Here is a 56,955-nt window from a genome sequence, read left to right as displayed (position 1 = left end):
CGAACACTGCTCCCTACAGCATATTGACGATTCACTTCAGATCGCGCATTCGTGTTTTGGCTATCGTTCGTTTCCACTTCACCAGATCCTGTCACTGGCGGTTGGTTACTTAGAGAACCAGGAACACCCAACGCAATTTGATCAACCGAGTTGTTATGAATGGTGTGCTCATTACGCACAACCGGTGCGTTATCCAAAATTTCTTGTGTTTCTTCAACTTGGCTAAAGTCCAGATCGGCAGCGACTTGTACTCGGAAGTTACTCGGCCCCACAATCGGCGTAAGCATATCTGCTGCGCGTTGGATGATCTGTTTTTCAACACTCTTCTGGTATTCAAGATATTTCGCATTTACTTTACCAGCTTCCGCAGAAGCGACATCCGCACTAAGAAGACGGCCATACTGGTCAATGACAGAAACAAATTCTGGCTTCATTGCCGTGACACTGCCGACCACTAGGTTAATGATCGCTTCAACTTGTTCAGGCTTTAAGTCTTCACCAGGTTTGAGCTCAAGCATGACAGATGCTGAAGGATTCTCACTGTTTTGGCGGACGAATAGAGTTTGACGAGGTATTGCTAAATGAACACGCGCGTTCGCTACTGAGTTCAAAGACATGATAGTACGTACTAACTCACCTTCTAAACCATGACGATAACGCGCCGTTTCCATAAATTGGCTCGTACCAAGAGAGCTATCTTCCTTGAGCGAATCCAAACCTGTCGGCAGCTTAGCTTTAACACCTTTTGATGCAAGCAACATGCGCACCTTCGCAACCTCACCTTCTGGTACAAGAACTTGTCCATTTTGCTCTTGCATGCGGTAGCTTACGCCTTCGCTTTCTAATACCGACACAATTTCGCCGATATCAAAACGCTCTTGTTGGCTATATAGCGGACGAAAGCTCTGCGAGGAACTCCATAGTGCAACCACAATAATCGCTGCAACAATCGCAGCTAACACCGCAGATAGCACTAAGTTTCTCTGACTGCTAGACCAGATTTGCTTCAGCTTCGTTGTCACATCGTCCATGCCGTTGGCAGTAGAAAATGTCTGTGCTGTGCCGGTAGCCATAGCTGTGTTTCCGGCGACTTGGGGGGTTAGTTCTGACATGAATTACACCGGCATCTTCATAATATCTTCAAATGAGGTCACGACTTTGTTGCGCACTTGCATCAAAGCATTAAAGGACAAGCTGGCTTTTTGGCTCGCGACCATTGCACCAACTAGGTCATCACTTTTTCCTGTTTCTACGGCCGTCATTTTTTGACTAGCCACTGATTGATGTTGATTCACTGTATCCAACACATTTGTCATCGCTTGTGAGAACGATAAAGGTGCGTTTAGTGATTGTTGATCTAAAGGATTTGCACTCACGATAAACTCTGGCGGCTGCACTTGTGCCTGCATCGCCTGCATTTTTGACAACATAAGTTGCTCTGCCGAGACCGCATGAGTAGGTTGACTTGCCATCTATTTTTTCTCCTATTAGGCAGCCGAGCCTAGTGCCGACTGTAAATCAATACCATGTTCTCGCATTGCTGCGAGCTTGTAGCGTAGCGCTCGAGTAGAGACTCCAAGCGCGTTTGCGGTTTTCGTTCGGTTTCCACCAAACTGACGTAACTTTTCCAAAATAAACTGATATTCAGCTTGCTTCTTCGCTTCTACATGACCAAAACTTGAAGTTGGCTCTGCTGTAGGAACTGACGCGACAAGCTCAATAGGCAGCATCAGGTCATGGGCTGTAATGTAATCACCATGACGCATGACCAAAGCGCGTTGAATGATATTTTCCAACTCACGAATATTGCCCGGCCAGTGATACTGACTCAGCGCACTAATCGCATCTTGGGATAAGTGACAGCGGCTGCTATCTTGATACTTTTCAATAAAGAATTGGCTAATCGGTAGAATGTCCTCTTTTCTTTCACGCAAAGGCGGCCAGTGCAGAGGCAGCACATCTAATCGATAATAAAGATCTTCACGGAACGTGCCTTTTTGAACTTCCTCACGTAAGTCTTTGTTGGTTGCCGCAATAACACGAATATCGAGCTGAACGGCTTTATGGCTACCAACACGTTCTACTTCACGCTCTTGAAGGACGCGTAACAATTTAGCTTGAACCGCAGGTGACATTTCACCAATCTCGTCAAGCAGAATCGTCCCGCCATTTGCTTCTTCAAACTTACCGCTTTGAGAATTTGTCGCTCCGGTGAACGCGCCTTTTACATGACCGAATAGCACAGCCTCTAACATTGACTCTGGAATGGCGGCACAGTTAACCGCCACAAATGGACCATTGATACGCGGAGAGTGCTCATGCACATATCGCGCCAGCACTTCTTTACCCGTTCCCGATTCACCTGTAATAAGCACACTCGCGTTAGTACATGCTGCACGATGCGCCAATTGCAGAACTTGTTTGCTTCTCCAAGACTCCGCAACAATGTTGGCCATTGGCTTACCTAACGCTTCAACACGTTTAAGCAGATTAACCAACTGATTAGATTCAAATGGGCGTAATAGATAATCAGTAGCGCCCGCTTTCATCGTCTCAGCAGCCAAGATGCCTTGTTCTTGGTCGACAATCGCAATAACAACACCCGAATTTCGCTGCTTTTGGTGACACGCGACAAACTCACGAACACACATATCCGGCAGCGTAGAGCTCACTAAAGTGATTTCTGCTCGCTCTTCAAGCAAAGCGCCTCGACCAGTACGAGTGTGTTTCGCGGTGTAACCTGCATTTTGCAACACATCCAATACTGGTTGAGCAAGAGCTTCATTTGGCTCAACCAACAAAATTTTCGTTTTCGTCATCATTGAACCTTAACTTTCGTTTGTTGATTTTGTGATTGTAGATCTGGGTAGTGTTTCGCAGCCGTATACTCGTTGTCCCTCACTAAACGCAGGGTGACACGTCGGTTTTTTGCTTGGCCATTAACCGAGTTATTGCTGGCAATTGGGTAACGTGAACCATGAGCTCGTGTTTCGATCATCGACTCGTCGACCCCAAGCTCAATCAAAGCGTTGGTGACTTGCTCTGCTCGAGTACGTGACACAGAAAGGTTCGTTAAACTTGAACCAACGTTATCGGTGTGACCGTCGATGAGGATTTTGGTCACTCGATCATCCACAGATACATAGCTATACAGCGCTTCTAGTGTTGCTTTCTGTCCACGACTTAACGTCTTCTGACCAAACTCAAATGAGAGCGCCATATCCCTTGCCTCTGAAAAAGACAATTTAGGCAATCGCGCGCGACACGCATTAAATGATTTCAATGCGTTTTGAATTTGAAGAGTAGGAATCACAATCTCTGAAACAGAGGAAGCATTACTTCCTTTAAGTGACAGCGTCACCCAACTACCCGAAGCAATTGAATCCATGAATTCTTCAGCGCCTTTATTAAAGATGAAACGCTGAGACGGCTTAGTAAATTCAAGGGAGCCAAATTCTTTTCTATAAAGCTCATTACTCCAAGGAGCATTTTGAGTTGTTAAAGCAATCGTTTTCCATTTATTGTTTTCATATTCTATATCGGAAATAAAATAGAATTTATCATTAGGTTCCGCTAGGAAATAAAACTTCCCATAGTCATTATTTGATTGCAACAAGTTGCACTTGAATTTATTTCCCTCATATGTCCATTTAGAGAGGTCCATAGGGATTGTTAAGACTTCTTCTGAATATGACACTTTTGAAAAAATAAAACTGATAACAATAATTGTGTTACAAATTATCAAACGGACATGATTCATGTATATCTTACATTCCCATGACTTAAACCGTTTAATTAAATATGCCACCAAGCCGAGAGAACTGGCATAGCTAATCATTTTAATTACCTATTCTGAATATTAAAATTGGTTACAAAACGCTCAAGAGAGCACGCTTAGCCTCCAATGGAAGCTTTAAGCATAAAAAACAGTATCTTATAATTTATTTGTTTGAAGTTGTTGTTACGCCATAAAGGCAATTTAAAAAATCTATAACAACTAAAACGCTCAACATTGTTATTTTATTTATTAAGCGATTTATAAAGAAAACTAACTCTTTTTAAATTTCATTAAAAGATTATGACTATATGAACAAAGCAACATGTGAACTAAAGTCACAATCTTAGAGTTTGGAGCTAAAAGATCATTAAAATTTCTGTGTAGACTACACGCCATTAAGTTAAAACACTTTCGATTGTTAACGCACGGTAAAATATAAATGGAAAATAGAGTTAGCGAGCCTATTTCTGATAGTCAACTACTTGATGTAGAATTATTAGGCAAACCTATTCATATCATTCGTGAGAAGCTCGATAATTTAATTTCAGAATCTTGCTCAAACCTTACGACTGAATTACAAAATTGGCTCAGCACAGGAAAAGTGGAAGCTAGCTTAACCTCAGTAGACTTGCACCGCTTTACATCGGTTGAGATGGACAAAGAGCAAACGTCGACCTATCAACATCAGGAAGGCGGCATGGTATTCATCCATGGTAACCCCCACACGCTCATAAAGTTGGCTGATAGATTTTATGGTGCAAGTGCAGAGCGCTCAGCCGCTACTCTGACGGCCAGTGACTTACGTTTACAAGAGCGCATCAGTCGAACCATCATCGGTTGGCTTGCTCCTGGTGAAATGTGGGATACGGGTGAGTATGAGACCCCTAGAGGTATTGGCATTAACGTTCAATTAAACATTGCGTTTGACGATCATCAAGGCTCAATTCACCTCAAGCTAGATGGTCATCTTATTCAAACGCTGATCGAGCAGCTTGAACTGCAGCCTGATACCGATTTGTTTCAACCTTTCTGTCGTTCTTTAGAGACGACCCCCGTTCGACTGAACGTTGTTCTAAGTAAAAAGAAGATGCCTTTAAGTGATGTGGTTGGTTTACAACCCAACGATATTTTACCTATTGAGCTTCTTAACACGGTTCCAGTAAGCATTGGCAACCAATCTCTATTTACAGGTCGTATTGCCGAGCAAGACGGCCAACTTGTTTTGATCTTTAACCCTGATAAGGAACCGCAGCGATGAGCGAAGCGCTAGAAACTAATGCATTCGACGCAGAAGAACTGAACTTTGATGATTTTCAATTAGAAGACTTTGAAGCCGAAGATACGCTCCAACAAGAACCAGCCACTGCGGAACGTGACCTTAGCTTTTTCAAAAGCATTCCTGTCACAGTCACGCTGGAAGTTGCGAGTAAGGAGATCCCACTTGGGGACTTAATGAAAGCGGGTGAAGGCACGGTTATCGAGTTGGAAAAGCTCAATGGCGAGCCTTTAGACGTGAAAGTAAACGGTTCTCTTATGGGCCACGCTGAAGTTGTCGTTGTCAATGATAAGTATGGACTTCGTCTGATCGATGTACATGACTCTGCATTGAGTGGCGTTGGTCAATAATCTTAGGTAGGCATCACAATGAAAAATCTGAGCGCTTGGCACCGTTGGTTACCTCTTTTGGTATTGGTGTCACTTTTGTTTGCTTTCCCAACAATGGCGGCTGACAACGGCTTAACTATCTTGTCCGTTTCTGATGGCGACACACAACAAGAATACAGCGTTAAACTGCAAATTCTGTTGTTGATGACGGCGCTCAGTTTTCTTCCAGCATTTATTTTGATGGCGACGAGCTTTACTCGAATTGTCGTTGTCCTTGCGATTTTGCGCCAAGCTCTTGGTCTTCAACAAAGCCCACCTAATAGAGTGTTGGTCGGGATCGCTCTCGCATTGACGTTGCTGATTATGCGCCCTGTCTGGAGCGATATTTATGAAAATGCGTTTCAGCCATACGACAACGGCGAAATCACGCTAATACAGGCTTTTTCTGTTGCAGAGAAGCCAGTGAGAGAGTTCATGCTGGCACAGACGCACCAAAGCTCTCTTGAACAAATGTTACGTATTGCCAATGAGCCTCTCGACCAAAACGTTGAGGATATTTCATTTGCCGTTGTCTTGCCTGCATTTGTCATTAGTGAACTGAAAACCGCCTTCCAAATTGGTTTTATGCTTTTCATCCCGTTTTTGGTCATCGACTTGGTTGTCGCCAGTGTCCTGATGGCAATGGGTATGATGATGCTATCACCTTTAATTGTCTCACTTCCCTTTAAGTTGGTGGTATTTGTACTCGTGGATGGTTGGGCAATGACAGTTGGCACCTTATCTGCCAGCTTCGGTTAACTAGGAGCAGTTATGACCCCAGAACTAACCGTAACGTTATTTTCCGATGCAGTATGGCTGATCATTTTGATGGTTGCCGTATTGGTTGTTCCAGGCTTAATTGTCGGTTTGTGTATCGCCGTATTTCAGGCTGCCACACAAATCAACGAGCAAACACTCAGCTTTTTGCCACGTTTGCTCGTTACCTTATTAATGGTGATTTTTGCAGGTCACTGGATGCTACGTAAGATCATGGAACTGTTTGATTTCTTGTTCCACAACATACCAGGGATGATTGGCTAATGGCCATCACATTTGCAGAGCTCTCGGCGATACTCGGTCAACTCTGGTGGCCGTTTTTTCGTGTGGGAGCCGTATTTATTTCAATGCCTTTCTTTGGTGATGCGATTATTCCTGTTTGGGTTCGTACTTTACTGGCCCTCTCGATCGTTGTCATTACTGGACCGTTAATGCCACCCATGCCACAAGTCGAGTTATTCTCTATGACTTCCCTGTTCCTTGCTTTTGAGCAAGCTATTTGGGGAGTAATGTTTGGGTTAATTTTGCACATGCTCTTTAACGTTTTCACCATGCTTGGCCAGGTGATTTCTCTGCAAATGGGCTTAGGTATGGCGATGATGAATGATCCTATTAACGGGCTTTCTGTCGCCATTTTGGGACGCATATTTCTGATTTTCTCAACCTTGTTGTTCCTCGCGCTAGAAGGACACTTACTCGTCATAGATATCGTGATTCAAAGCTTTGTTGTTTGGCCAGTCGGATCTGGTATCACATCGCTTTCTCTGCAAGGTGTTGTCAATATTTTCGGTTGGATGTTTGCCTCTTCACTAGCTTTGGCTTTGCCCGCTATTGTTTCCATGCTTCTAGCCAACATCAGTTTTGGTGTAATGAACCGAGCCGCACCATCACTTAATGTCTATGCGTTAGGTTTTCCTATGACGATGCTGCTGGGTCTATTCAGCGTATTAATCTCAGTTTCTGGTGTTCCTGGTCGCTACACGGCGCTCGTTCACGACACCATTAGACACTTGAGTAACTTTATGTTGGGGGGAGCATGAGCGATCAATCTTCTCAAGACAAAACTGAAAAAGCCTCACCGCAGAAGGTAAAGAAAGCCCGCCAGGAAGGACAAATTCCTCGCGCGAAAGAGTTTACTACTGCGGTGATATTTCTAGCGGTGGCGCTCTACTTTTACTCTCAGCTTAATAGTATTTGGGAAAGCATGTCGGGTATCTTTCGCTACAACATGATGCTGACGCGAGCCGACCTAGAAAATCCTAAACAACTTGTCGAGCAATTGGGACAAAGTTTAGCGGTCATCATAGACATGCTATTACCATTGTTTACCGTCATTATTATCGTGACCTGTGGTAGTAGCCTTGTGCTAGGCGGCTGGATGTTCCGTCCCGCGAACGTAATGCCAAAGCTCAGCAAAATTAATCCTTTGAGCGGGATAAAGCGCATTTTTTCGACCCGCTCAGTGGTTGAGCTCTTAAAGTCAACGTTCAAAGTAGCCGTGATATTCGGCATCTTATATGGCTATTTAGACAACCACTTACAGCCATTACTTGGCATGCAAAATCTCCCGCTCAGCCAAGGTTTTTCTCTAGTAATGTCAATTCTGTTTGAAGGCTTACTCTTAATGGGCTTCGCCTTGTTGTTATTTGGGGTTATCGACATTCCTTATCAGCGTTGGGAACACCTAAAAGAACTCCGCATGACGAAACAAGAATTGAAAGAGGAATTTAAAAATAATGAAGGTCGTCCGGAAGTAAAACAACGTATTCGTCAAATACAGCAACAGTTTGCGCGCCGTAAGATCGATAAAATGGTGCCGACGGCTGACGTGATCATCACAAACCCAACGCACTACGCAGTCGCACTGAAATACGAGCCTTCGCTTTCTGACGCGCCCTTTGTCGTCGCAAAAGGCGTAGACGAAACTGCTATGCACATTCAACGTATCGCCCGAGAAAACAAAGTGGAAATCATTAACTCCCCGCCACTTACCCGTTCGATTTATCACACGACGGCGATTGAACAAGCAATCCCAAGCCAACTGTACATCGCAGTGGCACATATTCTTACTTACGTTTTGCAATTGAAAGCCTTTCGTAAAGGTGAGGGAAAAGAGCCAATTCCTTTACCTCATTTTTCGATTCCAAAACATTTGCAGCACTGATTAACCCGCGTTTATCCAAGGACACGAAAGTATGCTTAACCGGTTAAAACAACTTCAAACATCAACCAAAGGCTACGTTGGCATTCCAATCGTCTTGCTAATGATATTAGCAATGGTGATTCTTCCTTTGCCTCCTCTGCTACTGGATGCGCTGTTTACCTTTAATATCGTCTTAGCAATCCTAGTATTGCTGGTCAGCACAACCGCAAAGCGACCATTAGATTTCTCTGTTTTTCCAACTATTTTGCTGGTCGCAACATTATTACGTCTCACATTGAACGTGGCTTCTACGAGAATTGTACTCCTAGAAGGACATAATGGTGGTGACGCAGCGGGTAAGGTCATTCAAGCATTCGGTGAAGTCGTCATTGGCGGTAACTACGTCGTTGGTATGGTGGTGTTCGTCATCTTGATGATCATCAACTTCGTCGTAATCACCAAAGGTGGTGAACGTATTTCTGAGGTTTCAGCCCGCTTTACGTTGGATGCTTTACCAGGCAAACAAATGGCAATTGATGCCGACTTAAACGCTGGCCTTATCGATCAGGAAACGGCTCGCTTACGCCGTAAAGAAGTCGCCAACGAAGCCGATTTTCATGGTTCGATGGATGGTGCATCAAAGTTTGTGCGTGGCGATGCCATCGCAGGTTTGTTGATTCTGTTTATCAATATCATTGGTGGTATTAGTATTGGTGTCTTCGAGCATGGACTCGCTGCGTCTGACGCCTTTAAAACTTATGCCCTACTCACAATCGGTGATGGTCTAGTTGCTCAAATTCCTTCACTACTATTGGCAACGGCTGCCGCGATTATCGTTACGCGAATTAATGATAGCGATAATGGCATGTCGGAAACCATGCAAAAGCAATTACTGGCAACTCCTGCAACGCTATTTACTGTCGCAGGTATTATGGCGGTAATCGGTATGGTACCGGGTATGCCACACCTAGCCTTTTTTGCGTTTGCTGGCGCATTAGCGTTCGCAGGGTGGCGTCAAACCAAGAAGCCAGTGCAAGACTCCCAGATTGAAGAGGTCGAAGCACTTTCACAAGCGATGCAAGACGATGATACACCGCTGACATGGGATGATATTCCTCACGTCCAAACATTATCACTTGCGCTTGGTTACCGACTCGTCCATCTAGTCAACAAAGAGCAAGGGGCTCCTTTATCACAACGTATCCGCGGTGTGCGTCGAAACCTTTCTGAACAAGTTGGCTTTTTATTACCTGAAGTTCGTATTCGTGACAACCTAAGCCTCAAGCCAAACCAATACACAATTTCTCTAAATGGCGAAGTCATTGAGCAAGGTTTTATTGAACCAGAGCGTTTAATGGCGATAGCGGTTGGCGAAACTTACGGTGAGGTAGATGGCATTTTGGGTAGCGATCCTGCTTATCAGTTGCCAGCTGTGTGGATTGAGCATCAAGATAAAGCAAAAGCACTTAATATGGGTTACCAAGTTGTCGATGATGGCACTGTTATTGCCACTCATATTAGTAAAATCATGAAGACAAACCTTGCAGAATTGTTTACGCACGACGATGTGGAAGCAATAACCCAGCGTTTGACACAACAAGCCCCGAAACTAGCAGAAGCATTAGCAGCAGCACTTAATCCAGCGCAGCAGCTGAAAGTATATCGTCAGCTTTTATTAGACCAAGTGCCACTAAAAGATATTCGCACGATTGCCAACACAATGTTGGAATCCGCGGAAAATACAAAGGACCCGATCCTACTTGCATCTGATGTGCGCTGTGCACTAAAGCGTACGCTTGTTAACTTAATTGCAGGACAAAAGAACGAGTTAAATGTCTACGCACTGTCTGATGAGCTAGAACAAATGCTACTAACTTCACTGCAACAAGCACAATCTTCTGGTACGGTAACACTAGATAGCTTCCCAATTGAGCCAAACATTCTTGGTCAGTTCCAACAAAACTTGCCATTGATCAGACAACAGCTTAAGCAACAGGGGCTACCTCCGATCCTTCTCGTTATGCCACAGCTGCGCCCTCTTCTAGCGCGTTACGCTCGTACATTTACACAAGGGCTGGCAGTATTGTCTTACAACGAAATCCCAGAAAACAAACAAATCAATGTGGTAGGAAACCTTGGTTAATCTTATTTCAACACATGCGATGTACGAACATTTGGTTGGTCTCGCAGTACAACATATCGTCACGGATGACGATCAATTAGTCTTTGATGCTTTAAAACACAATGATGTCCAACACGCATGCCAAGCAATTAGGGAAGCTCAATCAGGGGAAGTAGAATTCCAACACCTGACGTTGAGATTTGGTATGCGTGGAGAACAAAGTGTCTATCAATTCAAACTCTCTGAACAAATGCAGTACTGCCTGGATTTGTTCAGTCTTTACCTTGCACTAAGACAAACACAATTTCAGTTAGAAGCCTTTCACCACGACTTGATTAGTAATGTTGTCGTGCCGATTCGCGTTGATGCATTACTGTGGGAGCCTGGGGTTTATTTTCTCGAACAGACGATTCAATTCCACTCTTCTGCTTTTCAACATGTGATTCCTTCTCTTCAAGCTGATGAAACGTTATGTGATCGTGATAAAGTCGCCACACTCACCAAAAAGTTAAAAGAGAATGCATATTCACTTTGGTTTGAAGTCGCGACATCGCAAGTGAACTTCGAGCGCGTCGCAGACTTTAGTCCCGATATGATCAAATTGTCAGTCACACTAGAAGATAAAGAAGAAAGACACGCTTTCCTACCTATTGCTAAGTTCTTAAGAAAGCATAAATATACTTGGGTTGCCGGACGTGTAGCGAGTCAAACGGAACTTAACCGTTATCGTTTATTGGGTGCCAGTTATTATTTTGGTTATTTCAGCGATATCCCAACCTCTCTCTCCTTTCAGTCTTTTGATGAGGAATAGTTGAAACTCAACCATTTATATTTAAAACAGCACGATTTATTCGTGCTGTTTTTTTATTTATAACGGATAACCACAAGATCATTGGGCAATAGTTTCTTTAACTTAACTAAAAAATTTAGGCTTATATGATGATTTCCCCGGTTTTCATGGAATACAAATCACTAAAAATCATCAATTTTTATCTTTTTTAGAAATTTTTTAATTTTCAAATTAATCATTAAAGCCGACCGACCGCCTCTAGTTAGTGACAAGGGAATATCCCGAGGCCTGAAAGATATAGTGACTAACTAAGGAGACTAAGATGGCTTTATCAATGCACACTAACTACGCTTCGCTTGTAACTCAAAACACAATGAACACAACAAGCGGACTTCTAAACACAGCAATGGAACGTCTAAGCACAGGCTACCGTGTGAACTCAGCTGCTGATGACGCTGCTGGTCTTCAAATTGCTAACCGTCTAGAAGCGCAAACACGCGGCATGTCAGTAGCAATGCGTAACGCACAAGACGGCATCTCTATGATGCAAACTGCTGAAGGTGCGATGGATGAAATGACAAACATCGTTTACCGTATGAACGACCTTGCTACACAATCGTTGAACGGTTCAAACAGTGCAACAGACCGTGCGTCTCTTAACAAAGAGTTCACACAGCTTACTGCAGAACTAAACAACATCGTAGACAACACTAAGTTCGGTGGTCAAAACCTTCTTAAAGGCGGCGGCTTCGGTGCAGGTGACGTAACATTCCAAATCGGTGCATCTTCTGCTGAAACATTGACTGTAAGCGCAAGCGCAGGTATCGGTGAAATCACTACTATCCTTGCTGATGCAGCAATTACAGATGGTATCGATGACGCGACTAAAGCAAAAGCAGCACTAGACAAAATCAGCGGCGCTGACGGTCTAGTAGAAAAAATTGGTAGCTCTCGTGCAGACTTCGGTGCGAACATCAACCGTCTTGAGCACACTATGGCTAACCTTGGTAACATGGTAGAAAACGTTACAGCATCTAAAGGTCGTATCATGGATACAGACTTTGCAGTAGAGTCTTCAAACATGACTAAGAACCAAATGTTGATGCAAGCAGGTACAACTGTTCTGTCTCAAACTAACCAGCTTCCAAGCATGGCAATGTCACTACTACGCTAATTACTTAGTTAATAGTGCGCTTAATTTAAATCGTCTTAATTATAAAGCCTTCCTATGGAAGGCTTTATTTTTATCTACGAATATAAATAGAGCTCGTATTATCTTTGTGAGGTTCAGGCACTCTGAATCCGAACTTCAACATAATATTGAATAAAACCTTATTAAACAGTTCTAATTCTATCGTCTCTAATTTACTTCCTATTTTACTATCTCTAAGTTCAGGAAAATTGAACTTAGCTTCCTTTAAGATACTAGCTATCTCATCAGAATTGATGCTCTGTTTACTTAATAGTTTTTTGTTAATGAACTCTTCATATGCACGAGCACATTTCATCAATCGTAACGCAAATTCATTCATAACTGACATTCTTTGAAACGTAAAAAATTTAATTTTTAGTGAGAACACTTGCACATCGCACTATCAAAAATAATATCAGAACGCAATTAATGCACTCTGTAAGAATTATCTGAATCAAGCTGAAGTAAAGGCTGAATATAACGTCTAATTAAAACATCTCTCCTAATTAGAACCGTCAATACAATTAAATATTTTCTTTGTTTAGGTCGCCTTTTCTTATAAGGAAATTACTTTTTCCATGGAGGAAGGCGGAACAAACAAGGTGGAAACACCACTTCCTCCCAAGAAAATAAAATAGATCTAAACCTTTGTTTTAATTGAATTTAATATACGGCACGCATCTTGCCACTGATAATTAAACTAAGGCGTAGCATTCAAAGTATTCAAGCCAATAAGAGATGAGAGGAGCACACCTCATGAGTTCTTTAGACCCAGTAAAAATGGCAACCCAATTCGCACAATTGGACACAAACCCATTCAAAAACCGTTACCAAGCGCAAGCTAATGTGTACCAGTCACAACTGTCAGCTTTTAATAAAGTTGAAAGCGCACTACGTGATTTTCGTACTGCAATGAAAGAGATGAATAACAGCACAAACAGCATCATCAAAAACAGTGCGACACTCTCTCAAGAAGGTAACTTTACTGCAAACGCGGATGCTAAAGCGCTAACGGGTAACTATCAGATTTTTGTAGAAAAAGTGGCAACGGCGCATCAAGTATCTACAGGAATGCCTGCAGACCTTGAGGCGACGACAGAAGTACCAACAACTGGATCTTTAGAATTCACCATCAACGGTGAAACAATGACTCTAGACTTGTCCTCCGTTGATGTTAATGGTGACGGCACTGCAACGATCAGTGATTTAGCCAGTGCGATTAACAATCACACGGATAACCCTGGCGTTAACGCCACTCTAGTTCGCTCGAATGGTCAAACACACTTTATGCTATCGAGTACTGAGACTGGTGTCGAAAATAAGATCAACGTATCTGCATCGGGTACTGGCCAAGCGTGGTTTGAAGACGCCTTCACCAACCTCAAGCAAATCAACGCTCCGCAAGATGCGGTTATGTGGCTAGGTGCAAAAGACTCAGGCCTGAAACTAACCAACGCAAGTAATACTTTTGAAGGTGTCATCGACGGTGTTGACATTACCGTATCTAAACCGCAAGCCGCGGGAGATTCGCCAATCGGTTTAAAAATTGGAGCTGATAGCGAAGGCACTAAAGAACAACTAGATAAGTTTGTGGAAACCTACAATGCCCTTGTTTCGACTATCGATCAGTACACCCAAATTGGCGGTGAAGATCAGAAACGCGGCGTGCTCGCTAGCGACTCGACATTGCGTTCTATTGAGAGTCAGTTGACGGGGTTAATCCGAGGTGAACACAATGGTATGCGCCTAAGCGAAATCGGCGTGAGCCTAGACCGCAACGGTAAAATGAAAGTTGATCAAGAAAAGTTCAAAGAAGCTCAACAAACAAACAGCGCAGGCTTAGAGGCGTTGTTTAATGGGGATGACGCTTTGCTAGATTCTCTTGACGCGATGGTAGAGCCTTTCTTGAAGTTCTCATCAGGCACCTTCAGCACGCGTAAAGACGCAATACAGTCAAGCTTAGACCGAATCAAAGATAAACAAACCAATTTAGAGCGTAAGTACGAAATGTCGTACAACCGCTATCTCAAACAATTCACTCAAATGAATTCAATTATGACCCAAATGAACCAAACCATGTCCATGTTTAATGCTCAAAAATAAGACATTTGGTTCCAAATTTAGGAGAAATATTCATGCTTATGGATTCTGGTTACGATTCGTACCAACAAGTCGATCTCGACGCTCAAGCGGCAGCAGCAAATCCACACCAATTGGTCATCATGTTAATCGATGGCCTACTCGATGAAGTTGAACGTATTCGCGGCCACCTAGCCGCAAATCGTTTGGCCGAGAAAGGGAATGGAATCAACAAATGCATGAACATCTTGATTGGACTAACAAGTGCTTTAGATGATGAAAACGGCGGTGAAATTGCGGAAAACCTACGCCAGCTGTATGACTTCTGCCAAGTCGAACTTTATTACGCTAGCGTGCAAAACGATGCAAATCGCTTGGTTAACGTTGAGCGTGTAATGGGTAACATTCGTGAAGGTTGGATGAATTTTGGACAACAAGCATAAAGTATCGCCAGAGCGATTCCGTCATTTATCTCAGCTCATCCAGTTCGCCGCAAAAACGGCCGATTGGCATGCGCTCAAGCGGTACGACTTGCAGTTGCGAGAGCTTTTGATCAGTCACAAGCCTTTTTTGAAAGATCCTAAGCTTGCACCTGAAATCCAGCGAGCGAAAACAGTGCACGCTAATGCCTTCGCAGTATTAGAGAAGTCGACCAACGAGTTGAAAAAAGAGATGAACATGGTCAATGACCATCAAGAACGCGCTATGGCCTATCAATTAGCAATGACCATGGAGCTAACTCAATGATCATACCTTCTTCAACTCAGCACTCGGGTAATTCGCCAGCTAACAATGAGGGTCACATCAAGCAAGCGAACTCGGTACACGGCTTTTCTCATGGTTTTAAATCAGGGAACAAGCAGAATGGTGAGCAAGACTTTAACTCTGCGTCAGAGGTACCGAGTTTTCACCTTACGGCCTCTACTTTGAACAGCGCAAACAAAGTACAAAGTCATGGTTTTGATACTGATGACCGCTCAGCTTCAGATCCGGATGCCAACTTGACCAGTACACCAGGGTTAACAGAATCGACTGATCTTGCAGCGCAAGCTCAAGCTTTAACCCAGGGTATGATTACCATGGCAGAGAAGCAGGCTGAGAAACTAGGAAAAGCGTCATCTTTAATGACTGCGAGCGAAGTTAAGTCTGTTACTCAAGATTCGTCTAACGCTATGTTAAACACATCATCAAAACAAGATGTGAAGCAAAGTCTGCCGACTTCATCGAGTTCGCGTTTGCCTATCTCCGGTGCTGAGTTTCAAACTCTTTTGAATCAACCTGTTCAAGGGCAACCAACCGCCTCTCTACTTCAAGCACAAGCTCCTACAACACAACCTGCACATTCACCGGTTGCGACGAGTCATGTTCAAGCTCAAGGCTCTGAGTGGGCAGCGGTGCGTGTTGATACCACTGCAGGAAAGTGGGGGGAGCAAATGATGCAAGTATTACATGATCGCGTGACGCTCCAAGCTCAACAAAATGTACAAGAAGCAAAAATCCGCCTAGACCCACCAGACTTAGGGAAATTGGATTTACTTGTACGTGTTGAAGGTGACCGATTGAGTGTCCACATCAACGCCAATGCCGCAGCAACACGAGAAGCTTTAATGCAAGTTTCGGAACGATTGCGTACTGAGTTACAAGAGCAAAACTTCGTTCATGTCGATGTCAATGTTGGCTCTGATCAAAACCAAGGTCGAAATGACCCACATGCAAACGAAGAAGACGCCAATATTTTCGCCGCACGAGAATCTGGTGCATTCCAAACCACGACAACAACTAACTATTCAGAACACTGGCTAAGCACTCAAGCTTAGTGAATCTTCGAGGAAAAAGGTTATGACCAAACAACAAATGATCGCCCTGTTTATCGCCATGATCATCACCAGTGCCCTCGTTTCGGCCGTCACAATTATGGGCGGAATCTGGTACTTAAACAAACACGCTCAAGAGTCACCTGACTCTGGTTCACTGATCGAAGACTCTCCACTGTCTTTTTTGGTCACAGAACAACCGACAAGTAAAGGTCCTAGCTTCCATCCTTTGGACAAAGTCGTTTTGACCGTTAAAGGCAAGAAACAGACTCACTTTGTGATGCTAGAACTGGCAATTGAGACACGCCGTCCAGAGCGTATCAAAGAGATCGATGAATACATGCCTATGGTACAAAACTCTCTATTAAAACTGTTTAGCGACAAAACGTTTGATCAGTTACAGCAAGCGGGTGCCATCGATATTCTGCAAGACGAAGTGAAGCAAACGCTTCTACTCGCTTTTGCTAAAACAGACATCGTCCGAGAAATCGACGATGTTTTGTTGACTAAATATGTTGTGCAATAACGGAGCACAACCATGTTAGACATGAATGTACAAGACACTTACACCACAGAAGAGGAAGTGACAACACCGTCACGACCAATTGATGAAAACGCATTGCTACAACGTCATCAGGTCATGGTAAAACGCGTAGTTAACCAGCTGCGCGTTCATGCCACTTCTCACTGTAGTATTGAAGATATGCAGCAGATAGGCCTTATCGCTCTAGTCGAGGCTGGACGCCGATATGGCGATGTTGACGATCCTCACTTTCCTGCTTTCGCCGTTTGTCGAGTTCGGGGAGCTATTTTAGACGAATTACGCCGACTAGATTGGCGTTCACGTAAGACTCGTCAACAAGCCCACGAGCTCAACGACGTGACTCGAGATCTCACTCGAACGTTAGGTCGAATGCCAACGGATGCCGAAATCATCCAGGCTTTAGGGACGAATGAGCAAGATTATTACAACCGCCAAAATGCCGCTCTCGCAGGCGAGATGCAAAGCCTTGACCAACTGATGGAGAGCAGCGGTGATAGCTACATTGGCGGGCAATACGATGGCATGGAACATGAACATATTCGTCGTAGTTTAGACAGTGCTTTGGGTAAGTTACCTAAGCGCGATCAACTGCTCCTGACTCTGTTCTATCAACATGAACTCAACTTACACGAAATAGCTCTGGTATTGGATCTGACACCACCTCGTATATGTCAGCTTCACAAACAAGCGCTTAAACAACTCAACCAATTAATGTCCTCTTAGGAGTCACAAGATGCAAAAGTTTTTTGGAGTGCTCACTATCCTGGTGTGCGTCTTCGGTGGATATATGTGGGCCGGTGGTAGCTTAGGTGCTATCTGGCAGCCAGCCGAATTCCTTATCATTATTGGCGCCGCTGCTGGTTCTTTGATCATCGGTAATCCGCCTCATGTACTGAAAGAAATGCGTCGCCAAGTGCCAGCGACCATTAAAGGTCCAACAGAAGAGCATGAGTACTACATGGAATTAATGGCACTACTCAACAACTTGCTAGAGACAGCGAGAAACCGCGGATACAAGTTTCTGGATTCTCATATTGAGGCTCCGGAGCAAAGCTCTATGTTCCTCGCTTACCCGACGATCGCCGAAGATCATCGCCTAATTTCTTTCATTACTGACAATTTACGTTTAATGGCAATGGGACAGATGTCGCCTCATGAATTAGAGGGACTGCTAGAGCAAGAAATCGAAGCAATACAGAACGAAATGCTTTTACCTTCACGCTCACTACAGCGTACAGCAGAAGCACTACCTGGCTTCGGTATTCTTGCAGCAGTTGGTGGCATCATTATCACCATGCAAGCTATTGATGGCTCAATCGCTATGATTGGTTATCACGTTGCGGCAGCTCTCGTTGGTACATTCATTGGTATTTTCGGTTGTTACTGTGGCTTAGATCCACTAAGTAACGCCATGGCTCAGCGAGTAAAACGTAATATGACTGCTTTTGAGTGCGTTCGTGCAACCTTGGTTGCCTACGTAGCGAAAAAGCCGACATTGCTCGCCATTGACGCTGGTCGTAAACATATTCAGCTAGACATCAAACCAACATTCAACCAAATGGAGAAGTGGTTAGCTGAACAGGAGGGATAATGCAAAAACAAGAGCATGTAGTGTTCAAACGTGCCAAAGTATACAGCCATGATGAGTCGTCTCATGGCGGCGCGTGGAAAGTCGCGTTTGCTGACTTCATGATCGCCCTAATGGCGCTGTTTCTTGTACTTTGGGTTATGCAGGTGGTAGACAAAGAAGAGCGTAAAGCGATTGTTGCCCACTTGCATAGTTCAAGCGTATTCGACAAGAGTTACGGCAACCCATTTGATACATCACAAAGTATTTCTCCTATCGACTTGGCACAGGACTCTTCTGTGCCAAGTAAACACAACTCCAACCATGTGGTAAGCTCTTACTTCAAAGGTGATGGGGATGGACCAGAAATTGATTCTTTGATTCCTGGTAACTTCGATACTCAAGAGCAACTTGCCGCACTAGCGAAAGTAATTGAGCAAATGACTGCCCAAATTAATGCGCAGGGAAATGTAAACGTCACGGTGACACCACAAGGTTTGCGTATCGTCCTTCAAGATGATTACAAACAGCACATGTTCAGCCGTGGTGGTGCAGAACTTACTCCTTTTTTTGAAGATTTACTGCTCGCACTAGCACCTGTATTTCATCGTGTTAACAACCCTCTGATCATCAGCGGACACACAGATGCAATTCCATTTAAAAAGCGTTTTGGTCGTCAATCTAACTGGGCGTTATCAGCCTCTCGAGCAGACGTAGCAAGAAATACGTTAGTTGAAGGCGGTATGCCGGATGATAGAGTAATGCAGGTAACGGGTATGTCAGATAGAGCGCTGCTTAATCCTGATGAGCCAGATTCTAGCGAAAACCGTCGTATTGAGCTGTTTGTTTTAACGACTCCTGCCGCTAAAGTGCTTGAGACCCTTTTTGGCAACCACCAAGAAAGCGAACTGCAAAAAGCGAAAGAGAAGGCTGAATTCAACCAACCAGTCATTCGTCAAGAAGTCATCAATTACTCCGGCGATACCGCCACCAGCGAAGTAAAAATTCAAGAATTATAATCTTAAAAGGTCACCACTCTGATGGTGACCTCTCTAACCAAAGCCTCTGTTACTGTGACTTTTTAGTTGAGTTCTATATGCACATAACATCATCCGAAAAAAGAAAAAGCGACTTACTAAAGAAAGCCTTTTTATGGCTCATTGTCTTCGATTACCTTTTATTGGCGTTTTTCTTAACTCAGCTATCAAGTATGACACTAAACAGCGGAACCATGATCAGCTTGTTACTTGTTGTTTATAACGTCTTACTTGTTTCGCTATGTTTTCAACGAACCAACAAGCAGGACTCTTACATTATCTACCCTGTTTTGTCCGCAACGTTATTAGCATTTGTCTGCTTTCTTTACTTCTTTTTTTTAATTTAGCTCCCCGACTCGACCATTGATTTTATTTTTACTGCTTTTTCGAAGTGGTCGAGCTGATGAGTCTGAATCCACCACGTAGCCGCTTCCATCAACAGCTCTGGGTCGTCATTTTTATTAGCGAAAAACGCATAAAATGAGAGACCAACCAATTCACCTTTACTCGCGATCTTTTTGTCACAGATCTCTATAATTTTGTCTCTCAGCGAAGCTCTCATTTCTAATCCCTTAACCTAGTACATACTCACTAACCATACGGTTGAAAGAAGTCAAATCAAACGAGCCTTTAATTTCAAAACGCACTCTTCCCACCTCACTCATGAAGAACTCGATTTCACAATCCAAATCAAAAGTACCAGAGGTCTCGATAGAAAATGCATTGATCTTACTGTAAGGCAAAGAAGTGTAATCCACTTTTGAGCCGGTAATCCCTTGCACATTTGCCGCTATCACTCGCTTGTTCGTAAACACCACTTGGTCACGAACTGTTTTAAAAGCAGCGAAAATAGTCTCACCATCAATCAAGAACTTAAGGAAGTCTTCTCTGGCATTAGAAACGTCAATCGGCTTAAGCTTAAATACAGAGGAATTGTCGAAATCAATCATAATTAATCCTTTGAGTGGGCGTTAGAACGATTTATCAACGTATCAGATAGCACCACTTTTGCCTACTCGCAACACACGTTTCTGCTTGATTCGCCCAACAACGAAGCGTCACTCACTTCCACCCTTGCATCCATTGCTCAGAGTCTTTTTAGGTCTTGCCAGTTCATCTCTCGGTCGCGTTTACTCATGACTGCCTCGATGACACATCTCACAACGTTACCATCTTCATCTAGTTCCATTTCCGTCACGACAAAATGCTTCTCTTTGTTTTTAGGTGAAATTGCCGTCCATTTACTGTGCAATAGTTTCTTAGGGTGGATTCTGTTCATCGCATTGTACCAATTTAACTACCATGTTGATGTATACGACTGAATACCAAGAGAGAATCAGATTTTGTTTTTGCAAACCGACAAAAGATAAAACCGCAAAAGAGATCACTCCCTTTCGCGGCTCTAACTACAATCCGACTAGGTCTTCTAACCATTCAGTCGAGGGTTTAAGTACTGACTTTGTAGCAACTGTAACCCTTTACCGACCAGAACAATCACTACCGCGCCAATCAGGACAGGCGTGAAGAGAAAACTCCATCCCTGCCCAGACGCCATGATCAAAATTGGATTTGCACCCGCAGGTGGATGAGTGGTCTTCGTAATCAGCATCGCAGAAACACCTAGCCCCGTCGCAATCGCGAGCGTGACCGGCGTGACGTCAACATACTGGCTAAACGCAATACCGATAGATGCCGTAATGAAGTGACCAATGATCACGTTTTTTGGTTGAGCGAGAGGGCTGCTAGGCACCCCAAACACCAACACCGCCGTAGCACCAAATGGCGCCATGAGAAGTACTACCTCAGTAAGAGATACCTCGGCGTAAGACAACACACCAATAGCCAACGTAGCGCCAAGCCCCGCGACCAAAGATAAAATTAAATTATTCATAAACACCTCAAAAGTAGACCGAATTGTCTACAAAATAAAATAGACAAATCTGTCTACCTTTGTCAATATGTGTTTATGGAACTTTTTGAGGACGTAGTTATGAACAAAAAGAAACAGTTATTGATCGACACAGCTTTGTCACTGTTTTACAAACAAGGCATCAACTCTATTGGCATCAATGAAGTCCTCAATGTTTCCGGCGTGGCTAAACGCACGCTATATAACCATTTTGAGAGTAAAGAAGCGCTTATCATCGCCGCATTAGAACAACGCCACCAAATATTTATGGAATGGTTGGAGGAAAAGCTTTCTTCAGCACAAACGTGCGCGGAGGTGATCGATCAGTTATTTACTGCACTCAACGGCTGGTTTCATGGCTCTGAAGAAAAATTGGGCGAGTTTCGCGGCTGCTTTTTCATCAATACGTCCGCGGAATTCAGTGACGACAGTGGCGAGATCGCAACGTATTGCCGCTACCATAAACAGCAAGTCAGAGAGCTAATTCAACGCTATCTCAAATCAGACAACGCTTCATTACTCGATGCCATTTGCATCATGAAAGAGGGCGCGATCACTACCGCTTACATGACGAAAGAGTACGATAACGTCACGAAGAAATGCGTGACCATTTTGCACAAGCTTTAATGCGTTCAGGTATAGTCATTTGCGGATTAAGTATTCAAACGAAAGGCACCAATCGGTGCCTTTTGTTTTAGTTAATAAGTGTACTTACAGCTCGTGCTCAGTACGTGCGATGATGTCATCTTGAGCATCTGGTGATAGCGCGGTGAAAAACGCTGAGTAGCCTGCAACTCGCACGACAAGATCACGATATTGTTCAGGATTCTTCTTCGCAGCTAGCAAGGTCTCACGAGAGACGATGTTGTACTGCACGTGCCAACCTTTGTGGTGGTTGAAGAAGGTACGAATCAACATAGAAAGCTTGAGCTTATCCCCTTCAGACTCAACCGCTGCCGGGCTTAACTTCTGGTTAAGCAGCACGCCACCAAGGATCTTATTCGCTTGGATCTTACCGACCGAGTTGTATACCGCTGTTGGACCTAAACGGTCTGAGCCAGAGGATGGGCTTGCACCTTCTGCCAATGGTGTTTTCGCTTTACGACCGTCAGGCGTTGCCATGGTTGAAGCGCCGAATGGGACGTTTGCCGAGATACTTGATGTACCAGCGTAATAACCGCCGCCAATTGGACCTCGACCATGACGCGTATTAACGAACTGCTCTAGCTCATCAATGTACACTTGGTACGCGTCTGCCAGTAGTTGGTCTACCGCGTCATCATCATTACCGTATTTTGGTGCAAAGTTGATAAGACGTTGGCGAAGCTGTTCGTTCTCCATGCCGTCGAAATCTTCAGCCAATGCTTTTGCTAGCTCCGGTTGGGTGATTTGCGCATCATCGAAAACAAGATGTTTGATTGCTGCTAGGCTGTTACCCAAGTTTGCGATACCGACTTGCAAGCCAGATACCCAATCGTATTTCGCGCCGCCTTCTTTCACGGTTTTACCGCGAGCCAAACAGTCATCCACCAGCGTTGAACAGAAGATGTCTTGTGCTTGCTGTTCAAGCACACTGTCGACTACCGTATCAATCTCAATCGATTTACGGGTGTAGTAGCGGATTTGCTCTGCCCAAGAAGCTGTCACTTGCTCAAAGTTCTCAAAGTTACCTTTTGCTAATGACTTATCGTGTGGCAAGAAAGCTTTACCCGTGGTTGCATCCACACCTTCGTTCAATGAAGCGAGCAGGATACGAGCGAAGTTAATGAAGCTCATGCCCGTACAACGGTAACCCCATTTGCCGGGAACCGCCGTCTCGATACAGCCGATAGAGGCGTAGTTGTAAGCGTCTTCTTTCTCTACGCCGAGCTTGATGAATTCAGGAATAACAATCTCATCGTTGTTGAACGCTGGCATGCCGAAGCCGCATTTAATCACTTCAATACAGCCCATTAAGAACTCTTGGTTCAAACCTTCGTGGTAACGCACACTCAAGTTAGGTTGCGTCGAGCGTAACTGACCACAAGATTCCAGAATCGCCCAAGAAAGGGGATTCACTGCGTCTTCAGGCTCACCCTTTTCATTCAACTTCTGACCGCCGATACACACGTTTTGATACAGCGGAGAACCTGCCGATGCTTTCGAGTGCGCACCAGAGCGAATCTTGTTTACTTCAAGCAGCTTCAACCAACAGCTTTGTAAAAGCTCTAATGCAAAGTCTTTCTCAATCGTGCCGTTTTCGATATCGCGAACATAAAATTCGTTTAGGAATTGGTCCATACGACCGAAAGAAACCGAGTGACCGTTCGATTCGATTTGTAGCATCAACTGAACGAAGTAGCTCAATTGCAGTGCTTGCCAGAAGTTTTTTGGTGCGTGGCTCGCGACATGACGACAGTTTGCCGCAATGCTTTCTAACTCAGCTTTGCGCAGCGGGCGCGTCTCTTCTAACGCCATTTTTGCCGCCAATTCAGCGTAGCTCACCATGTGATCTTGAATCGCAAGCAGTACGATTTCGACCGATTTGTAGAACTGCTCTTTCTTCAAGCCTTCAAAGGTCGAAACATCATTTTTAGCACGGTGCTGACGAACATCCTCTAGCAAGCCGTTCATGCCTAGCTTCAAGATTTTCTCGTTATCCACCGCAAGGTGCGCGTCACCCGAAGTCATGTTGCCTTCAGCTTTAATGATGGTGCTGGCTAAAATTTCTTGCTGCTCATCAGTAAACAAGCCATAACAACGGTCTTGAACAGTTTTACCGCGCCAGTACGGCGTGATGCTGTGAATGCTTTGCTTATCTTCTTCAGTGACCGCAAAGCCTGCACCAGGGCGGTCGGCTAGCTCATCAATTTCCGCTTCAATCCAACGTACAGTGTATTCTGGGAAAATAGGCGCAGCGCGCACTTTGCTCGCTTGGTTACCGACGATCAATTCATCGTGTTTAATCCAAATCGTACGAGTGCGTAAGTGCTCTTGCAGTGCTAGCGCACGTTGGACAATCACAGGTTTGTCTTCGTTTGCTTGGTAAGCACGAGTGTATGCCTCTGCACGCTCGGTACAGACAGGTGGCGTTACGATATTTACCAGTGCCGATTTGTGCGCTTTGATACGCTCAGGAAGGTAATTCAGGTCCATAGTTAACCTCTTACAATCACGTTAAGTTGGGTGTTTTCGCTTGCGTATTGCATGGCGCTTTCTAGCAGTTCTGGTTTGTTTAATGGCTTGTCAGAACACTCGTAAGGCATATCGAGCAAACGGTATTTATTGATGCCGAGCGTGTGGTACGGCAGCAAGTGAAGTTCTTGGCAGCTTTCTAGTGAAGCCGCAAAATCGATGATATCTTTCAACTCTTCGATGGTGTCATTGAACCCCGGCACAACGGGAACGCGAATTACAATGCGTTTCGCGATAGGTGCCAGTTTTCGGAAATTGTCTTTGATGCGTTTTAGTGAACCTTTCGCCCAGCTAAGAAACTTTTCTTCATCAGTGTGTTTTAAATCCGCCAACCAGCAATCAATATGCGGCGCGGCTTTTTCGACATTCTTCCAAGGCACATGCATGCACGATTCAATGGCGGTAGAGACTTGGTTGTCATGCAGACGCTGCGCGAGTTCTGCCACCAAATCTGCTTGCATGAGTGGCTCACCACCGGAGAAGGTCACGCCACCTTGGCTTTGGTCGTAGAAAGGTTTGTCTTTCATTAACGTGTCGAACAACATGTCTGATTTCGCCTCTTCACCACAGACGGTCAGTGCTTGCGTAGGACATACGTTTCGCAGCGCGATCAGTTGGTCTTCTTTGATGGCTTTGCGATTGATGATGATCTGGTTGTCGATGCGTTGAATACCATCACCCACCGTTTCGCTACCCGCTGTGGGTTGAGTTGTGGCTTGATAAGCAGAAACGCACAGCTGGCAATCTTCCATGCAACTTCGCTGATCAAATAAGAGTGAATGCTTTTCGTTGCGGCTTTCTGGGTTTTGACACCAAGGGCAAGACAAGCTGCATCCTTTAAGAAAAAGAATGGAACGAATGCCATCGCCATCATGGGTAGAGAATCGTTGGATATTGAAATACATCTCTGCTTGCCTCTTGGTCTGTGCTACCGCTATTTACTTAATTCGTTTCTTTTGCTCGTTGAGTCTTATGAACAGCTTTTCTGTTTTCTAACTGAAAGCTTCATTTGAGCGTTTACAAGTTTCACTTAACTTTCATTTAATGAAATTATTATAGTTTCAAATGAAATTTCAATTGATCAAAATCAAGATCTCGTTCGATTGTCAGATCTATAGTGATCCCATCATCAAAACGAAGATTTTGTTTAAGGTAGAAACCATGATTGAACTTTATTTAGATACTGCTGATGTGGCAGAAGTAAAACGCTTTAACCAGTGCCTACCGCTAAAAGGCGTGACGACAAACCCAAGCATTTTGGCGAAGTCAAAACAGGGACTGAATGAAACCCTAGCAGGCATGCAAGAAGCGCTTGGCGGTACACCTCGCTTTCACGCTCAAGTCGTGAGTTCAACCGTCGAAGGCATGGTGGCAGAAGCGCGCCAACTGAATGAATTGCCTTACGATATGGTGGTAAAAGTGCCAGCCACAGAAACAGGCTTAGCTGCAATTAAGCTAATGAAAAAAGAGGGAATTCAGGTTCTTGCTACCGCTATCTATTCAGCTCAACAAGGGTTCCTTGCAGCACTGTGCGGTGCAGACTATCTAGCACCTTACGTAAACCGCATTGATGCGATGAACGGCAACGGTGTTGAAGTGGTCGCGGATCTTCAATTGTTGCTCGATCAGAACCAACTACCAGCGAAGATTTTGGCAGCCAGCTTCAAGAACACTCAACAAGCGATGGAAGTGATGAAACTGGGTATCGAAGCCATTACATTGCCAACCGATGTGGCGGCACAAATGTTCGCACATCCAGCAGTAAAACCGGCGGTTGAGCAGTTCGATAAAGACTGGAAAGAGACGTTCGGCGATAGACTTTCATTTGAAAGCTAATTAAAAGTAGCAGCTAGATGTTTTAGTTAGGGTCTATTGAACTTTCATGGTTAAATTTTGTTCGAGATAAAAGCGTTTTAATCGCGGCGAGAGGTTTGCCGCCTAGTCATTCTAAGCAATTACCTCTCAACAAAGAGTAAAACGCTTTTAGCCGAACCCTTCGGGCAGCGTTTGTGGTTCATTTCTACTTCATTACCGGCTTATCAGTTACACCAACTACATTTCAAATGTCTCTGCCTCATATAAATTACCCACAAACAGCTGCAAAAATCAGCTTGAAAGCTCAATAGACCCTATTAATAAAGGGAATCTTAACTCACCCTGTGCGCCGGTGAGTTTAAGATTCCCTTTTGTATTTCAGATAAAGAGGTGAGGTTTACAGCAGTTCTCTATTGGTCAGTGACCAAAGGTACACGCGCTTGAGTAAACTGATTTTGAGCCTCTTACGAGTACCTCGTTTGGAATGTCGAAGTTGGTTTGGTAGCACAATAGCTTTCATCTCGGTTTTCATTTCTTTTCCATCCACCAACACAGTAGACCTCCGATGCAATAAGCCAGCAGATCTTTCCAATCAAATGTGGCACCCAAAATTACAGCCAGAGGCGATGAAGATTCGATACCAAGCCAAGCTGCGACCTGAAGCAATTGCCCCAACTCGACGACAAACGCAATCAACACCACCAGTGAAACCAGCCAGTTAACGGGCATAGAAAACATACTTGCAAGAAAGTAGTAGAGCCAAACCACAACGAGAACATCACCAAATGTCGGACGAATAAAGCTGTCTCGAACATAGAGCGCAATAACGACCAATGTGATAAAACACACCAAGCTTTTAAGTCCATTTTTTGCAGAAAATTGCAGGTGGATAGCGGATGTCTCTTCCACCATATCGCTTGGCTGCCCAGTGAGAGTGGCTCGCTTAAACATCTTCATGATTCGCCTTTGCACTTTCTTCTGCTTTCTTATTTCGTGCGTACCAGTCGATGTTGCGTGTAATAACCATAGTGAAACTCAAAATCGCGAAACACAGTAATGTCCCCATCACCAATGCGTAGCTTTCTGCTTGTAGCAAGCCAAACAGTAATCCGTAGAGAGTGAGCAAACACGCTCCGAATATCGCGCCGTGTTTGGTGTTGCTCAACATACCGCTCACGTACACACTTAAAAGCCCGGTCGATGCGACTGCCGACACCACATATGCCCAGTTAAAGCCGAGGTGTTCACTCATCGAAATCAGCAATAGATAGAAAAGTGCTAAAGCCAGACCAATAAAGCCGTATTGCACTGGGTGAACCGGACGCGCTTGTAATAGCTCCAGTAAGAAGAAACTTGCAAACACTAATGTGATAACCAACAGTGAATAGTTCACAGCTCGGTGAGACTTCAAGTAATGGTCAACGGGATCAATCAAATCTACACCCATTTGTCGCTGTTCAAGCTCGTGACACGCGTGATTCGATGACAAACAGCTTTGGAACAGCTGCGCGATATTGGTTGAGAAGTTGTTGCTCGCCCATTGCGCGTTAAATCCATCTTCAGATACCTCTGACGACACCGGTAAGTAATCACCGATAAAGCTTGGATGCGCCCAAGTTGAAGAGAGTTCAACCGTTGTTTGACTGCCGATTGGTGTGACTTGAAGCTGACCCATACCTTGCAGTAAGAAGTTAAGATCGAACGTCAAAGGTTGCTCTGCGTTTAGGTCTGCGGGTGTCAGAGCACTGTGGAAGCCTTGTGGCAACTGATCTAACCCTGTTCCCGGTGCGACTTCGATATCAGAACTCGCCATGGTCATGTCATCCAAACGAATCAATCCGCGGCTGTCTTCAATACCAACCACTAGGCTCATGTTGTCAATATCAAGCCCCTGCAACGCCGCGAGATCGTCTGCATCGAAAGTGCCTTTCAGTGCCACTTGTGCTTTGTATAAACGCGCACGGTAAATGCCTCGGTACTTTTCAAAACTGTCCAGATTCGCGCTCATATCAAAAGTGCTAGGTAAAAGAAATTTACGACGCTCTTTAATCTGTACTTTGTCATCTCGGTAACTGGTTTCGGTGTAATTAACCATGATGAATGGACCAATGATGCGCAGTTCGCCGCTGCTGCTGCGTGCGATGTCGTTTCTGACTTCATCTTGGCGATATGAGCGTTCTGAGATCAGCCCTGTGACCATTGAAAGCGGGATTTGCAGTAAGACAAACAAAAACAGCACGAAGGCGAACTTCGTGCCGAGTTGGTTATTGAGGATCTTTTTCATGTTTCATTCTCCATTTGCTGATGGGAGTAATCTAAATCAGCAATTTGGAGAATGAATGGAGCTAATGTGGAGTTTCTATGGAGTTGGTAAAATCAGGGTCACTTTCACGCCAGCATCGACGTTTTCGACTTGCAACTGACCTTTGTGCAGCTTGATCACTTGCTCAACAAAATTAAGCCCGAGCCCAGTGCTCTTAACACCATTTTCCCGAGCGAGGGAGTAGAAGCGCTCGGTTAAACGAGGCATTGCATAGTCGGGAATGTGAGGACCTGAATTGAAAATCGACAGGCACACCTTTTCTTTCGTGACCTCAGTTTTCCATTCAATGCATCCCTCTGAATGAACAAAATCCAGCGCATTGTCCATCAGGTTAAAAACGGCTTGTTTCAGTAAGAAGGCATCACCAAGTACGGAGAGATGGTCATCAATTTGGATGTTGGCAGTGACCGACTTAGCACTCAAACGCGCATCCGCCGACTCAACCACTTCATTGACCATTTGTTCTAGCGAGATAGCTTCGACTTGCTCTAGCTCAGGGCGCTTTTCAAGACGAGCAAGTTCTAGCAACTTATCAATCAATGACTGCATGCGATTGCTCTCTCGCTCAATGTTGCCAGCAAAGCGCGTGACCTTTTCTTCAGGCAACGGCATTTGCAATATTTCACTCGCGCCTTTAATCGCTGATAACGGGCTTTTCAGCTCATGAGTCAGCGTCTGTACGTACTCTTCCACATATTGTTTACCATCGAGCTGATTGCGCATTTTCTCCAATGCGTCGCTTAGCGTGCCGTACTCATAAAAGATACGAAATGTCGGCTTAGAGACCTTTTCACCCTCACCCATTTTGGTCGCGTAGTCTTCTAGCTTGTTCAATGCCGAGTGAATTCGCCAAGCAAACAATGCTCCTGCCAATAGCACTAAACCACTCATCCACACCATCCAAAACAATACATTGCGTTTAGAAAGATCGATGAAAGGTTGTACTGAGCGATTGGATTTTGCCACCGTTACGCTGCCAATGATTTCACCTTTGTGGTAAATGGGCGCAGCCACGTGCATAACGGTTGAGAGCGGATCTTTCGGGTCTTCGATGGTACTGCGCGCGCCGTATTGACCACGCAACGTGAGATAAACATCGTTCCATTGCGAGTAGTCTTTGCCTACGTCTTGCTGCCAAGAATCCGCAATCACAATGCCTTGTTTATCGGTGATGTAAATTCGATGGTTAATCGCTTTTTTACCGATTTCCCAAATGCGCGCTTGAGGCTCTCGCTGTCCATAAGCCGTTAATAGTTTGGAGAAGCGACTCTCAGACAACTTGTCATTCGCGACGTCTTCTTCCGCCAATACCGCGAGTAAGTTCGCCATATCCACTAGCGTCTCTTCGGTGGTTTGGCGCACGGTTGGCTTAAGTTCTTGGACAACCGTTTTGCTCACCATGTAAGCCGTCATCCCGACTAAGATGAAGTAGAGAAAAAACAGTCTGAGTCCAAGCGGGATCTTCGGCCAGCGATTCATCATTCACCTTTAATGCAGTAAAAGTAACCAAAGCCACGTTTGGTACAGATGCGTTCAGACATCTCAAACGGCTTCAACTTATGGCGAATGGCTTTGATGTGGGTATCGATATTACGCTCGTATGCAGCTTCCGGCGCCATGTCAGCAGCGACCATAAGTTGCTCTCGGCTCAATACATTGGAAGAGACAGAAATCAGTTTATCGAGGATTTTGAACTCCACCGCGGTCAGCCCAAGCATTTGCCCGCCAACACCGTAGTCGAAGTTCTGCGCAACTAAATCATGGTTCAATGGAGGTTGTTCTGGAACAGCTACAGGCTCTGGTTTGTCCTCCATCATTGGCGCTTTAGCTTTGATTCGAAGTTTAATGCGAGCCAACATTTCGCGCGGGCTAAATGGCTTAGTCACGTAATCATCCGCGCCAATTTCCAAACCGACTACGCGGTCAATTTCATCGCTTCTTGCGGTGAGAAAGATTATGGGAATATCAGAAAACTCACGGATGGTTTTGCATAATTCAAAACCATTGCCATCCGGTAAGCCTACGTCTAAGACAAGTAACGCTGCGGAGTTGTGCTGCAAAAAAGCTAAGCCCTCTCCTGCTGTTGTAAACCACTCTGCGTGGTAGCCATCCATCTCTAATACATGAATCAGGTTCTCTGCGATAGCAGATTCATCCTCGATAATAAGGACGGTGGGTTGTTCGCTCAATGTCTTAGCCTCATTGACGGTGTTTATCTTTATGTTGGTATTATCACTTAATTTGGGGCCAAGGCTAGTGGATTGATGCAGCAAAGGCGCAGTTCGTGGATAATACTAATCAAACACACTTCTATTCAGCATAATAAATTTATCACTTAGATTAATGAGTCACCACAATTGTGAATACAATGATTTCAACCATTGATATGAACAGTGTTCATTTTAAACTCAAGTTATCAATTCGATTTTATTTAAAGGACAGTCACTGATGAAAAGAGCGCTAATCCCCCTGGCTTTACTGACTTTGCTCTCAGGTTGCGCCAACATGTCTCCGGATGAGTGCAAAACGGCGAACTGGTACAACGTAGGTTATCAAGATGGCCGAGATGGCAACGATCCAAACATTATCAATAGCTATACCGAAGACTGTGGTGAAGCGGGTGTGACACCCGACCGAGCGAAATGGAAAGAAGGCTTTGATAAAGGCACTATCCAATATTGCTCACCAGACAATGGGTACACTGTCGGTATCGAAGGCAAAGAATATTACGGTGTATGCAGCAGCAAAGAGTTTATTGAGAACTACCAGTTAGGTCATCAAGAATATCAACGCCAGCAACGCATCCAACAAATCGATACTGAAATCTCGGTCATCGATAATCAGCTTGATGGCAATCCAGACAAAGATAATGCCAAGAGACTGAAAGAGAAGAGAAAGCGATTGGCTGACGAGCGTTCAAGCCTCTTGTCGCCAACCATCAACTTGAATCTGAATTTCTAAATCGATTGGATTTAGCTTCTAAAAATTCATGGCCCTAGCTCAGTTCTAGGGTCATGAATTGACTGTTCGGATCGAGTTCGTAATCCCCGAACGGCTCGCAGTACACAAAGCCATGCTTTTCATACAACAGGCGCGCTGGTTTAAAAAACTCCATCGAGCCCGTTTCTAAACTCAAGCGCTGCAAACCTTTTTGCTTCGCTTGCTCAATCACATGAATCAATAATTGAGATGCCACACCTTGGTTTCTTGCCGTAGGCGTGGTGCGCATGGATTTCAGCTCCGCGTGTTGGTCATCCAACTCTTTAATCGCCGCACACCCAAGCAGTTGCTCACCTTTCCATCCGGTCCAAAATGTCACTTCTGGCGCTTTGAGCTTATCTAAATCTAACGCATGCACGCTTTCTGGTGGTGACGTGGCGTACATGTCCTGTAAATGTCCTTCCAACAGCGCTATCACTTGCGGCCGTTCTAAATTGTCGATTTCAATCCTCATCTTTCCACCCTTGGTTTTTCCTAGCTAAAGCGGCTGTCTCATAATGTGTTGCGGTCCAACGGGGCCGCCGTGGTAAAGCTCATTGGTATCTTCAAACCCTGATTTTAAATAGCACTGATAAGCGGGTATGTTGCGGCAATTCACAGTGAGATAAAGCGCATCAAACTCGGGATAATAGCGTTTGGCGAAATCGGCAAACTGTTGAATGGCTTGCTTGGCGATACCTTTGCCTTGATGACGGTGATCCACCAGCAAAGCACGTACGCCTAAGCTGTTTTTCGGGCAAAAATCGTATTTCTCACTGTAAGCTGCATCAAATAGAAAAAAGCCAACCACATCATCGTCTGTCAAAATCAGATGCGGAAGTTCTGTAGGTTCAAGACGCGTAAGCATTTCACCCACATCCGCGACCGTAAACTGCGATTGCTCTTCTAGCACGCTAAGTTCGCAAGTTTGTTCATGTCGCTCAGGCGAATACTTTTCAATGGTAATCATAATCTTCCTTGTTGTTTTTACGCTCAATTCATACAGGGTATGTCGTAAATAGAAATACCTGGTGTCGTATTTCCCACTCGCAGGCAAACGTTTAGCACTCTATTATCCTCGCCATTCGATAGAGAGGTTTCCATGTCCCGTTTTTTACTTTGCAGTTTTGCACTCGTCTTACTCTACCCTACTGCCATTGATTTGTATCTTGTTGGTTTGCCTCAAATTGCGTCAGATCTCAACGCCAGTGAATCTCAGTTGCATATTGCGTTTTCGATCTATTTAGCTGGTATGGCTACCACGATGTTATTCGCGGGAAAAATTGCAGACTCTGTGGGACGAAAGCCTGTTGCCGTCGGCGGCGCGATGATCTTCGTGCTCGCGTCTTTTCTCGGCGGAATGGCTGAACAACCAAACGCTTTCTTGATTGCTCGCTTTTGCCAAGGCATCGGTGCTGGATCTTGCTATGTCGTCGCGTTCGCGATTTTACGCGACACGTTAGACGATGAACGCCGCGCGAAAGTATTGTCGATGCTCAATGGCATCACCTGTATCATTCCAGTGATCGCACCCGTGATTGGTCACTTGATTATGCTGAAATTTCCTTGGCCGAGTTTGTTTACCACGATGGCAGGAATGGGCATTCTCGTCAGTGTATTGGCCATTTTTGTTCTCAAGGAATCACTACCCAGCCAACAAGGTGAAGAACAGACAACGCCAGAGAGCCATCAAGAGACTTTCTTCGAGCGATTTTTTATCAGTAGGCTGATCATTACTGCGCTTGGAGTGACCACCATTCTGACTTTTGTGAACGCTTCACCAATTGTTGTGATGAGTATGCTTGGTTTTGATCGCGGTGGCTATTCTTCCATCATGGCGGGGACTGCGACGATCAGTATGTTGATTTCGTTCTCGGCGCCATTGGCATTGGGGATTTTCAAGCAGCGAACCTTAATGATGAGCTCCCAAGTATTGCTCGTTTGTGCAGCCATCGTGCTCAGTGCAGCCCATTTCCATGATGGACAACCTTTTTACTATGTGTTCGGACTTGGGCTGATTTGCGCAGGCTTCGCTTGTGGCTTTGGCGTGGCCATGAGCCAAGCGCTCAGCCCATTCTCTCAACAAGCTGGCATGGCAAGCTCGTTACTGGGCATTGCTCAAGTTTGTAGTTCCGCGTTCTATATTTGGTTTATGGGTTTCATCGGCGTTAGTGCACTGAATATGTTGGTGTTTATCTTAGTGCTAGGTAGCGTAATCAGCCTTGCTCTAATACTATTGATTCCAAAGCCTGTTCACGATACCCATTATGAAGAAATCCCTAGCGCGACTTGATTTAAACTTACTGTTCACTCTGCAATTATTGTTGCAAGAGCAAAGCGTCTCGAAAACCTCGAAAAAGCTGAACGTTACGCCCTCTACCGTAAGTAAGTCGCTCAACAAACTTCGTCATTGGTTCGATGATCCTTTGTTTGTCAAAACACCTAAAGGTCTTGCGCCAACGCCTTTGGCGCAAAGCATGGAGCAAGATCTTGCAGAATGGCTGCAAATTGGCAGCCAGATTGCAGAAAAACGCAGCGATATTACGCCTAAAGGAGTGCGTTTTGATATCACGATTGAGTCGCCATTAGTGCTCACAGTGCTGGACAGACTCATCGTCGCTATCCACCAGCGATACCCTGAAGCGAAAGTAAAAACCAGTAACTGGGATTACGATTCACTCGACGCCATCATTCGAGGCGAGGCGGATATCGGTTTTACCGGCCGAGAAAGTCACCCTAGATCGAAAGAGTCGTTGGATCTTCTGCCTTATTTCTTGGATTTTGAGATTCTATTTTATGACCTGCCGATGGTGTATTTACATAAAGATCATCCGGCATTACAGCAAGAGTGGAATCTCGAGACCTTTCTGAGCTACCAACACATCAATATTGTTTGGGAAAAAAGTGAAACTTGGGCGTTGGATGAAGTATTAACGGAACTAGGGCTACAGCGCTCTATCGGGCTGACGATGTCCAACTTTGAGCAATCCCTTTTTATGGCAGCGCAGCCGACGCATGACATGATCACCACCGCGCCGCACTATTGCAAAAGTTACACAGAAAAGCTGCATCTCGATTTGGTGTGCTTGCCAATTCCATTAGACCAAGCTCAACAAGACAAGTTACTGATTCCATTTACCATGATTTGGCATAAACGCAATGCGTACAATCCCAAATTGCTATGGTTGAAAAACACCATTAAGTCATTGTACAAACAACCTTCCCAACCACAGTAAGACTCAGGCTAAGGTCAGGTTTTATCTGGTTATTTTTAATGACTTTCTTGCTCTGATAGCTATAACTAATCACTTTATCAACTAATAAAAATGTTCTTTTGGATCTACACTAGCTGTTCATTTACACGCTAAGGATCAAGGATGTCGACCTTTTTACTCACTGCTATTGCAATGCTGGCGTTCGCTGCTAATTCATTATTGTGCCGACTTGCCTTGGCAGAAGGGTTAATTGATGCAGGAAGCTTCACGCTCATTCGATTGATATCCGGCGCTGTTATCTTAATCGCAATGCTTGTCGTGAGAGGTCAGTGGAAAACCGATCGGCCAACTTCTCGCTTTCGCTTTTTTGCTGGCGTGGCGTTATTTGGTTACGCTGCCCTTTTCTCTTTCGCGTACTTACAACTGGCGACAGGAACTGGTGCTTTGCTTTTGTTTGGTGCCGTGCAACTTACATTACTGGCAATCTATTGGTGGCAAGGTGAGCGCTTTCAGTTTCTCGAAGTCATCGGTATCGGTCTTTCAATTGTTGGATTTGTTTGGTTGATGTTGCCATCTGCCACGCGCCCCGATATTAGCTCTGCACTTCTTATGTTGATTTCTGGCGTTTGTTGGGCTGCGTTTACTGCGCTCGGCAAACAAGCGCCTTCTCCAAGTAGTGGCATCACGTGGGGATTCATCGCTGCATCTATAATTGGCATACTCCTATCACCATTGATGCTGTCCTCAATCCACCTTTCTTTGAGCGGAGTGTTGCTCGCTATCGCATCTGGTGCCATTGCCTCTGGCCTTGGTTATACGCTTTGGTACCAAGTCGTACGTAAGCTCTCTTTGCTTCAAGCCGCCGTCAGCCAACTTTCCGTGCCAGCCATTGCTTTGCTACTCGGCAGCATCGTACTCCACGAGCCTCTTTCACTGCATATTCTTTTAACCAGCGGCATCATTCTTGGTGGGATCGCTTTGGTTTTTTTATCTCGATCCAAAAAAACAAACGAACAATCGGCAAGCCGATAAAAAGTAATAACTTTCCCTCTCAAGTACCCATTCATCATCTATGCTTTTTAAAGCAGTAAAGCTCATTGCAGATGGTACAAGTGGTCTGCTTTGGTACCAGGCGAAGAATATAAGGTGAGAATTGGCTCACACAATGCAACGATTTTGTTTCAAAAATGAGAATCGTCACAGATCGCGAATTTGCTCGTTTTAGGCGTTTCGCCAATAACGCCAAGGGCTAGCACGAGATCAAGCCAAATACGCACTTTTTGTTTTGACAAAGGGTTTACAAAGCACACTTTTTCACCCGCTATATTCCGCCCCCCGAATTTATTCAGAACAAGATTCTGATTATTCATATAAGAAATTCATCAATTTATAACGATAAGCCTGAGCAAACTTTGACACTATGAACGACAAAATAAAATTCGCTATTAAAGTATCGCTTAGCCTGACTCTGGCTTATCTGATCCCGTTTGCCATGGGTTGGCCGCAAGCATCGACGGCCGCAACCACAGTGATGCTGATTGCATCCACAGGCAGTCGTCGTGAATCCCTCGCCAAAGGTACCTTACGCGTGTTCGGTACGTTGGTTGGCGCCGTCGTTGGCTTGTTACTGGTGGGATTGTTTGCTCAAGACCGCTTGCTGTACATGTTGAGCGTGTCGGTTGTGGTCTCATTCATTTTTTACTTCCGTAATGCCTATCAAAAAGATCCAACGCTACTCATGCTGACCGGCGTGATGACGTTGATGATGTCCAATGGCGGTGACGCAGAAGGTGCGTTTCTTTATGGCGTTGACCGCGCCTATATGACGGTGTTTGGGGTGGTGGTTTACACACTCGTGGGGACTTTCTTATTCCCGACCAAAACAGAACAAAACCTAAGACAGCTCATCGAACAACTCAACCAAGCACAACGCGCGTTGTTCACCGCTATCTTGCAAAATTTCGAGCAAAAATCGGCAGGGCAAATCTCTCCTCAAGAAGGCGGAGAAGAAAATCCAGAAGCGGAAGAGCCACAACCTCCTAGCGTGGACACTCTCATCGAACAGATGTTTGCCGCTCAAAATGCGCTCGAACAGCGTTTTGCCACGGTCAGTGTGGAATGCAGTGACGTGTCGGCCTACATGAAAGAGTGGCGCTTGGCGGTTCATTTGAACAAGCAAGTAACGCAACAATTGACCGTCGCGGCGCACAGCCACTTTAGCCACCAGCAAGACCGTGAAAGCATCAGCAACTTTGATCAAGCCGTGGCGGAAATTGACGCGCTATTTGATACCTGCCAACAAGTCTGGGACGAAAAAGAGCCCGCTTATCGTGCTCAGGAGTTCAAAGTCGAATACAACCAAGCGTTGCTTGAAGATGCAGCTCACCTAGAGAAAGGCTCTGCGCTTACGCTTGGTCACCTATTGGAACTGATGCATCAAAACTTGTCGCGTTTAGCGGAGAGCATTAGCTGCATTGACTCTGTGACGAACAATGTCTCCTTTGACGTGCCACTGCCGAAACCGAAAGGCAAGTTTCTATGGTGGGACGCAGAAAACTTTAAAACTGCGGTCAAAACCTTTGTTACCTATTGGGTTGCAGGACTGATTTGGATTTATTTCAATCCACCAGGCGGCTACTCGTTCGTGGTCTTCTCGACCATGTTTATGTCTTTGCTGTCGTTCGTGCCTGTGCACCCAATTTTGTTGCTTGTGCTGTTCACTTTCGGCTTCTTGTTCGCGGTACCTTCTTACGTCTTCATCCTTCCGCAATTGGATCTCGGATTAGAACTTGGCCTGTTTATCTTTATCTACACCTTTATCGGTTTTTATCTGTTTAACGGGCCAGTGACGATTTTCTATATGATTGGCTTGTTTGTTCTCGGTTTAGACAACAACATGTTTTATCACTTCGGGATCCTCATGACGATCATGCTGTTGTTCTACATGGTGGTGTTCATGATTATTTTCGCGCACTACTTCCCGTTTAGCTCACGACCAGAACACCTCTTTTTGACCATAAAAGAACGCTACTTCCGACATACCCGAGAGCTGTTCACTACCTATCAACAGCAGTCTAGCTCGGTTATTACGCCGCTCAAACGGGCCTTACACTTGGTGACGCTCAATGTCTCATCGAAAAAGCTCAAAGTCTGGGGTTCGAAAATCAACCACAAACACTTTGATAAAACCACGCCAGAAGCGATTGGCGCGTTTAGCAAAGCGTGTGATGTACTCAGTAATCACATCAACATCTTAATGGCCGCCGAGAAAAAGTTGATGGCCAATCCGCTGATTACTCAGCTTCGTCAACAACACCGCGATTCCATCATTCCTTTGATGGCAGGCGCTTTAGCCAGCCATCAAGCAACACAAGAACTCGACTCCGTATTCGACCAATACAGTCAGGATTACCAAACATTCGAAGATAAACTGGAAGATTTTTTTAGTGAGTTGGATTTATCTGACTACGCTTATTCAGAGATAGCCGGTTTTTATATCTTGCTGAATTTAAAACGGAACGTGTTCGAAGCAATCAAGCATTGCAAGCAAACCTACGAGGATATCGATTGGGTGAACTTACAACAGAAGCGTTTTTAAAGGTGGGGATATGATGCTTCCAAAACTAACCAAACCAAGCCTCGCCATACTTTCTTTGCTCGGACTCAGTGCGTGTACCACGGTAGGACCAGATTATGTTCATCCAAAGCAGGCGCCACTGCCAAGTGACTGGTCGGTGCAAAAAGCAGCCAAAGATACGCAGCAATCAGAGCAACAGCTACAACAATGGTGGCAGCAATTTAATGACTCAACTCTTAATCAGCTGGTTGAGTTGGCGAGCAAACAAAACCTCGATTTAGAAGCCGCAGGGCTACGAATTGTCCAAGCACGTTCATTGCTTGGTATTTCGACTGGCTTGCAATACCCACAAGTTCAAACCGTGTCAGGAAACCTAGCGCGTGCCTACGTAAATGATCAGGGCGTGAATAACGCCACTTTGTCGTTTGATGCTGCTTGGGAAATGGATGTTTGGGGCAAGTATGCTCGCGGTATTGAGTCGGCAGAAGCGGGTTACTACGCATCCATCGCATCGTATCACGACATCATGGTCACTATAACCGCCGAAGTGGCGCGCAATTACATCAACTATCGCACATTCCAAGAACGTATTTTGCTGTCTCGCCGCAATATCGAGATTCAAGAGCGTGTCGTCCGCATTACACAGGTGCAGTTCGACTCTGGCAACGTTACAGAATTGGACGTTCAACAAGCTAAAAACCAACTCTACACCACCAAAGCAGCGTTACCGAGCCTCGAAGTGGCAATGAAGCAATCACGTACTGTGTTGGCTTTGCTACTGGGTCTGTTACCAGAAGAAGTAGATCGACTGCTACAGTCGGATGGGATGCACAAGCAAATCGCTGAGTACGAAGCCCAGTTCAAATCGACGGGCAGAAAATCGGCGCTATCGGGCACCGACGAGCGTTCCATTGTGCCACGTCCACCGCTTTTGGATACGCAAGTGGATGCTAACTTAGTGATGCGACGTCCGGATTTGCAAGTCTCTGAGATGCAAGCTCGCGCGCAAAGTGCGCAGATTGGCGTGGCAGAAACCGCTCTGTACCCAAGCTTTTCGTTGTTCGGTTCCATCGGTATCGACAGTACGGTTCCCGATGGCAGCAGTTTCAGTTTTAGCGATTCGCTCACCATGGTGGTTGGCCCAACGTTCAGTTGGAACATTTTCCAATACGGACGCGTGAAAAATAATATTCGTTTCGAAGATGCTCGCTTCCAAGAAACGCTGACCAACTACAACAAAAAGGTACTGCAAGCCGTTAATGAAGTCACCAATGCAATCGAAGCTTATGACCTGTATTTGCAGCAAAAAGATTTACGCTTGCAATCGGTCAACTCTTCTATTCGTGCGTTCAACATATCCATGACACAGTACGAAAACGGACAAATTTCATTCGAACGTCTGCTTAACTCGGTAGAAAAAATGACCCGCGCAGAAGACAGCTACGCAACTATCAAAGGTAATGTTGCGAACCAAGTTGTTGCACTCTATAAAGCCCTCGGTGGAGGCTGGCAAACCCAAACAGGCAAACCTTTCATCAGTGAATCGATTGCCACGCAGATGACAGAGCGCACTGACTGGGGAAGTTATTTAAATGAAGAAAACCGCGTATTGCCGCCTTTGCGACTCGAAACTCCGGCTGAGACCAGTGATGAAAACAAAACGGAGGATCGGTAATGCCTCATGAACTCTCTTGGGGAGACGTTTACTTTTCTCCTACGCTACTCGTGCTCTTTCTCGCCGTCACGGCCACGTGGATAACGGTGATGATATTGAACAAGACACGTTTGTCTCGCTTCATCGCTTTTCCGTCTCTGACGTTTATTGCCATCATGGTCGGTTATGTGGTGGCCATCGACAGCTTTTATATTCAATTTTAGGTGCCAAACAAGATGAAAAAACTATTCGTAATCGCACTCAATCTTGTCATTCTTGGTGGCGCAGCTTGGCTCGGCTATCAAAAGTTTGAGGAATACTTTAATAACCCATGGACACGAGATGGGCAAGTGCGTGCTAACGTCATCAAAGTGGCTCCTCGCGTATCAGGCCCAATTGTAAATGTCGCGGTGCAAGACAACCAAGAAGTAAAAACGGGGGATTTACTGTTTGAAATCGACCCTGCGACTTACCAGGTTGCGTTATCTCAAGCCGAAGTAGCACTGGAGCGCTCCATTGTTAGCTCTCGCGGTAAAAAAATCGAATATGACCGCTTAAAAGACATTCGTGCCAAAGACCGTGGCGCGGTTTCTCACAAGGATCTGATTCGTCGTGAAATCGCTTACGAAGAATCGCTACTGCAAATCAAATCTGCAGAAGAGCAACTCAAATCAGCACGCCTTAATCTCAGCTTTACCAAAGTTTATGCGACCGTCGATGGTTTTGTATCTAACCTCGATATTAGAAACGGTACGCAAGCGGTCGCAAACCAACCACTGCTCGCACTGATCGACAAAAACAGCTTTTGGGTATTTGGTTTCTTCCGTGAAAACCAACTTGCGCAAATCGAACCTGGCAGCCAAGCGCGTGTCACTTTGATGTCTCACCCAGACACGCCAATTGACGCGACGGTTGACTCGATTGGTTGGGGTATTGCGCCCAAAGACGGCACGGTCGGCTACAACCTTCTTCCAAACGTAAACCCTGTTTTTCAGTGGATTCGCCTAGCACAACGTATTCCGGTGCGAATCTCCCTACAAGAACTTCCTGAAGATGTTGATCTTCGATTCGGGCTTTCTGCGTCCATCATGGTGATGAAAGAGTCATCCGCAGAAAGTGAACAATAATTAAGTGAGAAGAGCCATGGTCATTGGTAAAAACCTCAAAAACATTAATGAAGAAAACAACTTCTTCTATCTAACCTTAGCGCTAGTGATTTTGTTGTTAGGAAGTGCGATGGCACAAGTCGTAGGTGAAGGGACGATTGAACACATACTTCAGGCTTTCACGGTTCTGACGTTTATCGTCTGTTTTGCGAGCCTTCGCTTTGACAAAACCTGGTCTCGTTTCCTCTACAGCCTGTTTGGTGTTTGGGTTCTTGTGATTGTGATCAAGACCGTTTTCAACATCAGAGAGATGAATATGGTGATGCTTGCCCTCACCTTTGCGTTCTTTTTCGGCACTTTTAAATCCATCGCAAGACAGATTCTTTTCACCGGCCATGTCAACAGCAACAAAGTCATTGGCTCGGTAGCGCTTTTCTTGCTGCTTGGTCTGATGTGGGCGATTGCCTACCTCATTCTGCTTGAGTTTTCGCCTGAAGCCTTTACTGGTATGGAAGCGATTTCTTGGGGGCAGAACTTCTCCAATGCAGCGTATTTCAGTTTCGTTACCTTAACCACGCTCGGTTATGGCGACATTAGTCCTCTAACACCATTGGCTCAAGTCGTGGTGTATTTAGAGGCCATCACAGGTGTTTTTTATATGGCGATTGTTGTTTCAAGTCTCGTCAGTTCTAACATTGATCATCAGGTAAACAAAAATGGATAAACAATCGGTAAAAATCGACAGTAAGCTTTTCATCAGTAATATGGTGGAATCGGCAATACGCATTGGCTTGATCTTTGTCTTGCTGATGTTTACGTACGACATCATCAAACCCTTCATCCTTCCGGTTATTTGGGGCGCTATTATAGCCGTCGCTTTAATGCCGCTTACCCAAAAATTGCAGCGTGTATATGGTGGTCGCAGAGGCCTGGCAGCCACAACCATTGCTTTACTTGGTATTGCCCTCCTTGTCACGCCACTTGTTATGGTATCAGGCTCCATTGTGGATGGTGCAACGCACGCGCTTGAAGTACTACAAAATGGACAAGTGAAAATACCAGGGCCAAAAGCTTCCGTAGCGGATTGGCCTATCGTGGGTGATAAGCTCTACGAAGTGTGGACCCTATTCGCTACTAATCTTGAGCAAGCGATTCAAACCTTTATGCCACAAATAAAGGCAGGACTCACATCTTTACTGGGTACACTGGGGGGCGTATTGGGAAGTTTACTGCTTTCAATCTTGTCACTTGCGATTGCAGCAGGTTTCATGACGTACTCTGAATCTGCGGCATCAGGCTTAAGAACCATCGCGATTCGAACCGCAGGTGAAAACGCAAAAAGCTGGACCACGCTTATCGCAGCGACAATTAAAAGCGTACTGCTTGGCGTAGTCGGTGTAGCGGCGATTCAAGCACTGTTGATCGGTGCTGGTTTCTTCGTATTTGGCGTTCCGGCAGCAGGTTTACTCACACTGCTTCTAATGATCTTATGTATCGCTCAGCTCCCGGCGTTGCTCGCTGTGCTACCTGTGATTGGCTTCATGTACATGACCCAAGACACCTCAACAGCAACCATGTTTACTGTTTGGGTCGTAGTTGCGGCTCTTTCTGAAAACCTGTTCAAACCAATGTTGATGGGACGTGGCGTCGACGTGCCAATGCCTGTGATTCTGCTCGGTGCCATCGGTGGTATGCTTTTCTACGGCATCGTTGGTCTGTTCTTAGGTGCCGTTATCCTAGCAATTTGGTATGAGTTATTTGTTTGGTGGTTGAGCATTGAGAAAGCACAACAGCAAGAAGAAATGGCAGAACAACAAGACGCTTCTGATGACCAATCAGAACCTGGACATGGTGCAGGCATATAATAAATCAATAAGTTAGAAAGAAATTCAATCTATAACTTATAGAATCAAACCGCTGAATTTCAGCGGTTTGATTCTATTTGGATCACAGTTTCGTCGTAATAAATGCGATAAAAATGACGTTCTTGTTAAATTTTCATACTTATTACACTTGGGAGTTGCAATCGGGCAATGAACGATGCACTCTCGATGACCACTAATTTGCTTAGGATAAAAACAATGAAATTGATCAAGCCTTTAACTTGTGCGCTTGCTCTCGCAATGAGTGGCATGGCATTCGCAGATGTAACCGTGAGTGTTCCTGACAACGTTTCAGTATTAGCGGCTAACGGTGAAAAAGCAGATCTTTCGGGTGGTTTTTTCGCCTCTGAGAGAACACTGACGTTACCTGATGGCCTTAACCAAGTCGTATTTCGTTTCGCCCCTTACTTCAACCAAGGTAATGACCGTTTAAGTGTTGAAAGCGATGTTATCGTTACACGATTTGACGCGACCAATGCCGAACTCACTCTACAAATGCCAGAATACCGCAACCTACGTGATGCGGAAGAGAAGATCAAAGACTTAGATTGGAAACTGGTTGATGATTCTGGCAACGCAATCGCGGTTGACCAGGACAAGCTGCTCAAACCGGGTATGCAAATCGGTCGTGATTACGTACGTGAAATCGAAGATTACAACCAGGCTGGCGGTGCAGCAGCCGTGGCTTTTGCTGGCGCAGCGACCATGCAGCCAGTCACGCTTCCTGCAAAGGTTCCTGCGGATATGAAGCAAGTGAGAGCAACTGCGGTTAAAGCGGATTCGACAGCTGAAGAGATGCTGCACTTCTGGTACCAAAAAGCAGACGCAGAAACCAAAGCTCGCTTTAAGAAATATGTTAATCAACAGTAAATCTGGTTAACTTTATCGATATTAAAAAAGCCACTTCACGTGGCTTTTTTGATCAAAAATTAGGAAACTTGGACAACTTTAGTATTGGCGATCAAGTCATGCAACAAACGTCGCTCCGGATGAAAGAACAACAATGCCAAATTTACCAACGGGATCCCCGGAATGAGCATCTCCAGTAAGTAGCTAATAACAAGCCTTAACCCTGCTGTAACTTTCGTTGCCTTACTATCATTTTTCATTACAACTTTAATACCAATCATGCGCATACCAATGGTTTGCCCATGACTCAATGCATTCCAGTTGATCATTAAAACCGTTGGTAAAGAAAGCAAGTAAAACGCCTGAGTTTCACGAACAAGCGTGAGGTTATCCGCTAAAGAGAGCTGAAAGTCGTTAAGAAAAGAGTTAATACTCAATGCGATGATTAACACGACCACCATCGCAAAGAGCAGGTCGATAAAACCAGCAATGATTCTCTGTTGCTTGCTCGCGATAAAAGCATACATGGACTTCAGTCACCTCAATGTAATTGGTTAAGCGAGAATGACTGGGTGTACAGACGCGCAATGGTGAGCGCAGTTTAGGTATTGCCAACATAATATTCAACTAAGAACATACTAAATCGCGGTCGTATCTCAAAAGTAATCATTACATCTTGAGCATAACCGTATCAATTTAACAAAACGCTACCAGTAACGTTCGTAAATGATATTTCCCCCTGTTTGATGGCGATACTTTTCCAAGCCTAGCTCTTGTAAGACGGGCACGGTATCTTTGATCATTTGTGGATTCCCACACATCATGACAAAGCTACGCTGAGCTGAGAATGGCGCATCAGCGGCGTTGGACAGTAAACCCGATTCGATGAGTTCAGGAATTCGGCCTTGTAATTTACCATCAACCACTTCCCTGCTGACTATCGGTATATACTTTAATCTGCCTTCATATCGTTGCTGAAGCTGTTCAATTAGGTATTTATAAACCAGATCTTTTTCGAAACGAACGGCATGAACCAGCACAATGCGCTCATTGTGAGGCGGTAGGTTTATATCATCCAGCAGCGATAAAAACGGTCCAATCCCCGTACCTGTAGATAGCAGCCACAGGTCATGAGCCTGTTTAGGAATAGAATCATGGGTTAAATCGCCATGTGCAGTGGCACCGACATAAATACTATCACCAGATTTAAGCTTTTGGAGCCGTGGAGAAAGTTGTCCTTGAGGGTCGGCTACTATTAGAAATTCCAACCAATCGAATTGCTCGCTTGGCGCATTAACCACGGAGTAAGCACGGCTGATCTGCTTACCTTCATCATCAAGCAAAGCAAGCTTGGTGAATTGGCCAGCTTTAAATGAAAGAGGCGCGCCAGATATTCTCAAACTGAACAGCTCACCTGTCCAATCAATGCGTTTCTCAACTCTTGCGAGGTTGAAACCTTTGAGTTCAATCATGAGACACCTCCTATCTGGTTACTCTTAGTTAAACTTACGCCTTCAACTCGATTATGTAAAGTTTCTAGTTTACATAATCAAACCACTATTTCATTTCACATTTTAAAAACAATTTTATTACATATTAAATGATTACATCTAGAATAAATGCTCAAAGTGATAAGTCGCGTCGCAATTTGTGGCAAAGCAGATGAAAAAGGAGCAATAGAAATGGACACACTGTTAAAGGACTTTCCCGTTATCACAGAGATAAAAGTCGCATGGGGTGAAATGGATGCTCTGCAACACGTTAATAACGTGGTCTATTTTCGCTACTTCGAGACCGCACGTTTAGATTACTTCAACAAAATTAACCTGCTGGTCGACCTGCAGACCTCGCAAATTGGGCCAGTACTGAGCGAGACTCAATGCCGCTACAAATTGCCTGTTACTTACCCAGACACGCTATTAGTCGGTTCTCGCGTAATCGACATGCAAGAAGATCGCATCACAATGGAGTACCAAGTGCTGAGTAAGAAGTGGGGGAAAATTGCGACCATCGCGACCGCCACTGGTGTGATGTTTGATTTTAAGAACAACGTTAAAGCTGCGATTCCAGATCACGTTCGCCAGTCGATTTTAGACTTGGAAGGAACCGTGGGTAGTACGCATCATTTGGAGTAGCAAGAAACGAGAGATTAAAGGCGAGGTTCCCGACAGCGCTTCTTCATCGCTATCGGGAATGATGCTGAGGTACCATTCCAACTTACGCAATAAGAAAAGCTACGTCATTCTAGCGAGCCATAGCGAGACTAAGAATCTACTTACCGCTTGCTGCAAACCATAAAGCCATGAATAAACTCAATACAATCTGAGAGTAGATTCTGAATCACGCTCGTTCCTCGCGGTTCAGAATGACGATTCGAGTTTGGCTCTGACCTCTACAAAACCATCTAAAAAAGCGATTCCAGATAAACCTATGTGACCATCCGGAATCTCGCTTTAGACGCATCAGCAGAGCGACTCTTTCAGCCTACGCGATAAGAAAAGCTGCGTCATTCTAGCGAGCCAAAGTGAGACTAAGAATCTACTTGCCGCTTGCTACAGACCATAGAGCCATGAATAAACTCAATACAATCTGAGGGTAAATTCTGAATCACGCTCGTTCCTCTCGGTTCAGAATAACAGTTCGAGTTTGGCTCTGACCTCTACAAAACCATCTAAAAAAGCGATTCCAGATAAGCCTAAGTGACCATCCGGAAAATCACTTTGGACGTATCAGTGGAGCGACTCTTCCAACCTACGCGATAAGAAAAGCTGCGTCATTCTAGCGAGCCAAAGCGAGACTAAGAATCTACTTGCCGCTTGCTGCAGACCATAGAGCGATGAATAAACTCAATACAGTCGTGAGGGTAGATTCTGAATCACGCTCGTTCCTCGCAGTTCAGAATGACGGTTCGAGTTTGGCTCTGAGCTCTACAAAACCATCTAAAAAAGCGATTCCAGATAAGCCTAAGTGACCATCCGAAATCTCGCTTGAGACGCATCAGCAGCGCGACTCTTCCAGCCTACGCGATAAGAAAAGCTGCGTCATTCTAGCGAGCCATAGCGAGACTAAGAATCTGCTTGCCGCTTGCTGCAGACCATAGAGCGGTTAGCAGAATGTCTCGATGTACAGCGCTTCCACCTTATCTCTGGCCCATTGCGTTTTACGCAGGAACTTCAGCGACGATTTGATTGAAGGATCTTTCTTGAAACAGTTCACACGAACGCGCTCATACATGCCATTCCAACCAAAGTGTTCAACTAGTCGGGTGACGATTTTCTCTAAACTCAACCCGTGAAGTGGGTTATTCGGCTGCTGTTGACTCATGCTATTGATCCGGTAAAGTGAAGTTGCGCGCTAATCTAACTCAAACTCGCCGTGCAACCTAATGTTTTAACCTTGAATTGGCCTACGACTCTCCCCTATAGTAGCCCAAACTTCTTAAAAGCCCTTTTCACAATGAAAGCCCTCAACGACCTCAATATTTTTGTCGAAACCGCGCGCCAAGGCAGCTTTTCAAAAGCCGCTAACAGCATGGACATGACACCTGCCGCCATTAGCGCATCGATTAAGCGTCTTGAAGGGCAAATCGGTTTCCCGTTGTTTGTGCGTTCCACCCGAAGCCTGCGTTTAACCTCAGAGGGCGAACTGTTTTTAGACAAAACCACGCAAGCGTTGGCAACATTGCAAGAGGGGTTGGATCAGATCTCAAGTGCGCGCGGGGAGTTGTCTGGTCAGCTGCACATTACTGCACCCTCCGATTTTGGTCGCAATATGTTGCTCGATTGGGTGGATGAGTTCATCGATCTCTACCCAAATGTTTCCATTAAACTAGAGCTGTCCGATAGCTTGACGGATATGTACACCAAGCCTGTCGATATTGCGATTCGCTACGGCGAACCGGCCGACTCCAATCTGGTCGTATTGGCATTGTGTGGGTCAAACGAACGGATATTATGTGCATCGCCAGAGTACGTAGCTACACATCCAGAACTCACCTCTCCTGCCGATTTAACGCAACACAATTGCTTGTGCTACATGGTCGCGGATTCGGTCTACAACAAATGGACGCTCACGCGTGGCAGCGAGAAAGAACAAATCGTGGTCAGCGGTAACTTGTTGAGCAACGATAGTGACTTGCCACACCGGTTAGCGATCAAAGGCAAAGGCATTGCGAATAAATCATTGATGGACATTAGCCGAGACTTAATCGAGGGAAGATTGGTACGAGTGTTACCAGAGTGGGATTGCGGCCCAGTGCCGCTCTACATGGTATGTGCCGATCGTCGATTATTGACGCCAACGATTCGGACTTTCCGCGACTTTATCCAACAAAAATGCTGCCAGCAACGCGCCAACGTGCTGGCAACCTTCTGTCATTAGGCGATAAATCGAAGAGGACGAATCTGGGTATATTCAACCCAATCGTTCTCTTCCAATGTTTCAAGAAACGTCGCCATATGCGGGCTTTGCAAATGCTTATCCAAGGCCTCTTGCGATGCCCAAATTTCTTGGAACATAAATAGGCCATCAACTTTTTCGTCGAGATACAACTCGTATTGGCAACAGCCTTCTTCTTTACGAGTTGGCTCTAGTAAACCAGCAAGCAAATTCACCACCTGCTCCTTACTATCTGGATAGGCTTTCACTTCTGCGACTAAGTGGATCATCGTTTTATCACTCTTTTGCGATTTATAGATTGATTACGGGGTGCTACGTCACCTGTAAGTAAGCTCGAATTAGATCTCGGTGAATACGGTTTCTGCGTCCCAGCGAGACTTTGGCGTTTTCGCGTTGAAGTCATCTTCCGCGTGGTAGCCAAGCGGCACGATCACAACACTGGTATAACCTTTTTCACGCAAGCCAAATTCTTCATCCAGCACTTTTGGATCAAACCCTTCAATTGGTACTGCATCGATTTCTAGCGTCGAAGCACCCAACAGCAACGTACCCACGTTGAGGTAAACTTGTTTCTCCATCCAATGGTTTGCATCTTTCAAATCAAAACGGTGCATGTTCACAAAGTAGCTACGGCCACCGCGCACAGCCGCTTTCGCTTCTTCAGTTGGGAATCGACCATCTTTTTCTTCTTGCACCATTAGCGCTTCAATGTAGTCGTTATCAATGCCTGTTTTTGCACAAAACACCAATACGTGAGAAGCGTTGAGAATCTTCGCCGCGTTAAACGCGTAATTCTCTTGCGCCGCTTTAGCGATGCGCTGCTTGCCTTCTTCTGTGCTTGCCAGAATGAAATGCCAAGGCTGGGAGTTCACACTCGATGGACTAAAACGAATCAGCTCTTTAACTGCGTCGATTTTTTCTTGAGGTAGCTTGCGTGTTGGGTCAAACACTTTCGTTGAGTAACGAGATTTTGCAGCTTGTACGATATCCATGAGGTTCTCCAATTAATGAATTTAAGCTGTGTAACAGCATAACCTCATGAGATAAAGGGAAAAACCGATTTCGATTAAAAACATTTTCAAAATAAATTTGAAAATAAAACGATAAGAAAGGCTTTGAGCGTTCTCACTGAACTTCTTCATCTTTTCAGCAATAATGCATGTTTGCTCGCAACCAAACTCAACTCATGCTGCCTCAAGATAACATTATTACATCCTTTCTGTGCAAAAAGCTCGGTCACAATCACCTTCGAATTGCTGGCGAATATTGGCACATTGAGAAGTTGGTGGCCTTGCAATGTATGATGTTGAAAGAAGCGCCTAACCTCCAAGAAGGGCTGCTTTGGTGGAGTAAAAGTGTCTCATTATTCGACCGCCGTTTGTACGTCACATTTCAACATGGTGATGCCCAAATCCATCTGCAAGTAGAATGCAGAACGGGCGATATGCCAAATTGGGCGGAGTCGGTGTTTGGCTTGCTCAGAATGCAGTTGGAGATGCTTGAGCTAAGCGAATCAATACAAGTACAAGTTCAAGCCAGCAATCCATTCTCGGCCGATATTTTTCTAGGGGAAACGCGAGATTCTAAAACGAGTTCAAGCGTGTTTGAACTGGTGAAACACGTTTATTTGCTGCTTTCTCACCAGCCAATTGAGCAACCCGAATTGCTGAGTGTTTTGAACGCCTTGTTCATCAAAAACAGCAATTACGCGCTCAAGTTAGAGCAAGCGGCAAGGCAACTGGGCGTCTCCAAACGCACCTTGCAACGTCGACTGCAAGAGAAGCAAATGAGCTACTCTCAATGCGTTGATTTCGCTAAAAGAAAGCAAGCACTCACTTTGCTTGCCGACACCCAACTCACAACGCAGCAAATCGCCTATCAACTTGGTTATGAAGAACCTTCGAACTTTCACCGCACTTTTCGTCGTTGGTATCCGTTTTCACCCATGCAATATCGCCAACAATGTTTGGATAACCGAACTCAACTAAATCAACAACCGATCCGCTTATACTACGCCAAAGCCAATACCTTCGACGATAACCACATCGACCAACCTGTCGGCAAAATCTGGATGGAAGTGGACAATATTGCGTTTGAAAAAGTGGTCTCGGTAGAATGCCGTGACCGTGATGGCGCATGGCGTCGCTACCCAGCCTTCTTCGAGCGCTTTTTAAGTCATGGCATCGAACTCTGGGCAACGACCGAACTTCCGGTAGCGCACCCCCTTACCTTTCGCCTTTGTTATGAAGTCGATGGGGAACGTTACATTGAGAATAACCACCAGCGTGACTATGTGGTTTCTAAGGGGCTTTTAATTGGTGCAACGGAATACATTGTCCCGACTCGGCAGCTTATTAATATTGGGGCGCAATACACGCTCTTTATCGAACTGGCATGCCGACTTGAAAACGTTGCGAGGATTGACTGTTACGTCGATGATGATCCCACACCTCACGCAATGCGCTTAACCAAACACTCGCTACATTATGCTTGTTGGGTGCTGCAATTATCGCTCACTCAAACTGCAAAGCAGTGCCGTTTCCGCCTTTATGATGAATCCGACAACGAGCTCGCGAAAGAGCATTACCCGATACAATATCCTATTGTGCAACCGCTCAATTAAAACTGTCGGTCAGATCAAAACCATCACTTCGTGACATCATTTCACGTCTTTTTTGGCGTAAAATGACACTCTCAATTTCAAACCTTTGCTTTATCGTTTCTGCATTGCTGCATAACGGAGGCAAAAACTGTGTTTGAAACTCTACCTAACCCAATGAATAAAATAAAAATACTTCCTTTCGCGATCGCTCTTGCCCTTTCTGGCTGTGGAAGCGACGAAACCACACCAGTCGATACAGGCAGCCACGTGGCATCTCCTGATTGGCAAGATCAAATCATTTACTTCCTGATGATCGACCGTTTTAACGACGGCGACAGCGCTCTCAATGATCAAGAGCAAAACGAATTCGATCCGACGTCGGATAAAAAATTCAGCGGCGGCGACCTCGTTGGTGTGAGTGATAAGTTAAGCTACATCGAAGATCTCGGTGCCACATCGATCTGGATTACTCCGCCAGTTGCTAACCAATGGTGGGATGCAGAGCAAAACTACGGCGGCTACCACGGCTACTGGGCGCGTGACTTCCAAAAAGTGGATGAGCACTTTGGTGACATGGAAAGCTACCAAGCGTTAGCGCGAGAAGTGCACGCTCGTAACATGTTCTTGATTCAAGACATCGTGACCAACCATGTTGGTAACTTCTTCACTTACGATGCCCCATACAATTACGATCCTAGCCTTCCTTGCCAAGGTTTCCGTTTGATAAAAAATGCACTACCTGCCGGGCAAGAGCTGCCGTACCCACTCAACATGAATGAGTGTAAAACAGACGGCACAGGCAGCTACCACTGGACGCCAAGCATCACCGACCATAACGACCCAGTACAAGAAAAAACCTGGCAACTGTCGGATCTGGATGACCTGAATACATCCGATCCTGAAGTACGCGCTTATCTAAAAGAGAGCTACCGTAAATGGATTCGCGAAGTGGGCGTTGACGGTTTCCGTATCGATACGGTGAAGTTTGTTGAGCACGATTTCTGGAACGACTTCCTGCATGCCGACGATGGTGTGATGACTCAAGCGGTTGATACTGGTCGCGATAACTTCCTGACCTTTGGTGAAGTCTTCGAAACATCTACGCCTTACCACACCGAAGGCGAAGAGAAGATGCTGACTTACATCGGCGAAAGCGGCTCGCCGGAGCAGTTAACCTCGGTGTTGAACTTCCCATTGCAAGCAACCATGACTCGCGTGTTTGCAGCAGGACAACCGACCGATTACCTACGCTTTCGTCTTGAGAAAATGATGGAGATGTTCCCAAATCCATACATCATGCCGAACTTCATTGATAACCACGATATGCCGCGTTTTCTATCGCAAGGCAGTGTCAACGATATGAAGCAAGCTCTGATCACCATGATGAGCGTACCCGGTATTCCTGTGATTTACCAAGGTACAGAGCAAGCGATGCCAGCAGCGCGCGATGCGATGTTTGCTGGCGGTTACCGTGAAGACGGCGACTACGTAGATTCATTCGACCAAAACAGCGAGATGTACTTGTTCATCCAAGAGCTTGCTAAGTTACGTACCGAAAACAAAGTCATGACACGCGGCGAAATGAAAGTCATTGGCAGCGATAAAGCTGGTGCAGGTGTGTTCGCCTTTACCCGCACTTTGGATAACGACGAAGTCTTAGTGGTAATGAACACATCTAACTCTCCAATGTTGATGAACCAACTCGATGTAGAACAAGTTGGTGGCACCGTCTTCAAACAACAAATCATGTCGAACTGGGTAGACGCTCCAGAGCAGTTAATCGCAGATGAAAACGGTTACGTAACCCTTGAGCTACCAGCCAAATCTGCCGTGATTTACTCAAAAACTAACGATACCCAATCGGTAGATACCCCAGACCTCAACATACAACTGGCGCAGGATTGGGAAGGAAAAACCATCACTGGTGATATTGTTATCGCGGGTAGTGCGAACGCCAACGAGAAGTTGAACCTTGTCGTCGATGGTAACTTAGAAACAGCGCAAGCCATTACTGCAGGCGCTGATGGTCAGTTTAGTGTCACGCTGTCGACTCGTCACTTTGCAATTGGCGAACAACAACACCGCTTCGCGATTTATTCTACTGAGAAAAAAGCTGGCATTGAAGATGTTAACTTTGTGTCGGACTTAAGCTGGTCAAACACGCCAGACGACACTATTGATGACGCGGGTGATGCGCAAGATGGCATGGGCGGTCCTAACGGTAACTATTCGCTACCAACGGATCCAACATTCGATAAAAACAATAGCCAACTCGCAATCAACAAAGCTGAGGTATTTACCGTTGGCAGTAACGTACGTTTGACCTTCACTATGGACAACATCACCGACACTTGGTTGCCACCAAACGGCTTCGACCACGTAGGTTTCACCATCTTTATTGATTTACCTGAAGAAGCCGCAACTAACTTGTCTGAGCTACCGAAGATCAACGCTTCTATGCCAAGCGGAACCTGGAGTCGTAATGCGGTTGTTTTTGGCTGGCAAAGTTCGATTTACAACACCAAAGGAGCAAATGCGACGACATGGGGAGAAGCGGTCACGCCAGCACCAACAGTGACAGTAGACAAAGCCAATAACACTATTTCGATGGACTTTGCGAGTGACGCGCTGGGCCGCCCAGATTCGCTCGATGGTATCCGCTTCTATGTCACGACTTGGGACTTAGACGGCCTTTCGGCAACTTACCGTCCGCTAGAACAAGACAAAGGCCCTTGGAACTTCTCCGGTGGCGCATCGGATGAAAGTAAGATTTGGGACGATTTACCAATCATCACCTTGTCGGAATAAACCGTTAAATAAAACACCGCCCAGCGTTTAGCTGGGCGGCCATCAACAAAAAAATGCAGAAAGACACTTCTGCTCGTTTTTATTCTAGTTAAAGAACGATTTCACCCACAGCACCAGACTGTCCCAAAGCTGAGCGAACCACGAGCCCTCTTCTACCGCTTGGCTGCTGACCAAGGGATAACTCGCCACGGTACTGTCATCGCTTTTCCAAACGACCTTACCAATCTCATCTCCTTGCGCGATCGGCGCAATCAACGGTTCATTTAACACCACACTCTTATCAAGCCCAGCCGTCATTGAACGAGGCAGAGTGAGATAGGCATCTTTAGCAAAGATCGCCTCAACTTGATTAGCATTTCCCTTCCAAACGCGAACTTTAGACTCAACTTCCCCCTGTTTAGCAACTTGCTTGGTGTCATAAAAGCGAAAACCATAGCTGAGTAGATTCTTCGATTGGCTGATCCGAGCCTGTTTACTTGGCGTACCCATCACCACCGAGATAAGGCGCATTCTTCCTTCTTTGGCCGAGCTCACCAAGCTGTATCCGGCATTGCTGGTGTAGCCGGTTTTTCCCCCGTCGACATCAATGGAATTGTCCCACAACAACTTATTGCGGTTGTACTGCGTAATGTCGTTCCACTTGAAGACTTTCTCACTGTATAGCGCGTACACATCAGGAACATCGCTGATGATCGACTGCATGAGTCTTGCCATATCGGTTGGTGAGGTTTGGATGCCATCACTATCAAGACCATGGGAGTTCACAAAATAGGTGTCTTGCAGTCCTAATTTCTCCGCCCAACCATTCATCAAGGCAACAAAGCCGCGTTCACTGCCTGCAACATGCTCAGCCAGTGCAACGCACGCGTCATTTCCTGATTGGATGATCACGCCGCGCATTAAGTTCGCAACACTAATTTCATCTTTCGGTTTGATGAACATTTTAGAAGAACCGGGAAACTTGGCCGACCACGCGTTTTCGCTCACGGTGACAACATCATCCCATTTCAAACGCCCCGCTTTGATTTCTTGTCCAACTACATAAGCGGTCATCAACTTGGTTAAACTCGCCGGAGCAAGGCCTGCTCGCCCGTTATACTCGGCAATAATGGCACCGGATTGAAAGTCCATTAATACGTAGCCTTTTGCCTGTAACTGAGGTGGGTTGGGCGTAACAACGGCAAAAGTAGGTACGCTTATTAAACAAGTCACAATTGTCCATCGAGCCAGTGACACTTTCATCCGACTTCCTCCATGCTCTTACTTTGTCGCAACTCTATTGAGCATAGCTCACTCAACCAGTTGCACCAGTCGCTAATCGTTTCATTTTCTTGAACTTACATTGATTTGACCAAGGTATAGAACTGAAGAGGCAATTGGGAAATAGCGTTGGTTCTTCGCGCCATTCGCAGTAAAGTAGCGCTACCCCTCAATAAGGAAATAAAGATAACAATGAACGCTCAATCATTTATCGACGCAGGATTGCATTACACTCCCCACAGTTTTACCGTTCCTCTGGATTACCAAGACGCAAGCAAAGGCACCATTAGAGTCTTCGCCCGTTCGGTTTGCCTAGTTGGCGATGAAGAATCGACCAAACCTTGGTTGGTTTACTTTCAGGGCGGGCCTGGCTTTCCCTCTCCACGTCAAAACGGCAATAATGGCTGGGTAAAACGCGCCCTGCAAGAGTACCGAGTTTTGCTTCTCGACCAGCGCGGTACGGGCAACAGCAGCGTAATTAATCACCAGACGCTTGCTCACCTCACGCCAGAGCAACAAGCAGACTACTTGAGCCACTTCCGAGCGGATAACATCGTGCGCGACGCGGAATACATTCGTGAGCAATTTGGCGTCGAAAAATGGGCGATCTTAGGTCAAAGCTTTGGTGGGTTTTGCTCCCTCACCTATTTGTCTTTGTTCCCAGACAGCTTGCTACAAAGCTACATCACAGGTGGCGTGCCATCAGTCTCACGTCATGCCGACGATGTGTATGAAGCCACTTTCAAACGCACCATGGAGAAAAACCAAGCGTTCTTCCAACAATTTCCAAGTGCGCAACAACTTTGCCAAAACATTGCGAATCACTTGCTGGAAAATGAAGAGTACCTACCAAATGGTCAACGCTTCACAGTGGAGCAATTTCAACAAATCGGCATCAACTTTGGTGTGAGTGATACTTTCTTACCAACTTACTATTGGCTAGAAAGCGCGTTGATTGAAGTGAACGGCAAACCACAACTTCGTTATGAGTTCTTAAACGATATGTTGGCGCAGCAAAACTTCCAAACCAACCCGATCTACGCCATTTTGCATGAATCGATTTACTGCCAAAGCTTCGCGTCGAATTGGAGTGCGCACCGCGTTCGCCAAACCCGATCAGAGTTTAATTATGAATCTGGCAAGCCATTTTACTTTACGGGGGAAATGGTCTTCCCATGGATGTTCGACCAATACGTTAACCTCAAACCACTAAAAGACGCCGCAGAAATATTGGCAGCGAAAAAAGATTGGACTGCGCTGTACGATCAAACACAACTGGCTCAGAACAAAGTGCCTGTCAGTTGCGCCGTTTACGCCGATGATATGTTTGTTGAAATGGATATCAGCCGAGAGACGCTCGCGTTAATACCAAACTCAAAAGCGTGGATCACCAATGAGTACGAGCACAACGGCTTACGTGCCGACGGTGAACGTATTCTCGACAGGCTCATTGCCATGGGAAAACAGACCGCAGCTACGTTGAAATAAGCACGGCAGACGTTAGAAAAACGCCTTTTCAGTATGTGGTGAAAAGGCGTTTTATAGCGGTTTATGAACAATGGCGATCAGTCATTCACTCTTTGTCCCTAAACCTTTATCCCTCACCACCTCATGTATAAAACTGCGACATGTCCTTTCCTTGTCAATGACTCCGGTGATTACTTGGTGCTTCTTGCGCCTAACTTTTTTGAAGGGCCCAAAACAGCATAAATTTAAACCAAAAGTATCGGCTCCAACCTACCTAACCCACTATAATTAATGATTATAATTTGAACACATAGCGGCTTCACCTGCGGACATGCTCCCCCTATCAAAGACCGCCAGGCCCCGCCTACTCATAATATCCGTATAATTTGTCCGTATTTCCGACTGGTTTAGTCAGGTATACTTCGTGCCGCTAAAATTTTAAGGTCGTT

At 45.3% G+C, this 56,955-nt stretch carries 58 protein-coding genes and 1 pseudogene (1 of these 59 only partly in view); 36 read left to right on the top strand and 23 right to left on the bottom strand.

The features are described from left to right. The 4 genes in view from fliF to R7M72_RS06275 are tightly spaced (at most 15 nt apart) and all read right to left on the bottom strand, a layout consistent with a single transcriptional unit that may run on beyond the window. Positions 1-1,112 carry the 5' portion of a flagellar basal-body MS-ring/collar protein FliF gene (gene fliF / locus R7M72_RS06290; RefSeq protein WP_005384024.1) on the bottom strand. Its footprint begins 640 nt before the window's first position, so 1,112 of the gene's 1,752 nt are visible here — the first part of the coding sequence; the start codon lies at positions 1,110-1,112; the stop codon falls past the left edge of the window. Positions 1,113-1,115: 3 nt separating this feature from the next. Beyond that, positions 1,116-1,472, bottom strand: coding sequence for a flagellar hook-basal body complex protein FliE (gene fliE / locus R7M72_RS06285; protein ID WP_005375045.1), 357 nt, complete (start codon positions 1,470-1,472; stop codon positions 1,116-1,118). A 15-nt stretch (positions 1,473-1,487) separates the two neighbouring features. Then, entirely contained in the window at positions 1,488-2,819 is a 1,332-nt protein-coding gene (locus R7M72_RS06280) for a sigma-54 interaction domain-containing protein (protein ID WP_165935329.1), read from the bottom strand. After that, positions 2,819-3,838 carry an OmpA family protein gene (locus R7M72_RS06275; RefSeq protein ID WP_315957294.1) on the bottom strand — a complete coding sequence of 340 codons (1,020 nt, stop codon included), beginning with the start codon at positions 3,836-3,838 and terminating at the stop codon, positions 2,819-2,821. Before R7M72_RS06275 ends, R7M72_RS06280 begins: the two co-directional genes overlap by 1 nt. A gap of 379 nt (positions 3,839-4,217) precedes the next feature. On the opposite strand from R7M72_RS06275, the gene R7M72_RS06270 reads away from it, so the two are divergent. The 9 genes from R7M72_RS06270 (at position 4,218) to lafA (ending at position 12,428) form a co-directional block, all read left to right on the top strand. Next, complete coding sequence (locus R7M72_RS06270; RefSeq protein ID WP_136976830.1) at positions 4,218-5,036, top strand: FliM/FliN family flagellar motor switch protein; 819 nt, start codon at positions 4,218-4,220, stop codon at positions 5,034-5,036. Continuing rightward, the gene (fliN, locus tag R7M72_RS06265; protein WP_005375038.1) at positions 5,033-5,404 is read left to right on the top strand and encodes a flagellar motor switch protein FliN; all 372 of its coding nucleotides are present in this window, start codon (positions 5,033-5,035) and stop codon (positions 5,402-5,404) included. The genes R7M72_RS06270 and fliN overlap by 4 nt, the downstream gene beginning before the upstream one ends. An 18-nt stretch (positions 5,405-5,422) precedes the next feature. After that, complete coding sequence (fliP, locus tag R7M72_RS06260; protein ID WP_005375037.1) at positions 5,423-6,181, top strand: flagellar type III secretion system pore protein FliP; 759 nt, start codon at positions 5,423-5,425, stop codon at positions 6,179-6,181. Positions 6,182-6,193: 12 nt separating this feature from the next. Beyond that, complete coding sequence (gene fliQ / locus R7M72_RS06255) at positions 6,194-6,463, top strand: flagellar biosynthesis protein FliQ (protein WP_005375036.1); 270 nt, start codon at positions 6,194-6,196, stop codon at positions 6,461-6,463. Then, positions 6,463-7,239, top strand: coding sequence for a flagellar biosynthetic protein FliR (fliR, locus tag R7M72_RS06250; protein WP_005375027.1), 777 nt, complete (start codon positions 6,463-6,465; stop codon positions 7,237-7,239). Before fliQ ends, fliR begins: the two co-directional genes overlap by 1 nt. Next, positions 7,236-8,363 (top strand): flagellar biosynthesis protein FlhB, encoded by a 1,128-nt coding sequence (gene flhB, locus R7M72_RS06245; RefSeq protein WP_005375025.1) that lies wholly within the window; start codon positions 7,236-7,238, stop codon positions 8,361-8,363. Before fliR ends, flhB begins: the two co-directional genes overlap by 4 nt. A 31-nt stretch (positions 8,364-8,394) precedes the next feature. Further along, positions 8,395-10,485, top strand: a complete 2,091-nt coding sequence (flhA, locus tag R7M72_RS06240) for a flagellar biosynthesis protein FlhA (protein ID WP_005375024.1) — start codon at positions 8,395-8,397, stop codon at positions 10,483-10,485. Between the two features lie 19 nt (positions 10,486-10,504). Beyond that, positions 10,505-11,275 (top strand): EAL domain-containing protein, encoded by a 771-nt coding sequence (locus R7M72_RS06235; RefSeq protein WP_005375023.1) that lies wholly within the window; start codon positions 10,505-10,507, stop codon positions 11,273-11,275. Positions 11,276-11,576: 301 nt separating this feature from the next. Beyond that, positions 11,577-12,428: a lateral flagellin LafA gene (lafA, locus tag R7M72_RS06230; RefSeq protein ID WP_005375019.1), complete on the top strand. Its 852-nt coding sequence runs from the start codon at positions 11,577-11,579 to the stop codon at positions 12,426-12,428. A gap of 70 nt (positions 12,429-12,498) precedes the next feature. On the opposite strand, the gene R7M72_RS06225 is transcribed toward lafA, so the two are convergent. Next, the gene (locus tag R7M72_RS06225; protein ID WP_025768597.1) at positions 12,499-12,786 is read right to left on the bottom strand and encodes a hypothetical protein; all 288 of its coding nucleotides are present in this window, start codon (positions 12,784-12,786) and stop codon (positions 12,499-12,501) included. Positions 12,787-13,202: 416 nt separating this feature from the next. Between R7M72_RS06225 and fliD the strand changes: the two genes are divergently transcribed. The 9 genes from fliD to R7M72_RS06180 all read left to right on the top strand — a co-directional run bounded on the left by fliD (position 13,203) and on the right by R7M72_RS06180 (position 19,834). After that, positions 13,203-14,549 (top strand): flagellar filament capping protein FliD, encoded by a 1,347-nt coding sequence (gene fliD, locus R7M72_RS06220; RefSeq protein WP_005375015.1) that lies wholly within the window; start codon positions 13,203-13,205, stop codon positions 14,547-14,549. Between the two features lie 32 nt (positions 14,550-14,581). Next, on the top strand, positions 14,582-14,968 hold the full coding sequence (gene fliS, locus R7M72_RS06215) for a flagellar export chaperone FliS (RefSeq protein WP_005375014.1): 387 nt from the start codon (positions 14,582-14,584) through the stop codon (positions 14,966-14,968). Continuing rightward, entirely contained in the window at positions 14,952-15,272 is a 321-nt protein-coding gene (locus R7M72_RS06210) for a hypothetical protein (protein ID WP_005375013.1), read from the top strand. The genes fliS and R7M72_RS06210 overlap by 17 nt, the downstream gene beginning before the upstream one ends. Beyond that, the gene (locus tag R7M72_RS06205; protein WP_315957299.1) at positions 15,269-16,342 is read left to right on the top strand and encodes a flagellar hook-length control protein FliK; all 1,074 of its coding nucleotides are present in this window, start codon (positions 15,269-15,271) and stop codon (positions 16,340-16,342) included. Before R7M72_RS06210 ends, R7M72_RS06205 begins: the two co-directional genes overlap by 4 nt. A gap of 22 nt (positions 16,343-16,364) precedes the next feature. Then, a complete protein-coding gene (gene fliL, locus R7M72_RS06200; RefSeq protein WP_005375011.1) occupies positions 16,365-16,865 on the top strand; it encodes a flagellar basal body-associated protein FliL in 501 nt (166 codons plus the stop codon). 12 nt (positions 16,866-16,877) lie between these two features. Next, positions 16,878-17,606 carry a FliA/WhiG family RNA polymerase sigma factor gene (locus R7M72_RS06195; protein ID WP_005375008.1) on the top strand — a complete coding sequence of 243 codons (729 nt, stop codon included), beginning with the start codon at positions 16,878-16,880 and terminating at the stop codon, positions 17,604-17,606. A 10-nt stretch (positions 17,607-17,616) separates the two neighbouring features. After that, on the top strand, positions 17,617-18,474 hold the full coding sequence (gene motA, locus R7M72_RS06190; RefSeq protein WP_005375006.1) for a flagellar motor stator protein MotA: 858 nt from the start codon (positions 17,617-17,619) through the stop codon (positions 18,472-18,474). Beyond that, on the top strand, positions 18,474-19,469 hold the full coding sequence (locus R7M72_RS06185) for a flagellar motor protein MotB (RefSeq protein ID WP_115386813.1): 996 nt from the start codon (positions 18,474-18,476) through the stop codon (positions 19,467-19,469). Before motA ends, R7M72_RS06185 begins: the two co-directional genes overlap by 1 nt. A 77-nt stretch (positions 19,470-19,546) precedes the next feature. Next, complete coding sequence (locus R7M72_RS06180) at positions 19,547-19,834, top strand: hypothetical protein (protein WP_005375002.1); 288 nt, start codon at positions 19,547-19,549, stop codon at positions 19,832-19,834. On the opposite strand, the gene R7M72_RS06175 is transcribed toward R7M72_RS06180, so the two are convergent. From R7M72_RS06175 to R7M72_RS06160, 4 genes and pseudogenes are all read right to left on the bottom strand, one after another. Next, on the bottom strand, positions 19,831-20,049 hold the full coding sequence (locus tag R7M72_RS06175; RefSeq protein WP_065275490.1) for a DUF6500 family protein: 219 nt from the start codon (positions 20,047-20,049) through the stop codon (positions 19,831-19,833). The two genes, R7M72_RS06180 and R7M72_RS06175, sit on opposite strands and share 4 nt — an antisense overlap. A gap of 10 nt (positions 20,050-20,059) precedes the next feature. Further along, positions 20,060-20,437 (bottom strand): PH domain-containing protein, encoded by a 378-nt coding sequence (locus R7M72_RS06170; RefSeq protein WP_213973099.1) that lies wholly within the window; start codon positions 20,435-20,437, stop codon positions 20,060-20,062. A 112-nt stretch (positions 20,438-20,549) separates the two neighbouring features. Next, positions 20,550-20,766, bottom strand: a pseudogene (locus R7M72_RS06165) (TIGR02450 family Trp-rich protein). A 147-nt stretch (positions 20,767-20,913) separates the two neighbouring features. Beyond that, the gene (locus tag R7M72_RS06160; RefSeq protein WP_315957302.1) at positions 20,914-21,378 is read right to left on the bottom strand and encodes an HPP family protein; all 465 of its coding nucleotides are present in this window, start codon (positions 21,376-21,378) and stop codon (positions 20,914-20,916) included. 99 nt (positions 21,379-21,477) lie between these two features. Between R7M72_RS06160 and R7M72_RS06155 the strand changes: the two genes are divergently transcribed. Beyond that, positions 21,478-22,023, top strand: coding sequence for a TetR/AcrR family transcriptional regulator (locus R7M72_RS06155; RefSeq protein WP_031781077.1), 546 nt, complete (start codon positions 21,478-21,480; stop codon positions 22,021-22,023). A gap of 84 nt (positions 22,024-22,107) precedes the next feature. Here the strand turns inward: R7M72_RS06155 and R7M72_RS06150 are convergent, their stop codons facing one another. Beyond that, positions 22,108-24,531 (bottom strand): formate C-acetyltransferase/glycerol dehydratase family glycyl radical enzyme, encoded by a 2,424-nt coding sequence (locus R7M72_RS06150; RefSeq protein ID WP_315957303.1) that lies wholly within the window; start codon positions 24,529-24,531, stop codon positions 22,108-22,110. Between the two features lie 2 nt (positions 24,532-24,533). Continuing rightward, complete coding sequence (locus R7M72_RS06145) at positions 24,534-25,475, bottom strand: glycyl-radical enzyme activating protein (protein ID WP_315957304.1); 942 nt, start codon at positions 25,473-25,475, stop codon at positions 24,534-24,536. 256 nt (positions 25,476-25,731) lie between these two features. On the opposite strand from R7M72_RS06145, the gene R7M72_RS06140 reads away from it, so the two are divergent. Continuing rightward, positions 25,732-26,406: a fructose-6-phosphate aldolase gene (locus tag R7M72_RS06140; protein WP_315957306.1), complete on the top strand. Its 675-nt coding sequence runs from the start codon at positions 25,732-25,734 to the stop codon at positions 26,404-26,406. A 507-nt stretch (positions 26,407-26,913) separates the two neighbouring features. On the opposite strand, the gene R7M72_RS06135 is transcribed toward R7M72_RS06140, so the two are convergent. The 4 genes from R7M72_RS06135 to R7M72_RS06120 all read right to left on the bottom strand — a co-directional run bounded on the left by R7M72_RS06135 (position 26,914) and on the right by R7M72_RS06120 (position 30,897). Then, positions 26,914-27,342, bottom strand: coding sequence for a DUF2809 domain-containing protein (locus tag R7M72_RS06135; RefSeq protein ID WP_276463463.1), 429 nt, complete (start codon positions 27,340-27,342; stop codon positions 26,914-26,916). Further along, on the bottom strand, positions 27,329-28,669 hold the full coding sequence (gene creD / locus R7M72_RS06130; protein WP_318056107.1) for a cell envelope integrity protein CreD: 1,341 nt from the start codon (positions 28,667-28,669) through the stop codon (positions 27,329-27,331). Before creD ends, R7M72_RS06135 begins: the two co-directional genes overlap by 14 nt. A gap of 75 nt (positions 28,670-28,744) precedes the next feature. After that, positions 28,745-30,187, bottom strand: a complete 1,443-nt coding sequence (creC, locus tag R7M72_RS06125) for a two-component system sensor histidine kinase CreC (RefSeq protein ID WP_258491544.1) — start codon at positions 30,185-30,187, stop codon at positions 28,745-28,747. Next, positions 30,187-30,897 (bottom strand): response regulator, encoded by a 711-nt coding sequence (locus R7M72_RS06120; RefSeq protein ID WP_213967489.1) that lies wholly within the window; start codon positions 30,895-30,897, stop codon positions 30,187-30,189. The genes creC and R7M72_RS06120 overlap by 1 nt, the downstream gene beginning before the upstream one ends. A 259-nt stretch (positions 30,898-31,156) precedes the next feature. On the opposite strand from R7M72_RS06120, the gene R7M72_RS06115 reads away from it, so the two are divergent. Then, a complete protein-coding gene (locus R7M72_RS06115; RefSeq protein ID WP_258491539.1) occupies positions 31,157-31,669 on the top strand; it encodes a DUF2799 domain-containing protein in 513 nt (170 codons plus the stop codon). Between the two features lie 34 nt (positions 31,670-31,703). Here R7M72_RS06115 and R7M72_RS06110 read toward each other — a convergent pair whose 3' ends face one another. Further along, a complete protein-coding gene (locus R7M72_RS06110) occupies positions 31,704-32,162 on the bottom strand; it encodes a GNAT family N-acetyltransferase (RefSeq protein ID WP_005386911.1) in 459 nt (152 codons plus the stop codon). Positions 32,163-32,186: 24 nt separating this feature from the next. Further along, positions 32,187-32,657 carry a GNAT family N-acetyltransferase gene (locus R7M72_RS06105; RefSeq protein WP_315957309.1) on the bottom strand — a complete coding sequence of 157 codons (471 nt, stop codon included), beginning with the start codon at positions 32,655-32,657 and terminating at the stop codon, positions 32,187-32,189. Between the two features lie 132 nt (positions 32,658-32,789). Here R7M72_RS06105 and R7M72_RS06100 point away from each other — a divergent pair, with 132 nt between their 5' ends. The 10 genes from R7M72_RS06100 (at position 32,790) to R7M72_RS06055 (ending at position 43,992) form a co-directional block, all read left to right on the top strand. Continuing rightward, on the top strand, positions 32,790-33,980 hold the full coding sequence (locus R7M72_RS06100) for an MFS transporter (RefSeq protein WP_262627957.1): 1,191 nt from the start codon (positions 32,790-32,792) through the stop codon (positions 33,978-33,980). Beyond that, on the top strand, positions 33,955-34,923 hold the full coding sequence (gene yidZ / locus R7M72_RS06095; protein WP_054579373.1) for an HTH-type transcriptional regulator YidZ: 969 nt from the start codon (positions 33,955-33,957) through the stop codon (positions 34,921-34,923). Before R7M72_RS06100 ends, yidZ begins: the two co-directional genes overlap by 26 nt. Before the next feature lie 141 nt (positions 34,924-35,064). Next, complete coding sequence (locus tag R7M72_RS06090; protein WP_258513441.1) at positions 35,065-35,934, top strand: DMT family transporter; 870 nt, start codon at positions 35,065-35,067, stop codon at positions 35,932-35,934. Between the two features lie 388 nt (positions 35,935-36,322). Then, entirely contained in the window at positions 36,323-38,500 is a 2,178-nt protein-coding gene (locus R7M72_RS06085; protein WP_054730102.1) for an FUSC family protein, read from the top strand. Positions 38,501-38,510: 10 nt separating this feature from the next. Then, positions 38,511-40,154, top strand: a complete 1,644-nt coding sequence (locus R7M72_RS06080) for a TolC family protein (protein WP_033906682.1) — start codon at positions 38,511-38,513, stop codon at positions 40,152-40,154. Next, positions 40,154-40,357, top strand: a complete 204-nt coding sequence (locus tag R7M72_RS06075; RefSeq protein ID WP_005374946.1) for a DUF1656 domain-containing protein — start codon at positions 40,154-40,156, stop codon at positions 40,355-40,357. The genes R7M72_RS06080 and R7M72_RS06075 overlap by 1 nt, the downstream gene beginning before the upstream one ends. Before the next feature lie 12 nt (positions 40,358-40,369). Beyond that, a complete protein-coding gene (locus R7M72_RS06070) occupies positions 40,370-41,260 on the top strand; it encodes an HlyD family secretion protein (RefSeq protein ID WP_033906681.1) in 891 nt (296 codons plus the stop codon). A 16-nt stretch (positions 41,261-41,276) separates the two neighbouring features. Then, the gene (locus tag R7M72_RS06065) at positions 41,277-41,963 is read left to right on the top strand and encodes a potassium channel family protein (RefSeq protein ID WP_315957313.1); all 687 of its coding nucleotides are present in this window, start codon (positions 41,277-41,279) and stop codon (positions 41,961-41,963) included. After that, positions 41,956-43,104 (top strand): AI-2E family transporter, encoded by a 1,149-nt coding sequence (locus R7M72_RS06060; protein ID WP_017634412.1) that lies wholly within the window; start codon positions 41,956-41,958, stop codon positions 43,102-43,104. The genes R7M72_RS06065 and R7M72_RS06060 overlap by 8 nt, the downstream gene beginning before the upstream one ends. A 216-nt stretch (positions 43,105-43,320) precedes the next feature. After that, positions 43,321-43,992 (top strand): DUF2057 domain-containing protein, encoded by a 672-nt coding sequence (locus tag R7M72_RS06055; protein WP_017634411.1) that lies wholly within the window; start codon positions 43,321-43,323, stop codon positions 43,990-43,992. Positions 43,993-44,051: 59 nt separating this feature from the next. On the opposite strand, the gene R7M72_RS06050 is transcribed toward R7M72_RS06055, so the two are convergent. Both R7M72_RS06050 and R7M72_RS06045 read right to left on the bottom strand, forming a co-directional pair. Next, the gene (locus R7M72_RS06050; protein ID WP_017634410.1) at positions 44,052-44,498 is read right to left on the bottom strand and encodes an RDD family protein; all 447 of its coding nucleotides are present in this window, start codon (positions 44,496-44,498) and stop codon (positions 44,052-44,054) included. Between the two features lie 180 nt (positions 44,499-44,678). Beyond that, entirely contained in the window at positions 44,679-45,443 is a 765-nt protein-coding gene (locus tag R7M72_RS06045) for a ferredoxin--NADP reductase (protein ID WP_318056106.1), read from the bottom strand. A 210-nt stretch (positions 45,444-45,653) separates the two neighbouring features. Here R7M72_RS06045 and R7M72_RS06040 point away from each other — a divergent pair, with 210 nt between their 5' ends. Further along, positions 45,654-46,106, top strand: a complete 453-nt coding sequence (locus R7M72_RS06040; protein WP_005374933.1) for an acyl-CoA thioesterase — start codon at positions 45,654-45,656, stop codon at positions 46,104-46,106. 970 nt (positions 46,107-47,076) lie between these two features. Here the strand turns inward: R7M72_RS06040 and R7M72_RS06035 are convergent. Beyond that, entirely contained in the window at positions 47,077-47,295 is a 219-nt protein-coding gene (locus R7M72_RS06035; protein ID WP_005374929.1) for a VF530 family DNA-binding protein, read from the bottom strand. 132 nt (positions 47,296-47,427) lie between these two features. Between R7M72_RS06035 and R7M72_RS06030 the strand changes: the two genes are divergently transcribed. Next, positions 47,428-48,351: a LysR family transcriptional regulator gene (locus R7M72_RS06030; RefSeq protein ID WP_025768616.1), complete on the top strand. Its 924-nt coding sequence runs from the start codon at positions 47,428-47,430 to the stop codon at positions 48,349-48,351. Here R7M72_RS06030 and R7M72_RS06025 read toward each other — a convergent pair. Together R7M72_RS06025 and R7M72_RS06020 are read right to left on the bottom strand one after the other, a co-directional pair. Then, positions 48,348-48,638 (bottom strand): putative quinol monooxygenase, encoded by a 291-nt coding sequence (locus R7M72_RS06025; protein WP_213904642.1) that lies wholly within the window; start codon positions 48,636-48,638, stop codon positions 48,348-48,350. The two genes, R7M72_RS06030 and R7M72_RS06025, sit on opposite strands and share 4 nt — an antisense overlap. A 69-nt stretch (positions 48,639-48,707) precedes the next feature. Then, on the bottom strand, positions 48,708-49,361 hold the full coding sequence (locus R7M72_RS06020) for an oxygen-insensitive NAD(P)H-dependent nitroreductase NfsB (RefSeq protein ID WP_005374924.1): 654 nt from the start codon (positions 49,359-49,361) through the stop codon (positions 48,708-48,710). Between the two features lie 167 nt (positions 49,362-49,528). Between R7M72_RS06020 and R7M72_RS06015 the strand changes: the two genes are divergently transcribed. After that, positions 49,529-50,992, top strand: a complete 1,464-nt coding sequence (locus R7M72_RS06015; RefSeq protein WP_213904643.1) for a helix-turn-helix transcriptional regulator — start codon at positions 49,529-49,531, stop codon at positions 50,990-50,992. A 129-nt stretch (positions 50,993-51,121) separates the two neighbouring features. Beyond that, on the top strand, positions 51,122-53,779 hold the full coding sequence (locus tag R7M72_RS06010; RefSeq protein ID WP_213904644.1) for an alpha-amylase family glycosyl hydrolase: 2,658 nt from the start codon (positions 51,122-51,124) through the stop codon (positions 53,777-53,779). Positions 53,780-53,863: 84 nt separating this feature from the next. On the opposite strand, the gene R7M72_RS06005 is transcribed toward R7M72_RS06010, so the two are convergent. Further along, positions 53,864-55,021 carry a D-alanyl-D-alanine carboxypeptidase family protein gene (locus tag R7M72_RS06005; protein ID WP_104976414.1) on the bottom strand — a complete coding sequence of 386 codons (1,158 nt, stop codon included), beginning with the start codon at positions 55,019-55,021 and terminating at the stop codon, positions 53,864-53,866. A gap of 210 nt (positions 55,022-55,231) precedes the next feature. Here R7M72_RS06005 and R7M72_RS06000 point away from each other — a divergent pair, with 210 nt between their 5' ends. Next, positions 55,232-56,527, top strand: a complete 1,296-nt coding sequence (locus R7M72_RS06000; protein WP_053303894.1) for an alpha/beta fold hydrolase — start codon at positions 55,232-55,234, stop codon at positions 56,525-56,527. The last annotated feature ends 428 nt before the right edge of the window (positions 56,528-56,955 follow it).

The organism is Vibrio sp. YT-18 (genome assembly GCF_033337345.1).
In the GTDB taxonomy this organism is placed as follows: domain Bacteria; phylum Pseudomonadota; class Gammaproteobacteria; order Enterobacterales; family Vibrionaceae; genus Vibrio; species Vibrio alginolyticus.
This window is presented reverse-complemented; position numbering and strand designations above follow the sequence as displayed.

What these genes read in the sequence shown, in the direction of transcription:
- fliQ (WP_005375036.1), top strand. Translation starts at nt 6,194, where the DNA reads ATGACCCCAGAACTAACCGTAACGTTATTTTCCGATGCAGTATGGCTG.
- R7M72_RS06225 (WP_025768597.1), bottom strand. Translation starts at nt 12,786, where the DNA reads ATGAATGAATTTGCGTTACGATTGATGAAATGTGCTCGTGCATATGAA.
- R7M72_RS06045 (WP_318056106.1), bottom strand. Translation starts at nt 45,443, where the DNA reads ATGATTGAACTCAAAGGTTTCAACCTCGCAAGAGTTGAGAAACGCATT.
- R7M72_RS06085 (WP_054730102.1), top strand. Translation starts at nt 36,323, where the DNA reads ATGAACGACAAAATAAAATTCGCTATTAAAGTATCGCTTAGCCTGACT.
- R7M72_RS06175 (WP_065275490.1), bottom strand. Translation starts at nt 20,049, where the DNA reads ATGAGAGCTTCGCTGAGAGACAAAATTATAGAGATCTGTGACAAAAAG.
- R7M72_RS06055 (WP_017634411.1), top strand. Translation starts at nt 43,321, where the DNA reads ATGAAATTGATCAAGCCTTTAACTTGTGCGCTTGCTCTCGCAATGAGT.
- lafA (WP_005375019.1), top strand. Translation starts at nt 11,577, where the DNA reads ATGGCTTTATCAATGCACACTAACTACGCTTCGCTTGTAACTCAAAAC.
- yidZ (WP_054579373.1), top strand. Translation starts at nt 33,955, where the DNA reads ATGAAGAAATCCCTAGCGCGACTTGATTTAAACTTACTGTTCACTCTG.
- creD (WP_318056107.1), bottom strand. Translation starts at nt 28,669, where the DNA reads ATGAAAAAGATCCTCAATAACCAACTCGGCACGAAGTTCGCCTTCGTG.
- R7M72_RS06160 (WP_315957302.1), bottom strand. Translation starts at nt 21,378, where the DNA reads ATGAATAATTTAATTTTATCTTTGGTCGCGGGGCTTGGCGCTACGTTG.
- fliD (WP_005375015.1), top strand. Translation starts at nt 13,203, where the DNA reads ATGAGTTCTTTAGACCCAGTAAAAATGGCAACCCAATTCGCACAATTG.
- R7M72_RS06030 (WP_025768616.1), top strand. Translation starts at nt 47,428, where the DNA reads ATGAAAGCCCTCAACGACCTCAATATTTTTGTCGAAACCGCGCGCCAA.
- R7M72_RS06145 (WP_315957304.1), bottom strand. Translation starts at nt 25,475, where the DNA reads ATGTATTTCAATATCCAACGATTCTCTACCCATGATGGCGATGGCATT.
- R7M72_RS06140 (WP_315957306.1), top strand. Translation starts at nt 25,732, where the DNA reads ATGATTGAACTTTATTTAGATACTGCTGATGTGGCAGAAGTAAAACGC.
- R7M72_RS06005 (WP_104976414.1), bottom strand. Translation starts at nt 55,021, where the DNA reads ATGAAAGTGTCACTGGCTCGATGGACAATTGTGACTTGTTTAATAAGC.
- fliN (WP_005375038.1), top strand. Translation starts at nt 5,033, where the DNA reads ATGAGCGAAGCGCTAGAAACTAATGCATTCGACGCAGAAGAACTGAAC.
- R7M72_RS06115 (WP_258491539.1), top strand. Translation starts at nt 31,157, where the DNA reads ATGAAAAGAGCGCTAATCCCCCTGGCTTTACTGACTTTGCTCTCAGGT.
- R7M72_RS06205 (WP_315957299.1), top strand. Translation starts at nt 15,269, where the DNA reads ATGATCATACCTTCTTCAACTCAGCACTCGGGTAATTCGCCAGCTAAC.
- R7M72_RS06080 (WP_033906682.1), top strand. Translation starts at nt 38,511, where the DNA reads ATGATGCTTCCAAAACTAACCAAACCAAGCCTCGCCATACTTTCTTTG.
- R7M72_RS06155 (WP_031781077.1), top strand. Translation starts at nt 21,478, where the DNA reads ATGAACAAAAAGAAACAGTTATTGATCGACACAGCTTTGTCACTGTTT.
- R7M72_RS06150 (WP_315957303.1), bottom strand. Translation starts at nt 24,531, where the DNA reads ATGGACCTGAATTACCTTCCTGAGCGTATCAAAGCGCACAAATCGGCA.
- R7M72_RS06180 (WP_005375002.1), top strand. Translation starts at nt 19,547, where the DNA reads ATGCACATAACATCATCCGAAAAAAGAAAAAGCGACTTACTAAAGAAA.
- R7M72_RS06035 (WP_005374929.1), bottom strand. Translation starts at nt 47,295, where the DNA reads ATGAGTCAACAGCAGCCGAATAACCCACTTCACGGGTTGAGTTTAGAG.
- creC (WP_258491544.1), bottom strand. Translation starts at nt 30,187, where the DNA reads ATGAATCGCTGGCCGAAGATCCCGCTTGGACTCAGACTGTTTTTTCTC.
- R7M72_RS06020 (WP_005374924.1), bottom strand. Translation starts at nt 49,361, where the DNA reads ATGGATATCGTACAAGCTGCAAAATCTCGTTACTCAACGAAAGTGTTT.
- R7M72_RS06070 (WP_033906681.1), top strand. Translation starts at nt 40,370, where the DNA reads ATGAAAAAACTATTCGTAATCGCACTCAATCTTGTCATTCTTGGTGGC.
- R7M72_RS06090 (WP_258513441.1), top strand. Translation starts at nt 35,065, where the DNA reads ATGTCGACCTTTTTACTCACTGCTATTGCAATGCTGGCGTTCGCTGCT.
- R7M72_RS06015 (WP_213904643.1), top strand. Translation starts at nt 49,529, where the DNA reads ATGTTTGCTCGCAACCAAACTCAACTCATGCTGCCTCAAGATAACATT.
- fliP (WP_005375037.1), top strand. Translation starts at nt 5,423, where the DNA reads ATGAAAAATCTGAGCGCTTGGCACCGTTGGTTACCTCTTTTGGTATTG.
- R7M72_RS06135 (WP_276463463.1), bottom strand. Translation starts at nt 27,342, where the DNA reads ATGAAGATGTTTAAGCGAGCCACTCTCACTGGGCAGCCAAGCGATATG.
- R7M72_RS06110 (WP_005386911.1), bottom strand. Translation starts at nt 32,162, where the DNA reads ATGAGGATTGAAATCGACAATTTAGAACGGCCGCAAGTGATAGCGCTG.
- R7M72_RS06170 (WP_213973099.1), bottom strand. Translation starts at nt 20,437, where the DNA reads ATGATTGATTTCGACAATTCCTCTGTATTTAAGCTTAAGCCGATTGAC.
- R7M72_RS06105 (WP_315957309.1), bottom strand. Translation starts at nt 32,657, where the DNA reads ATGATTACCATTGAAAAGTATTCGCCTGAGCGACATGAACAAACTTGC.
- R7M72_RS06195 (WP_005375008.1), top strand. Translation starts at nt 16,878, where the DNA reads ATGTTAGACATGAATGTACAAGACACTTACACCACAGAAGAGGAAGTG.
- R7M72_RS06185 (WP_115386813.1), top strand. Translation starts at nt 18,474, where the DNA reads ATGCAAAAACAAGAGCATGTAGTGTTCAAACGTGCCAAAGTATACAGC.
- R7M72_RS06075 (WP_005374946.1), top strand. Translation starts at nt 40,154, where the DNA reads ATGCCTCATGAACTCTCTTGGGGAGACGTTTACTTTTCTCCTACGCTA.
- flhB (WP_005375025.1), top strand. Translation starts at nt 7,236, where the DNA reads ATGAGCGATCAATCTTCTCAAGACAAAACTGAAAAAGCCTCACCGCAG.
- fliR (WP_005375027.1), top strand. Translation starts at nt 6,463, where the DNA reads ATGGCCATCACATTTGCAGAGCTCTCGGCGATACTCGGTCAACTCTGG.
- motA (WP_005375006.1), top strand. Translation starts at nt 17,617, where the DNA reads ATGCAAAAGTTTTTTGGAGTGCTCACTATCCTGGTGTGCGTCTTCGGT.
- R7M72_RS06270 (WP_136976830.1), top strand. Translation starts at nt 4,218, where the DNA reads ATGGAAAATAGAGTTAGCGAGCCTATTTCTGATAGTCAACTACTTGAT.
- R7M72_RS06280 (WP_165935329.1), bottom strand. Translation starts at nt 2,819, where the DNA reads ATGACGAAAACGAAAATTTTGTTGGTTGAGCCAAATGAAGCTCTTGCT.
- R7M72_RS06050 (WP_017634410.1), bottom strand. Translation starts at nt 44,498, where the DNA reads ATGTATGCTTTTATCGCGAGCAAGCAACAGAGAATCATTGCTGGTTTT.
- R7M72_RS06060 (WP_017634412.1), top strand. Translation starts at nt 41,956, where the DNA reads ATGGATAAACAATCGGTAAAAATCGACAGTAAGCTTTTCATCAGTAAT.
- R7M72_RS06235 (WP_005375023.1), top strand. Translation starts at nt 10,505, where the DNA reads ATGTACGAACATTTGGTTGGTCTCGCAGTACAACATATCGTCACGGAT.
- R7M72_RS06000 (WP_053303894.1), top strand. Translation starts at nt 55,232, where the DNA reads ATGAACGCTCAATCATTTATCGACGCAGGATTGCATTACACTCCCCAC.
- fliL (WP_005375011.1), top strand. Translation starts at nt 16,365, where the DNA reads ATGACCAAACAACAAATGATCGCCCTGTTTATCGCCATGATCATCACC.
- R7M72_RS06040 (WP_005374933.1), top strand. Translation starts at nt 45,654, where the DNA reads ATGGACACACTGTTAAAGGACTTTCCCGTTATCACAGAGATAAAAGTC.
- R7M72_RS06065 (WP_315957313.1), top strand. Translation starts at nt 41,277, where the DNA reads ATGGTCATTGGTAAAAACCTCAAAAACATTAATGAAGAAAACAACTTC.
- flhA (WP_005375024.1), top strand. Translation starts at nt 8,395, where the DNA reads ATGCTTAACCGGTTAAAACAACTTCAAACATCAACCAAAGGCTACGTT.
- R7M72_RS06275 (WP_315957294.1), bottom strand. Translation starts at nt 3,838, where the DNA reads ATGATTAGCTATGCCAGTTCTCTCGGCTTGGTGGCATATTTAATTAAA.
- R7M72_RS06100 (WP_262627957.1), top strand. Translation starts at nt 32,790, where the DNA reads ATGTCCCGTTTTTTACTTTGCAGTTTTGCACTCGTCTTACTCTACCCT.
- fliE (WP_005375045.1), bottom strand. Translation starts at nt 1,472, where the DNA reads ATGGCAAGTCAACCTACTCATGCGGTCTCGGCAGAGCAACTTATGTTG.
- R7M72_RS06025 (WP_213904642.1), bottom strand. Translation starts at nt 48,638, where the DNA reads ATGATCCACTTAGTCGCAGAAGTGAAAGCCTATCCAGATAGTAAGGAG.
- fliS (WP_005375014.1), top strand. Translation starts at nt 14,582, where the DNA reads ATGCTTATGGATTCTGGTTACGATTCGTACCAACAAGTCGATCTCGAC.